Annotated in this window: 39 protein-coding genes, 11 tRNA genes, 9 rRNA genes and 3 pseudogenes (2 of these 62 only partly in view); 15 read left to right on the forward strand and 47 right to left on the reverse strand. The window is 44.9% G+C overall.

Going from position 1 to position 57,671, the window contains the following annotated elements:
• From NST16_RS16885 to NST16_RS16900, 4 genes and pseudogenes are all read right to left on the reverse strand, one after another.
• Positions 1–188, reverse strand: partial view of a YbxH family protein gene (locus NST16_RS16885; protein ID WP_168746818.1) — the 5' portion only. It extends 4 nt beyond the left edge of the window; the window shows 188 of its 192 coding nt (coding positions 1–188); its start codon is at positions 186–188; the stop codon falls past the left edge of the window.
• A gap of 17 nt (positions 189–205) precedes the next feature.
• Positions 206–454, reverse strand: a complete 249-nt coding sequence (locus NST16_RS16890; protein WP_010332841.1) for a sigma-G-dependent sporulation-specific acid-soluble spore protein CsgA — start codon at positions 452–454, stop codon at positions 206–208.
• Positions 455–564: 110 nt separating this feature from the next.
• Positions 565–1,953: an amino acid permease gene (locus NST16_RS16895; protein ID WP_010332840.1), complete on the reverse strand. Its 1,389-nt coding sequence runs from the start codon at positions 1,951–1,953 to the stop codon at positions 565–567.
• A gap of 349 nt (positions 1,954–2,302) precedes the next feature.
• Positions 2,303–2,538: pseudogene (locus NST16_RS16900) on the reverse strand (DUF4885 family protein); the annotation flags it as partial.
• A gap of 161 nt (positions 2,539–2,699) precedes the next feature.
• Between NST16_RS16900 and NST16_RS16905 the strand changes: the two are divergent.
• Positions 2,700–3,470, forward strand: a complete 771-nt coding sequence (locus NST16_RS16905) for a serine/threonine protein kinase (RefSeq protein WP_340887696.1) — start codon at positions 2,700–2,702, stop codon at positions 3,468–3,470.
• Here the strand turns inward: NST16_RS16905 and NST16_RS16910 are convergent.
• From NST16_RS16910 to NST16_RS16970, 14 genes and pseudogenes are all read right to left on the reverse strand, one after another.
• Positions 3,459–3,716 (reverse strand): hypothetical protein, encoded by a 258-nt coding sequence (locus NST16_RS16910; RefSeq protein WP_010332836.1) that lies wholly within the window; start codon positions 3,714–3,716, stop codon positions 3,459–3,461. The two genes, NST16_RS16905 and NST16_RS16910, sit on opposite strands and share 12 nt — an antisense overlap.
• 57 nt (positions 3,717–3,773) lie before the next feature.
• Positions 3,774–4,760 (reverse strand): sensor histidine kinase, encoded by a 987-nt coding sequence (locus NST16_RS16915; protein WP_333514191.1) that lies wholly within the window; start codon positions 4,758–4,760, stop codon positions 3,774–3,776.
• Positions 4,757–5,428, reverse strand: a complete 672-nt coding sequence (locus tag NST16_RS16920) for a response regulator transcription factor (protein ID WP_268506168.1) — start codon at positions 5,426–5,428, stop codon at positions 4,757–4,759. The genes NST16_RS16915 and NST16_RS16920 overlap by 4 nt, the downstream gene beginning before the upstream one ends.
• 13 nt (positions 5,429–5,441) lie before the next feature.
• On the reverse strand, positions 5,442–6,422 hold the full coding sequence (locus tag NST16_RS16925; RefSeq protein ID WP_326226411.1) for an alpha/beta fold hydrolase: 981 nt from the start codon (positions 6,420–6,422) through the stop codon (positions 5,442–5,444).
• Between the two features lie 243 nt (positions 6,423–6,665).
• Positions 6,666–6,774 (reverse strand): annotated as a pseudogene (locus tag NST16_RS20900) (hypothetical protein); the annotation flags it as partial.
• A 133-nt stretch (positions 6,775–6,907) separates the two neighbouring features.
• Complete coding sequence (locus NST16_RS16930; protein WP_340887703.1) at positions 6,908–8,080, reverse strand: MFS transporter; 1,173 nt, start codon at positions 8,078–8,080, stop codon at positions 6,908–6,910.
• Positions 8,081–8,210: 130 nt separating this feature from the next.
• Complete coding sequence (locus tag NST16_RS16935; protein WP_003234907.1) at positions 8,211–8,513, reverse strand: ArsR/SmtB family transcription factor; 303 nt, start codon at positions 8,511–8,513, stop codon at positions 8,211–8,213.
• A gap of 488 nt (positions 8,514–9,001) precedes the next feature.
• A complete protein-coding gene (locus tag NST16_RS16940) occupies positions 9,002–9,364 on the reverse strand; it encodes a DUF2294 domain-containing protein (protein ID WP_010332827.1) in 363 nt (120 codons plus the stop codon).
• A 59-nt stretch (positions 9,365–9,423) separates the two neighbouring features.
• The gene (locus NST16_RS16945; RefSeq protein ID WP_340887704.1) at positions 9,424–9,714 is read right to left on the reverse strand and encodes a DUF6407 family protein; all 291 of its coding nucleotides are present in this window, start codon (positions 9,712–9,714) and stop codon (positions 9,424–9,426) included.
• A gap of 62 nt (positions 9,715–9,776) precedes the next feature.
• Positions 9,777–10,304, reverse strand: coding sequence for a carbonic anhydrase (locus NST16_RS16950; RefSeq protein WP_340887706.1), 528 nt, complete (start codon positions 10,302–10,304; stop codon positions 9,777–9,779).
• 76 nt (positions 10,305–10,380) lie between these two features.
• Complete coding sequence (locus tag NST16_RS16955) at positions 10,381–12,996, reverse strand: DUF2309 domain-containing protein (protein ID WP_340887708.1); 2,616 nt, start codon at positions 12,994–12,996, stop codon at positions 10,381–10,383.
• Positions 12,997–13,010: 14 nt separating this feature from the next.
• Positions 13,011–14,528, reverse strand: coding sequence for an NADH dehydrogenase subunit 5 (locus NST16_RS16960; RefSeq protein WP_340887710.1), 1,518 nt, complete (start codon positions 14,526–14,528; stop codon positions 13,011–13,013).
• A gap of 691 nt (positions 14,529–15,219) precedes the next feature.
• Positions 15,220–15,753 (reverse strand): methylated-DNA--[protein]-cysteine S-methyltransferase, encoded by a 534-nt coding sequence (gene adaB, locus NST16_RS16965; RefSeq protein WP_326331561.1) that lies wholly within the window; start codon positions 15,751–15,753, stop codon positions 15,220–15,222.
• Entirely contained in the window at positions 15,737–16,375 is a 639-nt protein-coding gene (locus NST16_RS16970) for a bifunctional transcriptional activator/DNA repair enzyme AdaA (RefSeq protein ID WP_340887713.1), read from the reverse strand. The genes adaB and NST16_RS16970 overlap by 17 nt, the downstream gene beginning before the upstream one ends.
• A gap of 283 nt (positions 16,376–16,658) precedes the next feature.
• On the opposite strand from NST16_RS16970, the gene NST16_RS16975 reads away from it, so the two are divergent.
• Positions 16,659–17,570 carry a DNA glycosylase gene (locus tag NST16_RS16975; protein WP_340887715.1) on the forward strand — a complete coding sequence of 304 codons (912 nt, stop codon included), beginning with the start codon at positions 16,659–16,661 and terminating at the stop codon, positions 17,568–17,570.
• A gap of 305 nt (positions 17,571–17,875) precedes the next feature.
• On the opposite strand, the gene glmS is transcribed toward NST16_RS16975, so the two are convergent.
• From glmS to NST16_RS17035, 11 genes are all read right to left on the reverse strand, one after another.
• On the reverse strand, positions 17,876–19,678 hold the full coding sequence (glmS, locus tag NST16_RS16985) for a glutamine--fructose-6-phosphate transaminase (isomerizing) (RefSeq protein ID WP_010332818.1): 1,803 nt from the start codon (positions 19,676–19,678) through the stop codon (positions 17,876–17,878).
• A 429-nt stretch (positions 19,679–20,107) separates the two neighbouring features.
• Positions 20,108–21,454 carry a phosphoglucosamine mutase gene (gene glmM / locus NST16_RS16990; RefSeq protein ID WP_010332817.1) on the reverse strand — a complete coding sequence of 449 codons (1,347 nt, stop codon included), beginning with the start codon at positions 21,452–21,454 and terminating at the stop codon, positions 20,108–20,110.
• A gap of 18 nt (positions 21,455–21,472) precedes the next feature.
• Positions 21,473–22,927, reverse strand: a complete 1,455-nt coding sequence (locus tag NST16_RS16995) for a CdaR family protein (RefSeq protein ID WP_010332816.1) — start codon at positions 22,925–22,927, stop codon at positions 21,473–21,475.
• On the reverse strand, positions 22,920–23,741 hold the full coding sequence (gene cdaA, locus NST16_RS17000; RefSeq protein WP_010332815.1) for a diadenylate cyclase CdaA: 822 nt from the start codon (positions 23,739–23,741) through the stop codon (positions 22,920–22,922). Before cdaA ends, NST16_RS16995 begins: the two co-directional genes overlap by 8 nt.
• Before the next feature lie 160 nt (positions 23,742–23,901).
• A complete protein-coding gene (rsiW, locus tag NST16_RS17005; RefSeq protein WP_326330758.1) occupies positions 23,902–24,528 on the reverse strand; it encodes an anti-sigma-W factor RsiW in 627 nt (208 codons plus the stop codon).
• A gap of 13 nt (positions 24,529–24,541) precedes the next feature.
• Complete coding sequence (gene sigW, locus NST16_RS17010; RefSeq protein WP_010332813.1) at positions 24,542–25,105, reverse strand: RNA polymerase sigma factor SigW; 564 nt, start codon at positions 25,103–25,105, stop codon at positions 24,542–24,544.
• Between the two features lie 229 nt (positions 25,106–25,334).
• Positions 25,335–25,406: transfer RNA gene (locus NST16_RS17015), tRNA-Gln, on the reverse strand.
• A gap of 4 nt (positions 25,407–25,410) precedes the next feature.
• A tRNA-Tyr gene (locus NST16_RS17020) sits at positions 25,411–25,495 on the reverse strand.
• Positions 25,496–25,514: 19 nt separating this feature from the next.
• Positions 25,515–25,587 (reverse strand) — tRNA-Thr (locus tag NST16_RS17025).
• Between the two features lie 4 nt (positions 25,588–25,591).
• A tRNA-Val gene (locus tag NST16_RS17030) sits at positions 25,592–25,667 on the reverse strand.
• 3 nt (positions 25,668–25,670) lie between these two features.
• Positions 25,671–25,745: transfer RNA gene (locus NST16_RS17035), tRNA-Glu, on the reverse strand.
• Between the two features lie 181 nt (positions 25,746–25,926).
• Between NST16_RS17035 and NST16_RS17040 the strand changes: the two genes are divergently transcribed.
• The 13 genes from NST16_RS17040 to NST16_RS17100 all read left to right on the forward strand — a co-directional run bounded on the left by NST16_RS17040 (position 25,927) and on the right by NST16_RS17100 (position 40,376).
• On the forward strand, positions 25,927–26,382 hold the full coding sequence (locus tag NST16_RS17040; RefSeq protein WP_168746801.1) for a DUF523 domain-containing protein: 456 nt from the start codon (positions 25,927–25,929) through the stop codon (positions 26,380–26,382).
• Between the two features lie 11 nt (positions 26,383–26,393).
• Positions 26,394–26,876 carry a GNAT family N-acetyltransferase gene (locus NST16_RS17045; RefSeq protein WP_010332811.1) on the forward strand — a complete coding sequence of 161 codons (483 nt, stop codon included), beginning with the start codon at positions 26,394–26,396 and terminating at the stop codon, positions 26,874–26,876.
• 111 nt (positions 26,877–26,987) lie between these two features.
• Positions 26,988–27,902 (forward strand): N-acetylmuramic acid 6-phosphate etherase, encoded by a 915-nt coding sequence (gene murQ / locus NST16_RS17050; RefSeq protein ID WP_340887719.1) that lies wholly within the window; start codon positions 26,988–26,990, stop codon positions 27,900–27,902.
• A gap of 15 nt (positions 27,903–27,917) precedes the next feature.
• Entirely contained in the window at positions 27,918–28,769 is an 852-nt protein-coding gene (locus tag NST16_RS17055) for a MurR/RpiR family transcriptional regulator (RefSeq protein WP_340887720.1), read from the forward strand.
• A 25-nt stretch (positions 28,770–28,794) separates the two neighbouring features.
• The gene (locus NST16_RS17060) at positions 28,795–30,162 is read left to right on the forward strand and encodes a PTS transporter subunit EIIC (RefSeq protein WP_268451076.1); all 1,368 of its coding nucleotides are present in this window, start codon (positions 28,795–28,797) and stop codon (positions 30,160–30,162) included.
• A 54-nt stretch (positions 30,163–30,216) separates the two neighbouring features.
• Complete coding sequence (gene pbp4b, locus NST16_RS17065; protein WP_340887723.1) at positions 30,217–31,554, forward strand: penicillin binding protein PBP4B; 1,338 nt, start codon at positions 30,217–30,219, stop codon at positions 31,552–31,554.
• Positions 31,555–31,576: 22 nt separating this feature from the next.
• Entirely contained in the window at positions 31,577–33,505 is a 1,929-nt protein-coding gene (locus NST16_RS17070; RefSeq protein ID WP_340887725.1) for a glycoside hydrolase family 3 protein, read from the forward strand.
• A gap of 13 nt (positions 33,506–33,518) precedes the next feature.
• Positions 33,519–34,763 (forward strand): exo-beta-N-acetylmuramidase NamZ family protein, encoded by a 1,245-nt coding sequence (locus NST16_RS17075; protein ID WP_340887727.1) that lies wholly within the window; start codon positions 33,519–33,521, stop codon positions 34,761–34,763.
• Positions 34,764–34,979: 216 nt separating this feature from the next.
• A complete protein-coding gene (gene btr / locus NST16_RS17080) occupies positions 34,980–36,557 on the forward strand; it encodes a bacillibactin transport transcriptional regulator Btr (RefSeq protein ID WP_340888414.1) in 1,578 nt (525 codons plus the stop codon).
• Between the two features lie 90 nt (positions 36,558–36,647).
• Positions 36,648–37,601, forward strand: a complete 954-nt coding sequence (gene feuA / locus NST16_RS17085) for an iron ABC transporter substrate-binding protein FeuA (RefSeq protein WP_103672608.1) — start codon at positions 36,648–36,650, stop codon at positions 37,599–37,601.
• 18 nt (positions 37,602–37,619) lie between these two features.
• Positions 37,620–38,624, forward strand: coding sequence for a FecCD family ABC transporter permease (locus NST16_RS17090; protein WP_340887730.1), 1,005 nt, complete (start codon positions 37,620–37,622; stop codon positions 38,622–38,624).
• The gene (gene feuC / locus NST16_RS17095) at positions 38,617–39,627 is read left to right on the forward strand and encodes an iron ABC transporter permease FeuC (RefSeq protein WP_010332799.1); all 1,011 of its coding nucleotides are present in this window, start codon (positions 38,617–38,619) and stop codon (positions 39,625–39,627) included. Before NST16_RS17090 ends, feuC begins: the two co-directional genes overlap by 8 nt.
• Positions 39,624–40,376, forward strand: a complete 753-nt coding sequence (locus NST16_RS17100) for an alpha/beta hydrolase (RefSeq protein WP_340887731.1) — start codon at positions 39,624–39,626, stop codon at positions 40,374–40,376. The genes feuC and NST16_RS17100 overlap by 4 nt, the downstream gene beginning before the upstream one ends.
• Positions 40,377–40,386: 10 nt before the next feature.
• Here the strand turns inward: NST16_RS17100 and NST16_RS17105 are convergent, their stop codons facing one another.
• From NST16_RS17105 to NST16_RS17190, 18 genes and pseudogenes are all read right to left on the reverse strand, one after another.
• On the reverse strand, positions 40,387–41,307 hold the full coding sequence (locus NST16_RS17105) for a bile acid:sodium symporter family protein (RefSeq protein ID WP_268444521.1): 921 nt from the start codon (positions 41,305–41,307) through the stop codon (positions 40,387–40,389).
• Between the two features lie 145 nt (positions 41,308–41,452).
• Positions 41,453–42,886, reverse strand: coding sequence for a SulP family inorganic anion transporter (locus NST16_RS17110; RefSeq protein ID WP_340887732.1), 1,434 nt, complete (start codon positions 42,884–42,886; stop codon positions 41,453–41,455).
• A 224-nt stretch (positions 42,887–43,110) separates the two neighbouring features.
• Positions 43,111–43,603: pseudogene (locus tag NST16_RS17115) on the reverse strand (zinc-dependent alcohol dehydrogenase); the annotation flags it as partial.
• 70 nt (positions 43,604–43,673) lie between these two features.
• Positions 43,674–43,789 (reverse strand): 5S ribosomal RNA (gene rrf / locus NST16_RS17120).
• Positions 43,790–43,843: 54 nt separating this feature from the next.
• Positions 43,844–46,771 (reverse strand): 23S ribosomal RNA (locus NST16_RS17125).
• A gap of 169 nt (positions 46,772–46,940) precedes the next feature.
• Positions 46,941–48,490 (reverse strand): 16S ribosomal RNA (locus NST16_RS17130).
• 193 nt (positions 48,491–48,683) lie between these two features.
• Positions 48,684–48,799, reverse strand: a 5S ribosomal RNA gene (rrf, locus tag NST16_RS17135).
• A gap of 54 nt (positions 48,800–48,853) precedes the next feature.
• Positions 48,854–51,781: ribosomal RNA gene (locus NST16_RS17140) — 23S ribosomal RNA — on the reverse strand.
• Between the two features lie 169 nt (positions 51,782–51,950).
• Positions 51,951–53,500 (reverse strand): 16S ribosomal RNA (locus tag NST16_RS17145).
• Between the two features lie 176 nt (positions 53,501–53,676).
• Positions 53,677–53,752, reverse strand: a tRNA-Ala gene (locus NST16_RS17150).
• A gap of 7 nt (positions 53,753–53,759) precedes the next feature.
• Positions 53,760–53,836: transfer RNA gene (locus NST16_RS17155), tRNA-Pro, on the reverse strand.
• Positions 53,837–53,859: 23 nt separating this feature from the next.
• A tRNA-Arg gene (locus NST16_RS17160) sits at positions 53,860–53,936 on the reverse strand.
• Between the two features lie 37 nt (positions 53,937–53,973).
• Positions 53,974–54,048 (reverse strand) — tRNA-Gly (locus NST16_RS17165).
• A gap of 65 nt (positions 54,049–54,113) precedes the next feature.
• Positions 54,114–54,186 (reverse strand) — tRNA-Thr (locus tag NST16_RS17170).
• A 2-nt stretch (positions 54,187–54,188) separates the two neighbouring features.
• Positions 54,189–54,263 (reverse strand) — tRNA-Asn (locus NST16_RS17175).
• Between the two features lie 45 nt (positions 54,264–54,308).
• Positions 54,309–54,424, reverse strand: a 5S ribosomal RNA gene (rrf, locus tag NST16_RS17180).
• 54 nt (positions 54,425–54,478) lie between these two features.
• Positions 54,479–57,406, reverse strand: a 23S ribosomal RNA gene (locus NST16_RS17185).
• A 169-nt stretch (positions 57,407–57,575) separates the two neighbouring features.
• Positions 57,576–57,671: ribosomal RNA gene (locus NST16_RS17190) — 16S ribosomal RNA — on the reverse strand (it continues 1,454 nt past the right edge of the window).
• The 16S, 23S and 5S rRNA genes sit together here with 6 tRNA genes alongside, the layout of an rRNA operon.

The raw sequence follows: 57,671 nt of genomic DNA on the forward strand, positions 1-57,671 counted from the left end.
ATGTCATGCTCAAAGCAATAATGATTCACAAGCTCTTCAATTAAATCATGATCCGGGTAGTCACCGTTAAACTCGAATTCAATTTCTTCAACAAATTCTCCATGACGATACACGTGGATCGCCCCATTTTGCCGGACGACACTAAACTCCGGCTGAAACGTATATCCGCTTCGTTCAATCGCACCCAATTTCATTCCCGCCTTTCTCAAAGCAGTAATTCATACACCTCATTTAATTCCTTGGCCCGTTTTTGATCCTGTTCGTCTTGGGCATACTTAATCTCCTTTTCCAGCACCTGATTCAAATATGACATCTCATCGTCATCCAAATCCTTTACAAACTCCTCTTCATTGGCATACCGCTTCGCCAGCATCTTCTTGCAAATCCGCAGACAGACTTCATTTTCAAGATGATTTGAAAGTGACTCCCGCAAATAACCGAGTGTAACATCCATAATATAAGCACCTTTCCTTTGCGTTCTTTATCCTATAGGTTGCTGAAATGAGAAAAATCCATACGCAAAAAATGAAAAAAGAGACATCAGTCAATGTCTCTTTTTCCTGTTTATTCAGCTGCTTGATTTCTTTTCGTAACATCCGCCTGCACGCGCTTGCCAATTCCAAAAGCATAATAACTGATGACCACAAGAGCTAAGAAAATAACCCCTACAATTAAAGATATCCGAGTATCATTATTAAACCACATGCCGACAAGAACCATCAGCAAGAAAGCAATCGTCAAATAATTTGTGAAAGGTGCAAACGGCATTTTGAACGGATGTTTATCTAACGCAGCGCCCTTCGCTTTTCTGAACCCGAGGTGGCTGATCAAAATGATAAACCAAGGGATCATCCCCGGCAGCACGCTTGCGCTGTATACATATACGAAGATCTTCGGCGGCGCAACATAGTTCAGCACAACGCCGACAGCTAATCCGATCAGCACTGCGATTGTGCCATACAGCGGCACACCATTTCGAGAAATCTTCGCAAAGAATTTCGGTGCCTGTCCATTGACACCTAATGTATAAAGCATACGTCCCGCGCTGAAAATCCCGCTGTTGCAGCCTGACATCGCCGCCGTGATAACGACAAAGTTAATAATGCCGGCCGCTGCCGTAATTCCAACTTTAGAAAACGTAGACACAAACGGGCTTCCAAGTGCATTCAGCTCATCCCAAGGATATACCGTCACGATCACAAAAATAGCACCAATATAGAAAATCAAAATGCGCCAGATAATGCTTTGAATCGCGTTGCGCAGCGTGTTTTGCGGGTCCTTTGCTTCTCCGGCAGTAATCCCGATCAGCTCAACCCCTTGATAAGCCGCTATAACCAGAGACAGTGCAAAGAAAAATCCTGAGAAACCGCCCGCAAAGAAGCCGCCGTGAGACCATAGGTTAGACAAACCGATAGCATCTCCGCCATTGCCAAAGCCGAAGAAAATAATTCCTAATCCCGCAATAATCATTAAGATAATCGTCACAATTTTAATCATCGCAAACCAAAATTCAAACTCACCAAACGACTTAACAGAAATTAAGTTCGCCGCACCAAGAATTGCCATAGCTACGATACCAGGTATCCAAGCAGGCAAATCCGGGAACCAATATTTCATATAAGAACCGACTGCGATAATTTCTGACATGCCGACGATCACCCACTGGAACCAGTTGCTCCACGCCGTCATATAACCAGCAAGGGGATGAATGTATTGATGGCCAAATGTTGCAAAAGAACCGGTACTTGGTTCCACATACAGCATTTCACCCATTGCACGCATGATAAAAAAGATAAAAATTCCGCAAATCGCATAAGCCAGAAGGACAGACGGGCCAGTCCATGAAATCGTGCTGGCAGAACCCATAAATAAACCAACACCGATCGTACCGCCCAAGGCAATCATCTGAATATGACGGGCGCTCAAGCCCCTCTTCAATTCTTTATTTTCCACTCCGCTTCCTCCTCTTAAAAACGAATACAGCTCAACCGAAATAGCATAAAGGCCGATCAGCCTTCAAAACGTTCTTCATTTCGTATAAAGCTACAAATATCAGAAAATTCAATCATAAAATAGTTAGATAATCTCCAAAATTACTTATTTCATCATAATAAATTTCTCTGGAAAATACAATTGTTTTTTTCGGGTAAACACTTTCATTCAATGGGTTTGATCTATCACTTCAATTAAAATCTTTTATATGAATATAATGAAATCAGAACAATATTAGGAACGATATATGATACAGCTGCTTTCATGAGATGGGCATAAAAAAATAAGCTGTTCACGATGAACAGCTTACCTAATAATTTACGCCAGTTTGGCGTTTTAATGTTTCAAGCCACTCCGTATCACCTGTCCCATAGCCCTTGCTTTTCCCAGATCTCTCAAAGACCCATTGCTGTAGCCAATTGACAGTATGAAATCAGGGATGGCATCATATCCGATTTCCGCCATTTTACTGAGCTGTGAACCATAGTGAGATATAGCATAGGAAGCAGTTTGTTTTTGCACAGGGGCATTCTCAAGTTTTTCTTTATTTATCAATACGATGTCACAAAGCAGTTTTAATCTACTGAGCTGGCAGCTTCCATGATCCGGCTCTTTTTTTATGCTAAGCTTCCATAGAATAGACTTAGCCCAATATGCAATTGTTTTGATAAACTATAATCAGTACAACTAAGGGAAGTGCAGCGCGAATGGCATTAAAACAGTTAAAAAAGCTATTATTTGACCGCCCTCTGAAGGACGGCGTCATACTGAACAACCAATACAAAATCGAAGAATGCCTCGGCATGGGCGGCTACGGCTTGGTTTATGTGTGCACCGATGTCCTTACGCAAACACCGTACGTCTTAAAACAGCTCCGTCCGACAAAAGCCAAAAAACAAAAGGAAAGAGTCCGATTTCAGCAGGAAATTGGTCTGCTCAAAAGCATCAGCCACCCGCAAATTCCGGCCTATATAGAAGACTTCATCATAGACGGACAAGCCTACTATGTCATGCAGATGATCGAGGGCGATAATATAGAGGAATTGTTATTTTTTCAAAAACAGCCGTTTACAGAGCTGATGGCATTACAGCTGATGTCTCAGCTGCTGGACATTGTAGAATACCTGCATGAACGTCTTATTTTTCACAGTGACATCAGAACGCCAAACATTATGATGAATCACGGTAACGTATGCCTCATCGATTTCGGCCTTGCTAAACAGTTATCTCGTGAAGAAGATGAGGAATTAAAGCTCAGAAAACGGGATGACTTCTTCGACCTCGGTGAAACCCTGTTGTTCCTGCTGTACTCTCAATATAAAGGGAAAAAGAAGAAAAACGCCACTTGGCTGGAGGAATTAACGCTGACAAAAGAAGTAACCCTGCTGCTGAAAAAATTATTGGGCATTGAGGAAGAATATCAGCACACCGCTTCTATTCGCGAAGACCTGAACCGCGCGGTTCAATCAGTGACATAAAAAAACCCTTGTCCCAATGCGGAACAAGAACTTTTTTGAATTAACTGCTGCTGTAGCTACGGCGTTTGTAGCGGTGACTGCCGCCATAACGATCGTAATGTCTTCTTCTGCCAGAGCTGCTGCTGTAGCTGCGGTAATGGCGGCGCCGGCTGCTGCTGTAGTGCCGGTGTCTGCGATGGCGATCACTCGAGCTGCTTGAGAGGTACTTGATTGTTTTGATGATTTTTTTAAACATATGCTGTTCACCCCTTTTCTGCTCCCTATTATATATAATTCTCTGATAGAAAGAAAAACATAGCAGGATCACTTTTTCGAAAACAAAAACGCAGTTCCATTTTCATTTGTCTGCAGCACATAGGTAATACGAAGCAGCCGGCATACATCCTCAATAATCTTCAGCCCAAGCCCGTCACTGTCTTGTTCTCTGTCAAATCCAATGCCATCATCGCGAATCGAAACAGCGCCGTTTTCTATCTTGACTTCCAGCTTTTCAGCTTTCGAATGCTTTAGCGTATTTTGAAAAATGTTATCGAACAGTCTTTGCATCCATAAACCGTTGCTTATCCATATCACATCTTGATCTGTTGGCTTATAGTGCAATTCAATCCCATTCACACTGTATAAATAATCCCACTTTTTCACCGCTGTTTCTAATAGATCGTTTATTCGTACTTCTTCATTTATAATATATGAACTCTCTAACGTTTCAGTGGAAAATAGATTCAAATCATTCGTTAATTCCGCAATATATTCAATTTGCTGGTACAAAGATTCAAATGCAGTTTGATCCTGGCACTGGCTCTCCAAATAAAATAACTGCAGCCTGAGAGCTGTTAAAGGTGTATTAATATCATGCCTTAGTTTTTGCATCAGCTCCTTTTTCATGTCCTCTCGCTGTCTTAGTTCCAGTTCCCGGTACGTTGTCCGTTCAATTAACAAGTTGACCGATTTGATCAATTCGCCAATTTCATCATCGTTTTTAACTGCCAGTTTATTGGGGATCTTTTTATCGCTCGCTAAACGCCGAATGGTTTGATTCAATAGATTGATTTTACGCAGCAGAGAATGAATTGATTTTGAAAATAAAAAAGCTAACAAAAAAAGTGATAATAAAAATACGGCCAGCATTGCCGGATACGCAAAAGACCTGTGAAAAGGCATGCCATGATTGATCGGTTTAAACATGCTGTCATAAATCACCGACATCAAAATGCTAACCGCCAGCAACAGTACCGGAACACTAATGACGGCCGTACATAATAACAACTGATATTTTGTCTTTAGCTTCATTTCTTCACAACGGTATTCAGCCGATACCCTTCTCCATAGATATTTTCAATGATCTCACCCGCTACATCATTAATTTTCGCTCTGATTTTTTTAATGTGCACATTCACAATATTCGGGTTTCTGTCTTCAAGCTGCCATAGATAATCAAAGAAATGTTCCTTCGTTAAGATACTGTTTTTGTTTTCGTACAGATAGAAGAATATTTTCCGCTCAATCGCGGTAAACAGCACTTCATGATGCAAATCTCCATTGAATACCTTTTTGGTGTCTGCATCAATATGCAAATGTTTAATTCTCGTAAAGGTGCCATAATGATGCTCAAGCATATTCTTCATTCTCAGCAGCAGCTCTCTCGGATCAAAAGGCTTTACCATATAATCCTCGCCGATTTTTAATCCTTGAAGCTTGCTGTCCATATCATTGCGGGCGGACAGAAAAATGATAGGAATATTTAACCCTACATCTTTTATTTTTTTAGACATTTGATACCCGTCCTCACCCGGCAGCATGATATCCATAATGACCAAATCAGCCTTCTGAATGACTGAAAGCACATCCGCTCCGTCCGTTTTCCAGCTGACATCGTATCCCTCACGCTGCAAAATCTTCTGCAGCAGATCACCAATCATGACATCGTCTTCCACGATTAAAATATGATAACCCTTCATCTTAGCGAACCTTTCATTTCAGTTTTTGTTTGAGAAACTTCATAGAAAGCTGATAGATCTGATCAGGCTGGTATAAATATATGCTGTGTGTGCCCCTTAACTCTCTCACTTCTGATACTTCTAATTGGTCTGCAAGTTCTTTATAATCTTTACGTTGCTGTTTTGTATATTTTGAGTCTTTATATTGATCAGCAATGGCATCTAAAAATAAAATTGGTGTTTCTTTTGGTACCGGCAGATTCACAGATTTCCTGCCGTTTTGGTAAGACTGTAACAGCTCATGCTCCATATCAGCATTGAAAAATTGCTTAAATGAAATGGCTTTATAGATTTCTTTTTCATGATCAGTTAAAAACGACTGCCGAATCACCTCCGGATTATAGGCAGCAGACGGCATAAACCGATGAAAACCAATCGCCGTTAACAGATGGAACCCCCTTACTTTCAGTCTGTCAATCCCGCTCAATTTATACGTGACATACTGCTGAGGCAATCCTATGTCCATCGCAATAATGGCCTTAATTTCCTTAGGATATTTCTGCGCCCAATATATCGCTTCAATTCCTGATATGGAATGAGGCATTAAAATATACGGAGGCTTATTCCCGCTTTGCAGAAGCGCTTTTCTCGTCTGTTCTAATATTGTATCAATATCCCTGTCATCATCATACACATCGCTGTAGCCATAGCCCGCACGATCCACTACAGCAATCTTATTTTCTTTTGAAAACTTGCTGTACAACCCCTTCATCTCATAAGCAGGCGCAGCAACCCCCGAACCGGACATAAACACAAACGTATCCTTCCCGCTTCCCTCTTGATAAACATTCATTCTCTTACCGTCAACATCGACTACTGTGCCTTTTTCTTTAAGAAGTGCTGCTTCCTTATTTAGTTGGTAATGGTGGTAGATAAAAACGGAAACAGACCCAAGCAAAATCAATGCACCTATGCCGCCAAAAAAGATTTTTACGACTTTCCATAATGTTTTCATATGATGCTCCTTTCACGTGATACTGAAAGGATACGGTATAAAAATAAATTTCTGATTAACTTTGGAAAGGTTTCGTTTTGACATTTGACGCATTTTACCTAATTTGATTTCATAAAAGAGCCCCTCTCTCGTTTGATAACAGACACTCAGCATATTTTCCGATAAGCGCCTTACCTTCAAATTGACATATAAATACTCCTGTGAGGAGCTAATAAAACGACTAACAAACCATTTTGACTCATATACTGGTGTACCTTGTTCGATCAAGGCAATCGTGCCGTGCTTCAGCTGTCCGCCGGCAAAGCCTTAAGAAATCTCTTTCAGCTTCAGCGCCTTCGACACATACAGAACGATGTCTTCCCTTGGAAGGCATATGGACTGACTTTGAACAGCTTATAAAAAAACACCCGCTTGTATTGATGAGCGGATGTTAGATCTTTCGATATGAACCTATTGAATTTTAAGAAGTAAAACAAGCCAGTGTGTTATTGATTGATATCCTTTAGCGCCTGTTTCGGTTGTGAATGAAAACTCATTAATGATGCAATAATTGCAATCATAACCCCTAATGCACCAATCCAGGTAATCGAGGCCAATGATACGTTTTCTACAAAAACCCCGCCTATTCCTGCGCCGACTGCCATGGCGAATTGCATCATTGACTGATTCATGCTAAGCAAAACACCTGACATTTCCGGTTCTATTGTAGCCAAGTGAAATTGCTGTGTCGGACCGGTAGACCATGCGGCAAACGACCATAATATCAGAATCACCAACACTCCGACATAGGAATGGGTGACAAGTGACAGCAGAATCAGTGTGACGATATGCAATGTCATCCCGCCAACGAGTGTAAAGGGCACTCCCCATTTATCGGTGCTATATCCCCCAAACTTTGATCCAACCAAACTGGCAATCCCGAATATAAGCAAAACACCGCTAAGCAGATTGCCGCTTATTCCTGAAATGTTCAAGAGAAAAGGTGACAAATAGGTATAAGCAACAGAATATCCCCCGAGCCAGAAGAAAGTGATTGATAATCCCATCGCCACTTTCCGTTTTTTGAAAAGGGCAAGCTGTTGAAGCAAAGGTACGGGCTTATCTCCTTCAGTATGCGGAAGAGTAAAGAATATAACGGCCATTGCGATCAATCCCAACAAAGCAATTGCACCAAATACAGACTTCCAGCCTAATGCTGTTGCTATCAATCTTCCAAGCGGAACACCAATGATTAAAGAAGCGGTAAATCCCATAACGACCGTAGCGATGGCACTGCCCTGCTTCCCTTCCGGCGCAATCTTAGCAGCAATCGTTAATGCGGTGACAACAACAACACCTGCTCCCATCGCCATAATGATCCGCGCTGCAATAAACCATCCATAACCAGGCAGGACAAAGGCCAAGATATTGCCGAACACAAACAAACCGAGAGCATACATCATCAATCTGCGTCTATCCATACTTGCTGTCAATGCCATAAGTACGGGTGTAGAAAGAGCATATACAAGTGAAAAAATGGTAATAAGCTGACCCGCGGCAGCCAAAGTGATCCCGAGAGTATGAGCAATTTGATCCAAAATTCCCGAAATGATGTACTCTGATGTTCCGACTAAAAAGCTGACAATGGCTAAAATGTAAATTTTCCAAGTGTTAGACATAAACGTTCACTCCTTAATCATTAATATAACTACATATCACGAATTAACGATATGTTAGATCAAAAAAATAAACACATCGTAATATGTCGATATGTATGGCGTAAAAATAAACATCTATTGATGTTTATTTTTATATCTCTGTTTTAAGAAAGTCAGCAAGTTTCCCAATGGCTTCTTCATCTCTTTTGTAATACGTGTACTTTCCGATTCGTTCAGCCTTAATCAGGCCGGCTCTTAAAAGGATGGTGAGATATTGGGAAGCCGTTGATTGCGTCATTTTCAATTTGTCTGTTATTTGACTGACACATACCCCGATTGTATTCATATCAATCCCTTCATGGGGTGCAAAATGACGATCAGGTTCCTTCAGCCATTGCAAAATTTGCAGCCTTGATTCATTTGATAAGGCTTTGAATACTTCAATTGGTTCCATATTGATTATTATATCGTTATATTCCGATATGTCAATTCGTTTTTTTTATTTTTGATGACTTACTTTTTTAGAATTAAAAATCTGAAGACTTATTTCAGTTCCGTTGGAGGTATTACAGAACTTAACTTTCCTCCTATCTGCTAGATTGATCATTAGAAAGCGTTGCTTTATATATACTTTGCTCTACTTCTGCTTTTTTATTTCTCCAATAAGGACCATATCTTAATCTATCCATAACACCATATATATTCGCTTCATGTGTTTGCTCACGAACAGCAACTTCCTTGACGTTTCCGCGAATGCTTGTGTTTGGATATGTAAGAATGTTTTTCATGACTTTCAGTTAAAATGAATGTAATACTGTTCAAGTGTAGACTGTAAAAAACATCCGCTTGTAACAAAAGCGGATGTTAGATCTTTCCGAAATGAACCATTGAATCTTCAGGAATAACAAGACAGTGTTTAATAAAACATTTTAACTCTCTAGATTATAATTTTTTCTCCAGATCATTACTTAATTTAAATACCATTACTCGCTCACCTGTCCGAGAGCTTAAATCTGTATGAAAACTTTTCACTTCTTCTCCAGTTATCGTTAGGATGATATTCTTAAGACCTTCTATCCCTGATTCAACTAACTCCGAACGAGTTTGTTTGATAGATAACATGCCCTCTTTTGTTCCACAAACTGTATATTCAGCTGGTGTTAAAATTCCCTTTAAATTAACAATGATCATATCCCTCAATATATCAGTCTTAACAGACACAGACCCGCGCCCAAGATAATCCTTTTCCCATTGCGTAATTGACTTACTGATCTCTGATTCATAAGAACCCTTCGATTTCTTCATATATAAAACATCTCCTGGCAAAATAATTAGCAGCATATTCTATTTGTTCGTTCGTCTCATTAATATTCTCTTACAACATGTCCTTCATATACACCTTCAATATCCAAATCAGTTTTACCGTTTCTTAAGACCACTATCATTTTGGATAACATATTTTCTTCCATCATAGAGTGTACATGCAAAATACGAATGCTCCCTAAATGGGTTTCCTCAACTTCTTCATAAGATTTTAAATGATAAAAATGAATGGCTTTTCTTATTACTTTTTTCACACATTCCATATTTTCACGATCAAACGAGCTCATTTCCTCTATTGATTTCGTGACAAAATCAGTTATATTGGCGCCCATTACATTCTCCTTAGAACTGCTTTCTCCCCTATATGGGTGTAGAAGCTGACCACTTCACTCCATCATGACAAGCAATGATCAGGTAAGGCTTGACCTGTTTTGCTAGAAGGAACCTCCACAATTGAGGATTCCCCATCCTTATGATCAACGATTAAACCTCTAACTTTAACATATGACGGCACAAGTGGATGTTGGCGTATGATATCAACACTTTTTTCAATCGTGCCGCTGTTATTTTCATTTAGCCACTCATCGACCGTACCGCCTAAAAATTCAGGCTTGCAATGTTGAAAGAGATAATCCAATGTTTGTATTTTATCTTTCATTGTTTCAAGTTGAGTGAGTCCATAACCTGTTGAAGTCCGCTTATCTTTGGTTCCTACTACAAAAACCTCCTCAACATCTTCCTGGTAAATCGCAAAAATAACAGACCTCATGATTTCTCCATAAGGATGTGAGATAGCGGCACCATAGCTTTGTATAGTCAGCATATTTTCTGCTGGAGTGTTAGTCATTTCTTGTAAAATAGGCTCCAAACCGTTTTCCATGTCCGTCAAAAATAATACTTTTTTATTTTGATTTACATTCATATAGCACACCTCTTCTATATGTTTATCATTTTTATATTGAGTAACAAATCCATTTGATAACTGTTTAAAATTATAATTACCAGCTTTCCCAACATCCTTCTGGATCAATACTAGCCAGTCGAACCCATCCATTTTGAACTTTCTGCAGAAATACTGGGTCATTATTTAATAGCTGTTCTACATGCTGTCTAGGTGCTTGGATAACAATCAACAAACGAAGAGGAGAATGATAAGCCTCATGATCTGATTGCATGACGGATTGCCAAGGCAGTCCGGCTAACAAGTCACTTGCATTCCCCTGCATAACTCCGAGACCTGCAGTAACGGTTTGAGTTGCTTTATTTCCGCTGCCATAATAATGAGGTGCTACTGTTGATGCGTAATATTGTAAATTAATCCATTGGGCCACAGTTCCAGGTCCTGCGATAATATTTGCTAGGAGTTCACCGTTTTCATCCTGCTTCCAATCATAATTATGAAGAAAGGCTCTTCCTTCCAAATCACAATCCTGAGTGAGTTCACGTTGGCCGATAATAAAAGCGGCATTACGAGCCAGTCCCCATTCCGGACGTATCTCACTCCAATCTTCCGCAAATCGGTGTGCCTCAGCCTTCGGGTTTTTAAGTTTCGATTGGACATTCGGTAATTGGGCCAGACGTTCTGCATTAACGTTATGTCTCACTTTCGGCATAATAGCTTCAATATGGTCAAATGCTTCCTGTGCAGCTTCGGAAAGCTCTGGTACATAAAGCCAGTGTAATTCATCCACCGTTGTATTATGTTCAGCAGCAGCAAAAACCGTATCCTCAGGGATTTTCATTCCTTCAGTTAATAGAGCTTCTCTTACCTCTGAAAGATTACATAAAGCAGCTAAAACTCTTGCATTGAATCCACCGGCCGCTCCACCGCAGGCACCACAATCAAGAGCAGCGGCATAAGGATTATTGGTGCTTTGACTGCCATGTCCGCAAATCACGACCAATGGGGCGATATTCTCTGTTAACCCCATCATTTTTAATGCTTGGCGAGCATAGTTTACTTTTTCTTCATCAGTAAAACCCAAAGGTATTTCTGCCTCTGTAGCATCATGATGAAGCGAGAGTTTTGTATCAGGTTTGCGCAACCAAGCCTCACGGAGATGACGAATGAAACGACCCGCCTTTCTTGGCACAAAGCTACGGGCTGCCATTTGCAGAGTAAGCCAAGGTCCACTTAGCTCAGGCAGTAGTAAGTTCGAAAGCACATTCTGCTTCATCGTTTTAAATGTATGGCTTAAAGAATGAAACGCTTGCGTTCGTTGGTTGTATTTTTCGAGTACATCTTCATCTACAAACTCTTTAACTTTATGTTGTGGTTTTTGTATGATCGGCAAGGAGGCATGACTGTGTTTACTGCCAAGTTCACAAGTTGCAATTGGCACCCCGAAGAAACCAGCCATACCAATCGTTTCAAACGGCCCTTCTTTTTCCAGTTGACGACGAAAAGGTTCTGATCGGACATCGATACAGAATGCTAATTGAGCTAATGCAGATTTTTTACCATTGGTTTCACGTTGCTTCGAGATAATCTTCTGACTTAATCGATCAGTGTATGTTTGTTCCCAAGCTTCTAACCAAAGTTTCCTGCGAAGTTTCTCATCAAAGCTGTAGGCAAATGATAAATATTCGTTTTGTTCATCAGCCGACATCTGTGACCATTCCTCTAATGTAAGTCCCCCCCAGTGAATCCAAGCTGCTAAAAGGGGAGGAATCGAAACGTTTTTCTCAGATCGTTTATTAGTGAAAGGTAAATATGGCTTTATAAGGGCCCACTCCATAGATATTCGAACTGCTAAATATTCTGTTAGGAGTGCATGTTCTTGGCTCGATTGTTGGGAGCGCCATAGCATCATCCCTGCCCATCCAGGTAAGGAAAGTAAATGACCTTCAAGATAACGCTGGATTTCTGATTCGGGGATTTCTAACGCGAATAACGCTTTTTGTAAAGCCAAATGTGCCTCTTGCGGCCAGCCTTTTAACCTTTCACGCTGCTTTTTACTAAGTGCTGGATCATATTGAATGAGATGCTGCCAGGCACGATAGAAACCTTCCTCACGATTTGGCATTGTCCAACCTGCTTGAGAGTCATCAAGATATAATTTAGACCACTTAATAACATGGTGATCCAGTATATTGACTAACCTTTCACCATCCTGATTCTCGATATACGAACTGATTGGTTGCATAAAAACATTCTCGATATGATCCAGTCCACTGCATTCATTCACCAATTGCTCCAGCTTATGTGATGATAAAAGGTTGGAAGGCAGTGGTTCTAATTTTAATCCAGCATGACAAAATCGCTCTGCCACGTCCCGTGGGATGTTAAAAGAATGTGAATCAAGCCAACGCTGTAGCCCCATTTCCAAAAAGTCTTCATCAATCTCGCCTTTATTCTTTGCTGAACGGATCATAGACACACTAGGATATATATCAACATCACGAGTATTTTTCAGCCAGCTTGCAACCTGATCAAAAGGTTGGTTTTCAAGTCCCATCCACGGATTACGTGCAGCAAATGTAGAAATAGGCCAGAGTGGCGCAATGACTCGGCTGGCAGATGTAATTAAACCGTGAATATCACACTGTTGAACATCAATATCTGTATCTTTGTTTTTTACATTTTCTTTCGTTAATACGGATGTAATGCCCATCTCTGATTAGCTCCTTATGATAAATATTGTTTAAGGTAGTCTGGGTGACTCTCTACTGACTTTGGTTTTGCTTCACCTAAACGCACTAACCAAAGATAGATCACCGCGGAGAAAACGGAAGAACGATGACGAGCAACCCAAGTACCTAAAGCACTGCCAAATAGTAAGAGACATACGACAATGATGACAGCTGACATTGGAGGTTGAACACTTTGAAAAACGCTTGTATGCAGCCACTTATAGAAGAGGTTATGAATGATAAAATAAACAAAGGCTGCTCCGCCTAAACATGTTAAGCCGGCAATTCGACCCAATCTTCCCTCTCCAAAAGCTACAAGCTGAGTCCAAGAAACGGACAATGACCACCCTAAGATCAGCGCACTAATGAATTGATACCCCTCTCCAGGAGCAGCGAGCCAAAAAGCAACGCCTATACCTAAGGATAAAAACCGACCAGCCATGATCCATAAATAGGATGTTCCTTTATTAGCGCGAGCTGATACTTCATGACGCCGTACTGCCGAACCAGCCTGTAAAAACAACGTAGCTTTGAATAAACCATGTAAAATAAGATGAATAATGGCTGCGATATAGGCTCCTAATGCGCACTGAATGAGCATGAACCCCATTTGTGCAATCGTGGAGCCTACTAGCTGGCGTTTATAATCAACCTGGACTAAACTAATGCCAGTTCCAATCAATACTGAGATGCTAGCAAGCATAAGTAAAATAATCGAAGCTATTCCACCATTAAATAGAGGTGAAAATCGAGCCAGTATGATCCCGCCTGCATTTACTAAACCTGCATGCATAATCGCAGAAACAGGAGTTGGAGCAACAATAGACTCAATTAACCATCTTTGGAATGGCCATTGAGCCGCAGGAATCATCACTGCTAATACAATCAATAGATTAATCCCTGTTCTCTCCCATGCCCCAAATTGAGATAAGCTTTCATTTGTTAATACCAATGATAACTGCCATTGACCTGTAACTTGAAAAAGCCAAACCATCGCGAAACACAAAGAAAGCCAGCTTACCAAAAATAATCGGCCAGAAACCTTGGCTGCTTCACTGGCCACTTGCCAAGCACTGTTTAACCTTATAAGCAGGGTTAAACCGACAAGAGTGGCTCCCCAAAATAGAACCATCAAGCGGAGATCACCACTTAACCATGCAATTGAAGCAGCACCTGTAGTGAAAGTAAAAAGCGTAAAATATTTTCGATAAGATCGGTCTCCCATTAAGTAACGTACAGAAAAACGCTGAATGATTAAACCAATTGTCAAAACAAAGAAAGTCATTAACCAAGCTAAGGAATCGAAGTGCCAAGGGCCAACATTTCCTTCCACACTCTTTTTGGCAAGATTCACTAAGGAAACCAAAGGCGGTAAAGCCAAGATACCAATATGAATGCGGACATAACTCAAGGGTACGCGTGGATGTAAAAACAATAGTCCACTTATCCCAGAAGCAATAAGTGTAATAAAAAATAATGTTAATAATGATGATAAGCTCAGCGAAACTAACATTCTAACTTCTCCCTTTTTTAGATCTCGTTATTGTTCAAAAGACCTTTAAATCAGATCATTTTTTTCTATTATTTAATACAATTTTTATCTATCTCCATTTTTTTCCAACAAAAAAGCCGACAACTTCAAAATTTCAATGATGATGCTAGATCATTGAATCTTGAAAATTGTCGGCTTCACTTCAACTAACTTCTGCGAAGTTTTTTGAAGAGCTACCTTATTATGGGTCATTTTACTTTATGCTATGTTTTAACTTCCTCTAAAGAAGTCATCGTTAAAACCTTTATTTCGTCCTTTAATTATAAAATCAAACGATTTATGTTTCTCTTCTTTGTTTATTAGATACTTTTTCATCCAGTCAAGATTAAAAATAAATATTAAAAGGATGCTAAAGTCCTAATTATTTTAACAAACGAAAATCAACATCTGCGCCGATTATTAAGTTACATATAAGATATGCTAAATTTTAAAAGTTGTCAAGCTGTTGGAATACAGAGAATGACGTATCAAACCCTTCCTTCCCTCTGAAGATACATCCTGAACATTTAACCAAGGCTCATCATATCTACCATTCTATTAACCCATGAAATGATGGTAGTTTCTGCATCGCTGGTTTAAATGAACTACGACATTTACATAACTACTGGTTTTAAAAAGCATAGTAACTGTTCTTACATTAAAACTCATTTTATTACTCATTGCTAGATGAAGCTTGCTTTTCCAGATCGAGGAGCAGTGTCTTCATTTCAAATCCACCCCGATAGCCAGTTAATGAGCCATTCTTTCCTATTACACGATGGCACGGTACAGTAATTAATGCCGGATTAGCCCCAATAGCCGCGCCTACAGCTCGAACAGCTGCGGGTTTATTTATATCATTTGCAATGTCGGAATAGGATTTCGTTTGTCCATAAGGGATTTCACAAAGTGCATTCCAGACTGCTAGCTGAAATGTCGTACCTGCGTACTCAATTGGAACAGTAAAGTTTTTCCGGTTTCCTTCTAGATACTGAGTAATTTCAACGACATAGGGCTCAAGCTTTTCATCATCTTCAACAAGAGGACTTCCTGGAAAGCGTTTCTTAGCCCATTCGAACAATTCCTCGAATGGTTTGTTCTGTGAACCTACAAACACAAGCCCCTTTGACGTTGAAGCAATATACAAATTCCAATCCTTAAACATTAGTAAAGACCAATAAAGGGTTGGTTTACTCTTTGTTTCCATTGTACGTTTCCTCCACTTTACTCATTTGACGAAATTGTGCTGGTGTCTTTCCAGTTTTCTTTTTAAATAAGGTAATAAAATAAGACGCGTTGGCCATACCCACACATATGGCGATATCCCCAATCGCTTTATTTGTTTGAATCAAATACTTTTTGGCCGCGTGTACTCTAACTTGCTGTATATACTCAACCAGCGTTATGCCTTTAATCTTTTTAAATGTTCGATGCATATGATACGGACTCCCATGACAAATATTTGCTAACGATTCTAGAGTTAATTTTTCTGTGAAATTTTTATCAATGTATTCAGTAATGAAATCAATCCACTCGCTATCAGGCAGATCTTCATTAGTGGGCCTGCAACGTTTACAAGGGCGAAAATTTGCGCGGAGAGCTTGTTCTGCGTTTGGAAAGATGCATACATTCTCTTTTTTCGGAACGCGAGATTTACAGGATGGTTTACAGAATATCCCTGTCGACTTTACAGCATATAAAAATTGATTATTGTACGCTGCATCATTATTTATAATTGCTTGCCACTGTTCATCTGTTATTATTTCTACATCATTCGAAATTCTATGATCATGGCTCTCTTTATGTCCGTTATTGATACTATCCGGCATTTATCTCACCTCTCCTTACAATATACTCCCTACTCATCTAATTCATTTTAAATTTAATCCCAATTTAAATATTCGACACGTGTTTTTTATATCTTGGGCCATTTTTATCTACTCCCGTTTAGCATTCTTGATAACTACACTATAACCTCATAAATAGAAAAAAATAAGGTGGTTAGAATGTAATAGCAAGATAACAAAATGAGTAAAGCTTATTATGTGATAAAGTAAAATTTCAATCAGTTTGAGTTTTCTTATAATTATTTAAGATAAGGAGAATGAAAAAGTGATATGGCATGAAGTCAATGACGTTATTGTCATTACATTACCTGAAGATTTCGACATGAATGCTAACCTAGGTTATCTAACTAGGGAAAAAAATGAATGCATGTATGAAATAGAGAACGATATCATTACAAAGGTTATTGCCATAGGTGAAATTCGCTCCTTAGTACAGGTAAGCGTAATCAATAATAAACAAATGGTTGTTCAATTCCTAAACGATTCTAGACCTATTGAAAAGTGGGAACGGGAAGAGATTGTAAAATATATTCATGAATGGTTTGATCTAGATAACGATTTAAAACCATTTTATGAAATGGCAAAAGCAGATCCATTACTTAAAATGCCTGCCCGAAAATTTTATGGATTACGCGTTATCGGCATTCCCGATTTATTTGAGGCTTTATGTTGGGGCGTTTTAGGGCAACAAATTAACTTAGCCTTCGCGTACTCCTTAAAGAAGCAATTTGTAGAAGGATTTGGCGATTCTATCGAATGGAATGGTAAAAAGTATTGGGTGTTCCCACCGTACGAACGAATTGCACGGTTAACACCTACCGACCTAGCAGATATTAAAATGACGGTAAAAAAAAGTGAATATATCATTGGAATTGCCAGATTAATGGAAAGTAGAGAATTATCGAGGGAAAAATTCATGAAAATGAACGTTAAAGATGCTGAAAAGAACTTAACTAAAATACGAGGAATCGGCCCTTGGACAGCCAATTATGTTCTAATGCGCTGTCTTAGGTTCCCGACAGCTTTTCCAATCGATGATGTGGGACTTATGAATTCGATTAAATTATTACGTAATATGAACCGAAAACCTACGAAAGATGAAATCTTAGAAATATCGTTACCATGGAAAAAATGGGAATCATACGCTACCTTTTATTTGTGGCGTGTCCTTTACTGAATAATTACACCTTAAACCGGAATATACTCAATAATAAGAGAATGAACTTTAAATTCTCATTCAATAACTCCTCTTTCATTTTAATTGTACGTGCGACTTCATGAATTCCTTGCCCTTTATTAATTTTGAATAAAAAACCGTAATGGTCTTTTCATCTTGCTGACCGAGCTAATGAGGAAACATATTGAATCTTGAGCCATGGCCGATAGTCTGTACCTGTTCCTGTACCACGACATTTTTCCACTTTTCTTTTGGACATAAAAACACCCCTTTAGACAATCATATCCAAAGGGGTTAAACATTTATTATTCCACAGTAACACTCTTCGCAAGGTTACGCGGCTTATCAACATCACAGCCGCGATGCAGTGCAGCATAGTAAGCGATCAGTTGCAATGGAACAACAGATACCAACGGAGCAAGCGCTGGGTTTACTTCCGGTAGTACGAATCTGTCATCCGCATCGTCTAGGCCTTTCAGTGAGATGATGCATGTGTTGGCTCCGCGAGCGGCAACTTCTTTGACGTTTCCGCGGATGCTTAGATTTACGTGCTCTTGTGTTGCCAGTGCGAATACTGGTGTACCTTGTTCGATCAAGGCAATCGTGCCGTGCTTCAGTTCTCCGCCAGCAAAGCCTTCTGCCTGGATGTAAGAAATCTCTTTCAGCTTCAGTGCGCCTTCGACACATACGAAGTAGTCGAGTCCGCGTCCGATGAAGAAAGCGTTTCTGGATACAGTCAGGTATTCACGGGCGATCATTTCCATTTCGTCTTTCTGGTCGCAAAGGGCTTCCATTGCGTTTGCCGCGATTCCGAGTTCTTTGACGAGGTCAAATCCGATATCAATGCCGTTTTTATCAGCAGCTACAGATGCAAGAACCGCAAGAACAGCGATCTGTGCAGTGTATGCTTTCGTTGAAGCAACAGCAATTTCAGGGCCTGCATGAAGCAGCAATGTGTAGTCAGCTTCACGGGAAAGCGTTGATCCCGGTACGTTTGTGATCGTCAGCGCTTTGTGTCCGAGTGCTTTGACTTGAACAAGAACCGCGCGGCTGTCAGCTGTTTCTCCGCTTTGGGAAAGGAAAATAAAGAGCGGTTTCTTAGACAGAAGCGGCATGTTGTAAGAGAATTCACTCGCTACATGCACTTCAACCGGCACGTTTGCCCACATTTCAATATATTGTTTACCGACAAGTCCTGCATGGTAGCTCGTTCCGCAGCCAATGATATAGATGCGGTCCGCTTCCGCTACAGCCTCAGCGATATCGCCAGGTACAGACAGTTTGCCGTTTTCATCTTGATACGTTTGGATGATTTTGCGCATGACAACTGGCTGCTCATCCGTTTCTTTCAACATGTAGTGAGGGTACGTGCCTTTTTCGATATCACTGGCATCCAGCTCAGCGATATAAGACGCACGTGAAATAACGTCGCCATCAAGGTTTTTGATGACAACTTGATCATCAGTGACGATAACCATTTCTTTATCCATCAGCTCTACATATTCGTTTGTGACTTGAAGCATTGCCATCGCATCAGACGCCACGACGTTGAATGTATCTCCAAGTCCAACTAATAGAGGGCTTTTGTTTTTCGCTACAAAAATCGTTTCTCTGTTGTCGTTATCGAATAGAGCAATTGCATAAGAGCCTTTTAACAGTGTAAGTGTTTTGCGGAACGCTTCTTCTGTATCAAGTCCTCCGTTGACAAATTGCTCGATTACTTGAACGACTACCTCTGTATCGGTGTCACTTTTGAGCTCTACATCTTGTAAAAAGTCCTGTTTTAGCTGAACGTAGTTTTCGATCACGCCGTTATGAACAAGTGTAAAGCGGCCCAGTGCGCTTTGATGCGGGTGAGCGTTTAGATAGCTTGGTTCGCCGTGTGTTGCCCAGCGAGTATGGCCAATTCCTGCTTTGGCTCCAACATTGGCATCCACAACCTCACGAAGATCGGCAATGCGTCCTTTTTCTTTAAACACATGGATCCCCTGTTCGTTGGCAACTGCGATACCCGCAGAGTCATAGCCGCGGTACTCAAGCTTCTCTAACCCTTTCAGCAAAATTTCCTTCGCATCAAGCTGACCGATATAACCTACGATTCCACACATAATTTCTTCCTCCTAAGATTGTAAAAGGAGACGAAGAAAGTCATTTTTCAAGGGGACTTTCAATCGTCCCCTCCTACATGTTTTATGGAAGATCATGTGATTTCCCTTTGTGCAAGGAGTCGCCTCCTTGGTTTGAAGAAATCCTTACGGCTGTGATCTGTATACTCAGCCGGGAGGCATCCGCCGAAAAATCGATAACCTCCATCCTCGTCAACTAAGCCTTTTTTCGGGCGCTTAGTTCGGGCGCTATAATTATAAGTGAAACAAAATCCCGTCTTTCCTGCCTCGAGAAAACAAGAACAAGACAAGCTTGATTTTACAGCATGTGCCAAGAATGGTCAATTGTTTTTTAAACAACTTTGCCGCCTGTCTCACAATTATCATATGTGAGTCGCACTTGTCTTGTTCGCTCTCTGTTTAAAGATTTCGTTACTCTAATCCCATTTCTGACCGGACGACTTCAACAATGCGATTAACATAGTCATCACACAGTTCTTTCGTCTTCGCTTCAGCCATGACACGAACGAGCGGTTCAGTGCCAGATGGGCGCACTAAAATCCGGCCGTCGCCGTTCATTTCTTTTTCAACCTCAGAAATAACAGCTTTTACTCTTTCATTTTCTTCGACTTTATATTTATCAGTTACTCTCACATTGACTAAAAGCTGCGGAAACTTCTGCATTTCAGCCGCAAGCTCTGAAAGCGGCTTGCCTGTCGCTTTTAATGTATTCATCAGCATAATAGCGGACAATAATCCGTCCCCTGTTGTGTTGTAATCAAGGAAAATTAAGTGGCCGGACTGTTCTCCGCCGACATTGTAGCCGTCTTTTTTCATCGCCTCAACCACGTAGCGGTCACCCACAGCCGTCTGCACGCTTTTTATCCCTTCTTTTTCAAGCGCTTTATAGAAACCGAGGTTGCTCATGACAGTGGAAACAACCGTATCGTCCTTTAAGCGGCCCTCTGATTTCAGGTATTTTGAGCATATGTACATGATTTGGTCGCCGTCAACGATATTTCCTTTTTCGTCGACTGCGATCAGGCGGTCGCCGTCGCCGTCGAACGCAAGGCCGATATCAGCATTTTTCTCTTTTACAAACGCACTGAGCGCTTCAGGATGGGTCGATCCGACTCCGTCATTGATATTTAATCCGTTCGGAGAAGTTCCCATTGTCGACACATCGGCGTCTAAATCGGCAAACAAGTGTGTCGCCAGCGATGACGTCGCTCCGTGTGCGCAATCCAGCGCAACATGAATGCCTGTAAAATCTTCGTCAGCAGTCTGTTTTAAGAATTGCAGGTACTTTTGGCCGCCTTCAAAATAGTCGTTTACAAGTCCCAAATCGGCGCCAACTGGTCTTGGCAGCTTATCCTCCGGTTCATCCATCAGACGCTCAATTTCAGCCTCCTGTTCATCAGAAAGCTTAAATCCGTCTCCTCCAAAGAACTTGATTCCGTTATCCTGCACTGGGTTATGAGAAGCAGAAATCATGACGCCAGCCTCTGCATCCATCGCTTTTGTTAAATAGGAAACACCAGGGGTAGAAATGACTCCCAGACGCATCACTTCTGCGCCAATTGATAAAAGTCCGGCGACAAGGGCTCCCTCCAGCATATGGCCGGAGATGCGTGTATCGCGGCCTATCAGCACTTTTGGACGTTGTTTATCTTTTGTCAGCACATACCCGCCGAAACGTCCGACTTTAAAGGCCAGCTCAGGCGTAAGCTCGCTGTTGGCAACACCTCTTACACCATCTGTTCCAAAATACTTGCCCATTTTATAATCGCTCCTTTTTTATTCTGATGAAGATTGTGAACCTGTATTTGATTCATCTTCATTCTGATCCTGATTTTGATCTTGGTTTTCGTCTTGTTTTTGATCATCACTGTTTTTATCGCTGTTCGTTGTATCTTCTCGCTGATTATTCTTTTTGCCATTCGTCTTGTCATCAGTGTCATCCTGGTTCCCTGACGTCGTATTGCTGTTATCTTTTGTTGTCGTATTCGTTTTTTTAGATGTAAGCTTGATTTTTGCGTTTTTCTGTCCCAAGGACCAGGTTACATTTTGAGGTCCGTTTACTTCAAGCTTCACACTGTGCTCTCCGTCATCTAAATCAGATACATTCACATATAATTCTATGTCTGATTTCTGCAATTTTTTTATGTTCCCGGGAGAGCCTTTGGCCGTCACGTCTACCGTTTGTGACTTCGGATCCAGAAATTCTATATTCTGTGAGCTGCTCAGCCCTACAGTCTTAATAGGGACATTCTCAAATGTGTGATCCGCTTCGCTATCTACTTCTATATGCAACGTCACCTTTGACGGCGAGATTTTTTTGACGCCGTCAGGAAGCGGAATATCAGCCTCGATATCGGTATCCTTTTTGATTTTGCTTAAATCTAAGCTGACGCCGTCTATAAATTCAAGAGAATCCAAGACATCCTGCGAGCCGTAAACCGTCACCTCGCTGGGACTTGATTCGATATTCGCTATGCTGACCCCGTCAGGAAGGCTTCCTGTCCGTTCGATTTTAAAGGGCACTTTTTTACTCGGACTTGTCACCGGAACGGTTATTTTGATGACCGATGGCTCCACATCGACAGGAAGCGCGTTCCCGTCTTTATCATAGACAGTCACTTTCGCTTCCTTTTCAATCGTTTCATCTGCATTTTCCAGGTTTACCGAAGCTTTCACAAGAGAAATATTATCAATCACGGCTTTAGAACCGGTAATCTGTACATTTTTAGGACTGACAATCGGCTGCTCCGGAGAATAGCCTTTTTTCATTTTGCTTTTGTTGTAGTACTCCACTTCAACAGGAAAGCTTTCTGACGTGCGTTCTTGAATGGTGACGGTCGTTACGGATGGGTTAATGGATATCGTCAGCCCATCCGACACGTTTTTGGCCTTAAGCTCGACCTTATGTGTGCCGGTTTTCAGCTTCTCCATATCCGCGTATATTTCAAAATTCTTTGTCTGTCTCGCCTTCTTCACGGCGCTTGTCGAGCCTTTAATCGTGACATTCACCGTTTGCGGAACGCCCGTTACGACATAATTTTCATCATCGTAATATGCTTTAACCGGTATATCAGTCAGTGTTGCTTCATCAGTTGTAGATGTCGGAAAAAATGATTCACCGGGTTTTTTCGGAGTTGGTGCTTGGTTGCTGTTAACCGCTACATAAAGCAAGAGCGCGAAAAGCAGCGCAATGACTTTCACAGCCCAGCGGTTGTTTAAGAATTTATCCATTTTTCTTGCCCCTCCAATACCAGCGGTTAGAAGAAGTCTCTCTGGTGTTCTTCTTAAACTCTGCTTCAAGCATTTCTTTCAGCGCTTCTTCCGTCAGCTCTCTGTGAAGGTCGCCATTCCTCGCCACACTGACGCCGCCAGTCTCTTCAGACACGATAATCGTCAAACTGTCTGTAACTTCACTGATTCCGACAGCAGCCCTGTGCCGCGTTCCCAGTTCTTTTGAAATGAACGGGCTTTCAGAAAGCGGCAGATAACAGGCCGCAGCGGCAATTTCATTATTTTTCATAATGACCGCTCCGTCATGAAGCGGTGTATTCGGGATAAAAATATTGATCAAGAGCTCAGAGCTGACCTTTGCATTTAAAGGAATGCCCGTTTCAATATAATCCCCCATACCCGTATCCCGCTCAATGGTTAAAAGGGCGCCGATCCGGCGTTTCGCCATATAATTGATGGCTTTCGTTATAGCCTCAATTGTTTTCTGCTGCGCTTCCTCAACAGGCGTGCCGCTCCTTGAGAAGAAACGGCCCCGTCCAAGCTGTTCAAGCGCTCTTCTCAGCTCTGGCTGAAAGATAATAATAATTGCTAAAAATCCCCATGTTATCGCTTGGTCCATCAGCCACTGAAGCGTGCCGAGGCCCAAATATTGACTGGCCATACGGACAAGCACGATTACAACGATTCCTTTTAAGAGCTGAACCGCCTTCGTGCCGCGTATCACCATAATCAGTTTATATATCACATACCAAACAAGGAGAATATCAACGGCATTGCCGAGGTACTGCAAAAAAGGGATATCCTCAAAAGCCATTTCCTCGTCCTCCAAGAATTCAGTCATTTCGTATTTTGAAGTTTCATGTGTTACGCATATGTACTTTACATAGCGAGCCCATTATACCACATTTCGTTTTGGCAAGTGAAATATGCCAGCCGTTTGAGAACCTAAAAAAGAGTAAAGCGCACCACACGCTTTACTCTTCTCCGTTCGGGTCTAATGCATTGAATACACTTTTCCCCGCAGACTTCATTTTATACCATGTCCAGTCGAATAATTGATTAATCTCCTCTATTTGACCGGTGACTTGTCCAGCAGAGGCCATATACTTTTCTCCGTTTACAACGGTTACATCCCCATCTATTTTCCCTTTAATAATTAGCTTGCCGTTTTTGACGGTGACATCACCTTTGATCGTCTCACCTTCAGGCACGATCACAGTGTTGTTGTGCACGACCAGATTCGGCTGCTTCGACACGCTGAAGTTATGGTCATTGTGCCAGCTGTTTAACAACCCTCCGCCCATCAAAATGATGAATACCGCAGCAGCCGCGATAACCGGATGGGATCTGAACCATCTTTTCACAGAAGCTCTTTTCTTCTCCTTAGGCAATTTCGCCATGACGTTAGCGGTAAAATCGGCGGGGGCTTCGACATGCGATGTGCTCCGGACGAGCGCGATGGATTTTTCCATCTCATAAAAATGCTTTCTGCATTCCTCGCATGCCTCCAGGTGTTCTTTTAATACTTGTTCATCTTTCGGAGGGATATCTCCATCAAGATGCATATGCATAAGCTGCACAATTTGTTCAGGACAGCTCATTTCATCACCCCACTTAAAGATCCCTTAATTGTTTTCTAAGAGCCTCTCTGCCTCTGTGAATCCGTGTTTTTACCGTTCCCACAGGAATGTTCAGAATCTCGCCGATTTCAATTAATGAGAGTTCATCAATATACTTCAACACGATGACAGTTCTATATTTGTCAGGAAGCTTTAAAATTTTCTGCTGAATCGTGTGTGAAAGCTCCAGCGATACGACTGCATCTTCGGGCAAAACTCCATCTGCGGCGATTTGGGAATACATCGTCAAGCCTTCTGTACCCGCCACTTCTGCATCGAGGTAATAATCCGGCTTCTTTTTGCGTATGCGGTCAATGGTCAAGTTGGTCGCAATTCTATAAAGCCAAGTTGAAAATTTCCGGTTGATATCAAAACTGTCGATATTGACATACGCTCTGATGAAAGCCTCTTGTGCGATATCTTCCGCCTCATGCACATTGCCAAGCATACGGTAGCAAAGCTGATAAATTTTATCCTTGTAAATATCTACGATGTCCGCAAATGCATTTTGATCGCCTTTTTTGACTTGCTTAATTCTCTTTTTAATCATCATTTCCATATTTATCTAACCTCTGCCTTCACCGGTCTGTATGTATACGAGCTTCGTTTCTAAAGGTTTCAATTTTTTTATAAAATAAGTTTAACAAATTTTTGGCAGGGTGTAGATGGCAATTCGTGAATAAACTACCTTAACATATTTTTAAAATTATTACACAGACTGAACAGTTAGAAGTTGGAAGGATTTTCCAAAAAGAAAAAAGACACCTTTTGGTCAAAGGTGTCTGTGACTGGGCTAGCTGGATTCGAACCAACGCATGACGGAGTCAAAGTCCGTTGCCTTACCGCTTGGCTATAGCCCAATAATGGTGGAGGGGGGCAGATTCGAACTGCCGAACCCTGAGGGAGCGGATTTACAGTCCGCCGCGTTTAGCCACTTCGCTACCCCTCCATATTTTTAGAAAAAACAGTGCCGGCAAGAGGACTTGAACCCCCAACCTACTGATTACAAGTCAGTTGCTCTACCAATTGAGCTACACCGGCAAGATGGTGGAGGATGACGGGCTCGAACCGCCGACCCTCTGCTTGTAAGGCAGATGCTCTCCCAGCTGAGCTAATCCTCCAAATGGTGACCCGTACGGGATTCGAACCCGTGTTACCGCCGTGAAAGGGCGGTGTCTTAACCGCTTGACCAACGGGCCGTTTGTGTTCTCGTCGAGCTGACAAAAGTTATTATATACAGGTTCCCCCCCTTTTGTAAAGAGGAAATTTAATTTTTTTATTTTCAAACTTTTTAACCTCTTTTTTAACTGAAAAAGCCTCCCAACATTTATCATTTATCTTAAGATAGATATAGATCGAATCAAGAGAGGAGAAACCAATATGATACTAGTCAGCTCTTGCCTCGGCGGCATTGAATGCAGATACAACGGTTCGCATGCCGCATCAGAGAAAATTCGAAAACTGATTGAAGAAAAGCAAGCAGTGATGGCTTGCCCTGAACTTCTCGGCGGCTTCTCCACTCCCCGGGAACCAGCAGAAATCATCGGAGGCACTGGTGAGGATGTTCTTAATGGATGCGCGAAAATCATAACGTCTTCAGGAGAAGATGTAACAGATTTATATATGAAGGGCGCGGCCCAAACATTGGCCTATGCAAAAAAAATCAACGCCTCTGCCGTCATATTGAAAGAAAACAGCCCATCATGCGGTAGCAATTTCATCTATAATGGCTCATTTTCAGGCAAAAAAATCGCTGGAAACGGAGTAACCGCCGCCCTATTAAAACAAGCGGGGTACCGTGTAATTTCTGAAAACCAGCTAGACGATATATTGTAAGGAGGCTCATCATGACGCAAGATATCTCTTTATCCTTCTATAAGCCTGAGCATTTACCTGAGCTTTACGCATTTACTTTACACAATGATGACAAACGCTTTACCGCTCTCCCTAAAGAGGTGCTGACTCAGGCCCTAAGCATACAGGAGCGCTATCCTGTTGTCATCTTAAAAGGTGATCTGCCAATAGGCTTTTTCATTCTACATACGTCAAAAGAAATCATTGCTCCCTATTCCAACAATCCATTTGCTTTATTGCTCAGTTCCTTATCATTAAACTCCGCTCACCACGGACAAGGCTATGCGAAAAAAGCCATGCTCCAGCTACCCTCCTTTGTTAACGGGTATTTCCCATGGTGCGATGAAATCATTTTAGCCGTCAATCACCTGAACACCCGTGCAAAGCAGCTTTATATGAAAACTGGATTTCTTGATAAAGGACGCCGAAAAATCGGGCCGCTCGGCGAACAGCTGATACTTCATTATTTTTTATAACCTCTTTTGAAATAAAGTTTCAAAAATTAAAAATGATAGTTGAAATATCATAACAGAAATGAATATACTGAATATTGAGATATATTTATTTTTTATACAGGGGGCATCCTCATGTCAGAACAATTGAATCTTCACAGCCTTACAACGGAATCACGCAATAGCCAAACAATGGAAATACACAAAGCGAATACCCTCGATATCTTAAAAATGATTAACAATGAAGATATCAAAGTCGCTGCCGCCGTTCAGCATGTCCTCCCCGATATCGAAGCAGCGGTCGAATGCGCGTATGAATCCTTTCAAAATGGCGGACGGCTCATTTACGCAGGTGCAGGCACTAGCGGCCGACTCGGTGTGATGGATGCAGTTGAATGTCCTCCGACCTACAGCGTCAGTCCTGATCAGGTAATCGGATTAATGGCCGGCGGTCCCAACGCATTTTTGCAGGCGGCTGAGGGGATTGAAGATCATGAAGAAGCAGGGGCCGAGGATTTACGATCCATCCATCTCACCTCAGCCGATACAGTGATTGCGATTGCAGCAAGCGGCCGTACGCCTTATGCAGCGGGTGCGCTGAAATACGCCCGCAAAATCGGAGCAAACACCATCTCCCTTACCTGTAACAGACACTCCACCATCAGCAAACACGCTGATCACAGCATTGAGGTCGTGGTCGGACCAGAAGTCATTACAGGCTCGACACGTATGAAAGCCGCAACCGCTCATAAAATGATTCTAAACATGATATCCACCGCTGTAATGGTCAAAATCGGCAAGGTCTACGAAAACTTGATGGTGGATGTCAATGTCAGCAACAAAAAATTAAAAGAACGCGCCATCAGCATCATCCAAAGCCTCACAGACGTTTCTTATGAGAAAGCGAAATACACACTTGAACAGGCGAATCTTCATGTCAAAACAGCAATCGTTATGCTCAAAACCAGCACAGATCAAGACAAAGCGAAGACGTTGCTTGATGAAGCGAACGGTTTTATAGACAAAGCAATTGAAAACTACTATTCATGATAAGGAGAGACAGTAATGGCGACAGGCGGTTTAGCTATTATTCAATCGATGAAACACAAGCTGCCACAATCAGAGCGTAAACTTGCAGACTACATATTAGCCCATCCCCACAAAGCGATAGAAAGCACAGTCAGCGAAATCAGCGCCTTAGCTAATTCAAGTGACGCTGCCGTCATCAGGCTCTGCAAGTCACTGGGACTAAAAGGATTTCAGGATTTAAAAATGAGGGTAGCGGGTGATCTGGCAAAACCTGCTGTTCAAGGCTACCGGGACATCGCCCCTCATGAATCACTGCCTTCTATCTCTGAAAAAGCAGCCGGCAATGCCATTCAAGCAATTCAAGACACCTCAGATCTCGTGGATTATCAAGAGCTTGAGCGCGCTGTTTCTCTGCTGCTTCAAGCGAACACTGTACATTTCATCGGCCTGGGCGCCTCGGGCATTGTCGCCAAGGACGCCCAGCAAAAATGGCTTCGAATTCATAAACAGGCGACTGCTTTCACGGACACTCATCTCGTGGCATCTTTAATCGCAAATGCAGATAAAAAAGACATTGTATTTGCCATTTCGTTTTCAGGTGAAACACAGGAAATCATCGAGCTGCTTTCGATGGCAAAGAAAAAAGGCGTCACAATCATCAGCCTCACACAATACAGTCAAACTTCCGTCTCCGTATTAGCCGACGTTTCATTATATACAGCCCATTCCAACGAGGCCCTGATTCGAAGCGCAGCGACTTCCTCTCGTCTCGCCCAGCTCTTTATGATTGATGTTTTGTTTTTAAGCATGGCGGCCGAGCAGTATGAAGAAACGGTCAGCTACATTGATAAAACGAGAAAAGCAATCAAATCTATGAGAAAGACATAAGGCATCTTGAAAGGGAGGGGTTTGTATGAGCAAAGAAAAACAATACAATATTCTGGCGGAAAAAATCCTTGAGCTATGCGGGGGGAAATCCAATATTTCTTCCTATACGCATTGCATGACCCGCTTGCGCATTACGCCTTACGATGTCAGCAAAACGGATAGTAAGGCGTTAAGAGAGCTTGATGGCGTCCTTGGAGTCGTCGAAGCTGAAACCCTGCAGATTATCCTCGGCACTGGTGTCGTTAATCATGTCACCGCCGCTTTTTCGAAGCTGGTATCATCAGAAGAAGATTTCAATCTAAAAGAGGCCGCGTCCAAAAAGAAAACCGAGATCAATCGCAAGAACGCCACCCCGTTTAAGCTTTTTTTACGAAAAATAGCCAGCATCTTCATACCTCTCATTCCCGCACTCGTCGCTTCAGGTTTAATTACCGGGATTACCAAAGCGGTAACCCAAGCCGGCTGGCTCTCTGCAGAATCACAAACAGCAATTGTATTGACAGTCATTGGATCAGGCCTGTTCACTTATCTCGGTATTCTCGTCGGCATTAACGCGTCAAAAGAATTTGGCGGAACGCCCGCTCTCGGCGCTCTGGCAGGGATTCTGATCATTAACCCGGAAATCGCAAAGATCAGTTTATTCGGAGAACAGCTTCTTCCCGGCAGGGGAGGCCTCATAGGCGTTCTATTCGCAGCTATATTCATTGCTTACACCGAACAATTCGTCCGCCGCTTTATTCCTCAATCACTCGATATTATCGTAACGCCAACAGTTTCACTTTTGATCACTGGAATATTGACGTATGTCGTTTTCATGCCTTTAGGCGGTTTCATTTCAGATGTCATCACATCCGGTCTTCTGTCCATCTTAGACATCGGCGGAATCGCTGCAGGCTTTATTCTGGGCGCGACCTTCCTGCCTCTCGTTGTAACGGGGCTACATCAAGGCCTGACGCCGGTGCACATGGAACTCATCAATTCCATCGGTGATGACCCGCTTCTCCCTATCCTTGCCATGGGAGGCGCGGGACAAGTGGGCGCAGCCTTCGCCATCTTCGTTAAAACAAAGAAAAAAACGCTGAGAAAAGCGATAACAGGGGGTCTTCCTTCAGGACTGCTCGGCATCGGTGAACCGCTTATATTCGGTGTAACGCTGCCGCTTGGCCGTCCGTTTTTGACAGCATGCTTAGGGGCGGGGATCGGCGGAGCTTTTCAAGCTTATTTTCAGGTAGCCACAGTTGCAATCGGTGTCTCTGGACTGCCGCTCTCCTTTCTGGTCCTGCCTTCACAAATCATCTTATATATCATTGGTCTCTTTATTTCCTATGCGTTCGGCTTTTTATTGACCTACGCTTTCGGATATAAAGATGAAATGGCTGCCCAGTTCGATTAAATGATGACAATTTAGGAATAGTAACGGCATAGAAACACGGAAAGGAGCAAGCTTGTGAGAACGAAGACATTAGCATTACTCAGCGCTATTTTAACCGTGTCCATTCTGACGCCGAACGAAGCCTTCGCACACACCGCCCTTCATCAAGCAGACAACCAGATTAAACCGAAAACAATAAATCCAGAAACTGCACAGTTTTCGTCGAAGAAACTAAGGAAGGTTGATCAGATGATTGAACGGGACATTGCAGCAGGATTCCCCGGCGCCGTTCTAGTCGTCGTGAAGGACGGCCGTATGATCAAAAAAGAAGCGTACGGCTACAGTAAAAAATACGACGGGGCTGAACTCTTGCGCCGTCCGGCAAAAATGAAAACCCGCACGATGTTTGACTTGGCATCAAATACAAAAATGTATGCGACCAATTTTGCTTTACAGCGCTTAGTCAGCCAAGGCAAACTCGACGTTTATAAAAAGGTATCCGCTTATTTGCCTGATTTCAAGGATCAGCCTACAGATCGCATCAAAGGAAAAGATAACATTCGTGTCATTGATGTCCTGCAGCACCAATCTGGGCTGCCATCCAGTTTCTACTTTTATAACCCAGAAAAAGCCGGCATGTATTATTCGCAGGAGCGGGAGAAAACCATTGAATACTTGATGAAAATCCCGCTGGATTATGAAACAGGAACAAAACACATATACAGTGACATTGGATACATGCTTCTCGGCTGTATTGTCGAAAAACTCACCGGCAAACCGCTTGATGTCTATACGGAACAAAAGCTCTACAAACCGCTGGGGCTGAAGCATACGTTGTACAATCCGCTGCAAAAAGGCTTTACAGCAAAACAGTTTGCAGCCACTGAACGTATGGGCAATACACGAGACGGTGTTATCCATTTTCCTCATATCCGCACAGACACGCTGCAAGGAGAAGTACATGACGAAAAAGCATTCTATTCGATGGAAGGCGTTTCAGGCCACGCCGGACTGTTTTCAAACGCTGATGATATGGCGATTCTGCTTCAAGTCATGTTAAACAAAGGAACGTACCGAAACGTTTCATTATTCAATCAGAAAACAGCTGACCTATTTACGGCGCCATCAGCAACAGATCCGACATTCGGCCTTGGATGGCGGCGAAACGGCAGTAAAAGCATGGAATGGATGTTTGGCCCTTATGCAAGCGAAAATGCGTACGGACATACTGGCTGGACAGGAACGGTTACCATCATTGATCCGGCATACAATTTAGGCATTGCTTTGTTAACAAATAAAAAGCATTCACCAGTCGCTGATCCAGCGGAAAATCCTAACGTGTTTGAGGGTGATCAATTTTCAACAGGCAGGTACGGAAGCGTCGTCACCGCGATTTATGAAGCAATGAAATAATTGACGATAGGAGGAAGTTGTTATGAAACCTGTCATTTCGCTGATCCTTTCCACCGTCCTTTTTCTTTCATGTGTTCTCGGCGTCAATCAGACAGCTAAAGCGAAACCCCGCGGCTCAGCTGACGCCAAACAGATCGTTGATCATATGACGTTAGATGAAAAACTTGGCCAGATGCTGATGCCGGATTTCAGAAACTGGCAAAAGGAAGGTGAGTCTTCTCCGAAAGCCTTCACAGAAATGAATGAGGAAGTCGCTGGCCTCATCAAGAAATATCAATTCGGCGGCGTCATACTATTTGCAGAAAATGTAAAAACAACTGAGCAAACGGTACGGCTGACAGACGCATATCAAAAGGCCGGCCCTAAGATTCCGCTCTTACTCAGCATTGATCAAGAAGGCGGGATCGTGACGAGATTAGGGGAGGGCACTCATTTCCCAGGCAATATGGCGCTTGGCGCAACAAGAAGCAGAATCAATGCATATCAGACCGGCAGCATGATTGGAAAAGAGCTTTCTGTCTTAGGCATCAATACAGATTTCAGCCCAGTCTTAGATATTAATAATAACCCTGATAATCCTGTGATCGGTGTAAGATCATTCAGTTCTGATCGTGAACTGACAGCACGACTCGGTCTATATTCTATGAAAGGGTTGCAACGGCAACATATCGCCTCTGCTCTTAAGCATTTCCCGGGACATGGCGACACTGACGTTGACAGCCATTATGGACTGCCGCTCGTTTCTCATAGCCAGGAACGGCTTCGTGAGGTTGAACTCTATCCTTTTCAAAAAGCGATTGATGCAGGAGCAGACATGGTGATGACAGCTCATGTTCAATTTCCAGCCTTTGACGACACCACATATAAAAGCAAGCTTGACGGATCTGATATTATGGTTCCCGCTACACTTTCAAAGAAAGTAATGACCGGGCTGCTTCGGGAGGAAATGGGGTTTGGCGGTGTAATCGTCACTGATGCTCTCAATATGAAAGCCATAGCAGATCATTTCGGCCAGGAAGAGGCGGTCGTCATGGCCATAAAGGCCGGTGTTGATATTGCGTTAATGCCTGCCTCAGTTACATCTCTGAAAAATGAACATAAATTTGCAAGCATAATTGGCTCCTTAAAAGAAGCTGTCGAGAAAGGGGACATTCCCTTACAGCAAATCAACAAATCGGTGGAAAGAATCATTTCCCTGAAAATAAAACGCGGTATTTACCCCGCTCAGAATGACAGCAGTATAGATAAAAAGGTGAAGAAAGCGCTCAAAACAGTGGGAAGCAAACACCATACGAAGACAGAGCAAAAAATTGCTGAAAAGGCAGTGACAGTATTAAAAAATGATCAGCATACCTTGCCGTTCAAACCCAAAAAAGGCAGCCGAATCTTAATTGCCGCACCTTACGAGGAACAATCAGCATCCATTGAAAAAACCATTCACGATTTAATGCAGCGAAAAAAAATCAATTCTGTTTCTCTTACCAAAATCAACTTTGCAGAAAAGGTATTTAATGCTGAGTATGAAAAACAAGTAAAAGAAGCTGATTATATCATTACAGGCTCTTACGTTGTAAAAAATGACCCTGTCGTCAACGACGGTGTCATCGACGACACGGTAACAGATTCAAGCAAATGGGCCACCGCTTTTCCGAGAGCTGTCATGAATGCTGCACTGCAGCACAAAAAGCAATTTGTCTTAATGAGTCTGCGGAATCCATATGATGCCGCCAATTTCGAAGAAGCCAGAGCCTTGATTGCCATCTATGGTTTTAAAGGATATGCAAACGGCCGTTATCTTCAGCCGAATATTCCGGCCGGGGTTAAAGCGATCTTCGGACAATCAAAGCCAAAGGGTACGCTGCCAGTCGACATTCCATCCGTCACAAAACCAGGAGACATCCTTTATCCATATGGCTATGGAGTAAACATCAAAACGGGAAAACCGCTTTAATAAGGAGGAACATATGAAAAAAACGGTATTGGTTCTTCTCGCAGGTCTTATGATGTTCGGAACAATGACGGCTGCCACTGCTACACCTGAAGCGGCAAAACAAACAGCAAAAAAACCTAAAGTTCAGACCGGCATAGATATCCTCTTGTCCCAACACAAAAAGCAGCTAAAGGGAAAAAGAGTTGGACTGATCACCAACCCAACAGGTGTGAGTGCATCCCTTAAAAGCAGCGTAGATATTCTTTACGAAGACCCCGATATTCAGCTGACAGCTTTATTCGGGCCTGAGCACGGCGTTCGCGGCGACGCTCAGGCAGGAGACGAAGTAGGCTCTTACATTGACGAAAAAACCGGGGTTCCGGTATACAGCCTTTACGGAAAAACGAAAAAACCCACTCCTGATATGCTGAAACATGTCGATGTTCTTATATTTGACATCCAGGACGTCGGGACTCGTTACTATACGTACATTTATACAATGGCCTATGCAATGGAAGCCGCAAAAGAAAACGGAATACCTTTTATCGTGCTGGACCGTCCGAATCCCCAAGGCGGAAAAAAGGTTGAAGGACCGGTGCTGGAGCCCGAGTACGCATCCTTTGTCGGACTCTATCCCATTCCATTAAAGCACGGGATGACCATTGGAGAATTGGCTTTACTATTCAACAAGGAATTTAATATTGATGCTGATGTGTCAGTCGTGAAAATGAAGCACTGGAAACGCTCTATGGACTTTGATGAAACCAGACTGCCATTCGTTCTCCCTTCGCCTAACATGCCAACCGCAGAGAGCACATTTGTGTACCCTGCAACAGGGTTAATTGAAGGAACAAATGTATCTGAAGGGCGGGGAACGACTAAACCATTCGAGTTGATCGGAGCTCCCTTTATCAAAAGCACTGAGCTTGCAGAAAAAATGAACCGTCTTGATCTGCCTGGCGTTACATTCAGAGCTGCCTCCTTTACTCCGACGTTCTCTAAACATCAAGGAACACTTTGCCACGGCGTACAGCTCTTTATTACGGACAGAGAGAAATTTGAAGCTGTTAAAACAGGACTGTCGCTTATTAAAATGATACATGACCTCTATCCTGATGAGTTTAAGTTCCTAGCGTCTGGCTCATTTGATAAATTGGCTGGCAACGGCTGGGTTCGAACGAAAATCGTGAACGGTGCTTCAATTGATGAAATCATTGACACCTATCAAAAACAGCTGAAGCAATTCAATAAAACAAGAAAACAATATCTCATTTATTAAGACGTAAGAAGGGTATGTTACACGTGTAACATTCTCTTACCCAACAAAAGCTTGATCATTTTCCCTTGCCCGCTTTTGCGGCAAGGGTTTTTATATACAAAAACAACACGCTTTATATAGGAAAACTTTCATTTATTTGGTACAATCTTATTGAAAATGATTATCAATTAAGCGAGCGTTTCTGAAAAGGTGGTCTTCTCCTTGCAAAACTCAAAGATGATTTATCATCCTGTACAAATTGAATATATGAAGAAAACGAGTGATCTCTTCTCAGAACAGCAGTTGGTTGACTCATTCGTGCTGATCTTTCATTTAAAAGGAGATGGACATATTTCTATCGGAACGAGAACCGTGCCTCTCCAAAAAAAGACACTGTATGTTTGTCCGCCTCATGAAACATTCGGTATTACACCAGCAGAAGAGAGAAATATAGATGTTTGTCTGATCAGGCTTCACTGCTATACAGCGGAAACCCAGCAAGATCTCTTAAAACCATGCACTGAAACTGATTTATCCACTCTAAACCTTGTGAATGTTTCACATATCGAAAACCTTTCAGCCCGGCTTCAAGAACTTGCTGAAATATGGACAGACTCATCACAGCTTTCTCAATTGAAATGTGTGATCGAGGTTCAGAGCCTGATTTATGACCTATTCACAGCCAATGTCTCTGATCAAAGCGATACACAGACAGCGCTCGAAAAAACAAAACAATATATCGAAACTCATGCCGATAGAAAAATTACACTAGGCCAGCTCTCACAAATGGCGGGAATCAGCCCCAAGCATTACAGCGAAACCTTTAAAAAGTGGACAGGTCAGAGCGTAACAGAATTTATCACAAAAACGCGAATCACTCGAGCGAAGCGGCTCATGGCAAGATCCAACTGTAAACTGAAGGAAATCGCCCATCAAACCGGCTATCAAGATGAATTTTATTTCAGCAGAATCTTTAAAAAACACACAGGCTGTTCTCCAACAAGCTATATGAAAAAACGCCGGAAAAAAATAGCCGCCTATGGAAAGGGAACAATGGGGCAGCTCATTCCTCTCCATCATATACCGTTTGCAGCCGCACTCCATCCAAAATGGACGGCTTACTATTATCAGCATTACTCAGCAGACATTCCAGTTCAGCTCAACGCATACCGGTTTAATGAAAAATGGGAGGAAAACCTTCATACATTGTCCCAAGCTGAACCCGATATCATTTTCAGCATGGATTCTGTCTCTTCAGAAGAACAAAAGCGCCTGAACAGCATTGCAGAAGTATGTTACCTTCCTTCAGAAGAAAACTGGAGAGCTCACTTTCTGCAAACCGCCTCGTTTTTAAATGAAGAATCGGAAGCTGAAAAGTGGCTCGCAGCCTATGACAAGCAGACCGCTGCCGCTAAAAAGACATTGCTGCACACTCAAGAGTTTCGCTTTCTCTTTCTTCGTCTGCACAAGCAGAGCTTTTATATGGCACATAATCGCAGCGTCCGCGAAGTCTTCTTTGAAGATTTAGGGTTCCAATCGGCTGAATCGGCTGACACGCCTTCAGAACAAGCGATTTCATTAGAAGACATCACAAATTGCCAAGCTGACTGTATCATGCTCTTCCTTTTTAAAGAGCCGGAAACCATTGCCTATTATCAACAAATAAAACAGTCAGAAATATGGCAAAACCTAAGCGCAGTGCGGAACGGACGTGTGTATCACCTCTCTTCAGACCCATGGAATGAATACTCGGCTTGCGGGCACGAGCGGATTGTTCAGCAAACCATTTCTATGCTATCCGGCGATAGTCCATGATAAATATGGAATTTGTCCATGGTGTTATGTCTGTTCATTCTCTATAATTCCAATTGATAATAGTTATCAATTGAACAGGAGGCACTATAGATGAAAAAGCTATCTCTTACCTTATTAATCTTGCTGCTCGCCCTGACGGCGGCAGCTTGCGGCAGCAAGGAAGAATCCTCTGCCAGCAAAGCGAGCGGCACAAAGTCCGAGAAAAAGAAAATCGAGTATTTGGATAAAACGTACGAAGTAAATGTACCGACAGATAAGATTGCCATTACGGGTAGCGTTGAATCCATGGAAGACGCTAAACTGCTTGACGTTCATCCGCAGGGTGCAATCTCATTTTCAGGAAAATTCCCTGAAATGTTTAAGGACATCACTGATAAAGCAACACCTACAGGGGAAAAAATGGAACCAAACATTGAAAAAATTCTCGAGATGCAGCCAGATGTGATCTTGGCATCTACAAAGTTCCCTGAGAAAACCCTGCAAAAAATAAGCACGGCCGGCACGACCATTCCGGTTTCTCACATCTCATCAAACTGGAAGGAAAACATGATGCTGCTTGCCCAGCTGACCGGAAAAGAGAAAAAAGCCAAAAAAATCATTGCCGACTATGAACAGGATCTAAAAGAAACAAAAACGAAAATTGATAAACAAGCAAAAAATTCAAAAGCGCTTGTCATCAGAATCAGACAAGGAAATATTTACATTTATCCTGAACAAGTGTACTTCAACTCAACTCTTTATGGCGACTTAGGCCTTAAAGCGCCGAATGAAGTCAAAGCCGCAAAAGCGCAAGAGCTGATTTCATTAGAAAAACTCAGTGAAATGAACCCTGACCACATTTTCGTCCAATTTTCTGATGATGAAAATGCGGATAAACCTGATGCATTAAAAGATTTAGAGAAAAATCCAATCTGGAAAAGCCTCACAGCAGTCAAAGAAGATCATGTGTACGTCAATTCAGTTGATCCTCTCGCACAAGGCGGTACGGCTTGGAGCAAAGTCCGCTTCCTGAAAGCGGCATCTGAAAAATTAACACAAGACTAAATTAGAGTAGGTTTTTGTATGTATTCAAAACAGTGGACACGTATCATTTTGATTACTTCTCCATTTGCTATTGCATTATCATTGCTGCTTTCCGTCCTCTATGGCGCAAAGCAGCTTAATGCTGATATGGTCTTTGCATCACTTTTTCATTTTGATCCGGGAAACACAGACCATCAAATCATATGGCACTCCCGGATTCCAAGGGCTGCCGGCGCTCTGCTCATTGGGGCAGCCCTTGCTGTATCTGGAGCGCTCATGCAAGGCATCACACGCAATTATTTGGCATCGCCCTCAATTATGGGTGTTTCAGATGGTTCCGCCTTTATCATCACGCTTTGTATGGTTCTGCTTCCGCAATCATCTTCGCTTGAAATGATCATTTACTCTTTTATCGGCTCCGCATTTGGAGCTGCATTGGTATTCGGTCTGGCAACAATGCTGCCTAACGGGTTTACGCCTGTACAGCTAGCCATCATTGGCACTGTCACAAGCATGCTGCTAAATAGTTTAGCAGCTGCCATATCGATCTATTTTCAAATTTCACAGGATCTGAGTTTTTGGTACAGCGCCAGACTTCATCAAATGAGCCCCGACTTTCTGAAGCTTGCCGTTCCATTTTTTCTTGCTGGTATCGTCATAGCTGTCTCTCTCAGCAAAAAGGTGACCGCTGTTTCACTAGGTGACGATATTTCTAAGAGTTTGGGCCAAAAGAAAAAAACGATCAAAATCATGGCAATGCTCTCTGTCATCATTTTAACCGGAAGTGCCGTAGCGCTTGCCGGAAAAATTGCGTTTGTCGGTTTAGTCGTTCCGCATATCACAAGATTTCTCGTCGGCTCGGATTATAACAGACTGATTCCTTGTTCCTGCATTTTGGGCGGAATCTTTTTAACGCTGTGCGATCTCGCCAGCAGATTTATCAATTACCCATTTGAAACACCGATTGAGGTTGTGACTTCTATTATCGGCGTTCCTTTCTTCCTTTATTTGATCAAACGAAAAGGAGGAGAGCAAAATGGCTAAAAAATATGCATTGTTAATCATATTGATTCTCCTTGTCAGCTATTTCAGCATGACCAGCGGATCGTTTTCTGTTCGTCCGACAGAGCTGCTCTCCACTCTTTTTCAGATCAATCCCAATCCGCAGTATGAAGTTTTGCTGTTTGACTTAAGACTTCCGCGGATTGTCATGGCAGCCATTATCGGACTCGGACTTGGCATAGCAGGAGCTGTCATTCAGGCCATCACACGAAACGGCCTTGCAGACCCGGGAATATTGGGAATCAATGCCGGAGCAGGGGCAGGCATTGTGGCGTTTATGCTGTTGTTCCAAGGCCAGAAGGAAGTAACTTCAATCGTCGCGGCGATGGGAATGCCGTTTTTCGGCCTGATCGGCGGACTGGCTGCTGCAGTCATGATTTACATATTCGCTTGGAACAGAGGCAATTTAGATTCAGGCAGAATTATTCTGGTAGGAATCGCGATTAATTCGGGCTTCAGCGCCTTGTCTTTGTTTTTATCCTTAAAAATGGACCCGCAAGATTATGAAATGGCCATGGTATGGAAAAACGGAAGCATCTGGTCGGCGAACTGGACATATATCACAGCTGTTCTTCCGTGGATGCTGCTGTTTATTCCTATTCTTTTGGCCAAGTCTCGTTTGCTTGATACCATCCGCTTTGACGAAGACACGGTTAGAAGCCTTGGCATTTCATCAAATAAAGAAAAAACCATTCTGCTCGTCGCCTGTGTCGCCATCATCAGCGCCTGTGTCTCTGTGGCGGGAAGCATGGCATTTGTCGGCTTAATCGCGCCCCATATTTCCCGGAGATTGGCCGGTATCGAACACCGCTATATTTTGCCTTTGAGCGGCTTGATCGGCATGCTGCTTGTATTGAGCGCGGATTTTGCCGGGAAACTGTTTTTCCAGCCCGCAGAAGTGCCAGCCGGCATTATTTTGGCGATACTCGGTGTTCCGTATTTCTTATACCTGCTTTTCAAGCAAAAAAAGGGGGAGAACGTTTGAACGGATCTTTATCAGAGCATAAGGCGGGCGACAGGATGTTCAAGCTGTATCTCCCTCCTTCCTACAGTACGGACAGCAGGGCATTTCCTTCTGTTTACGTACAGGATGGCGGTTCTTTGTTTCAAAATCAACTAGAACTGATAGAAAGCAGGTTCCATCAAAACAGGGTGCCTGAGCTCGTGCTGATCGGTATAGAGCCTAAAAATCGAATTGACGAGTACACTCCTTGGCCCGCCGCATCACTCAGTGATCAGTTTCCAGACTTCGGAGGTAAGGGGTCTGACTATCTATCTGAAATAACAAACCGGCTCATTCCGTTTGTGGAAGAAAATTGGAATGTCTCCAGAAGAGCACAATCCAGAGGTATAATCGGCGCCTCATTAGGCGGCCTCATCTCGATGTTCGCCTTTCTGAGACATCCATCATTATTTGGAAATATAGGATCTCTTTCAAGTTCATACTGGTACGAGAACGCAGCAGAAACCATAGATACTGCCGCTGTAAGGCCCGATTCAACGCGTATTTATATGTCTGTCGGCAGTGAAGAAGGCGCTGGAAAACAATCGATTCAGCAGACGATGTTGCAAAAAACAAAATACGTATACGAGAGCCTAAAAGAAAAAGGCTTCACTCAAGATCAGCTGTGTCTCGTCATTGAGAAAGGGGCGGTGCACCACCGCAAGTATTTCTGTAAACAATTTATCAATGCCCTTGAATGGCTATACGGAAAAAACCGCTCTATCATATGAGCGGTTTTTTTCATGCCTTCTGCAAGACGGGTTTTAATTCGAAACGGTTCAGCATATAGCCGAACAAAGCAGCCAGGATTTGCTGAAACAGCATGCCAATCACAACCGGAACGGCTACCTGGGACGGAAAGAAGGTGACGGCAAGAACAGCGCCGGCACTGATATTCCTCATGCCACCCGTAAAAATAAGAGAGACAATTTCCTCCTGCCGCCTTTTCATCATTTTTCCGATAAGCCACGCGGCAGCATACCCGGTTAACGCGATACAAAAAACAGTAACAGCAATCCCTAAAAATCTTAAATCAATCGCTTTGAAATAAGGAGCTATCACAGAGCTGTTAATCGCAATCACGGCCATCAGGCACAGCTTTGAAAAGGGTGATAGCGTACTGCTCAATGCTGCGGTTCTTTCTGGAGATGACATCTGATTAAACAGCATGCCCAGGAATGAAGGAATCACCACCATCACAACCAGACCCTTCATCATTCCCCAGACATCCATGTGAACCTGGGCACCGGCCAGCACAGAAAGACTCAGCGGAACGATTAACGGCGACAACACGGTATCAATCAATATGATAGAAAGCGTCAAACCGACATTCCCTTTGTACATTGCAGCCCAAATCAAGCTCGTAATCCCTGTAGGAATGACAACAGCTAATGTCAAACCGGTGATCGTTAATGGATCGCCTTGAAATATGAGATGTCCGCTGCCCCAGGCGAAAAGCGGCATAAAAATATGAAGAACAAATAATGCAAGAATCATAGGAAGAGGGTGCGCCAAGGCGTGTCTCAAAGATTGAAAGTTCGCACTCAAGCTGCCCGCAAACGTAATAAACGCAAATATCCAAGGCACCGCGCTTTCATATCCATTTAAAAACTGAGACAGCAGGACGCCAAGCACAACACTAGTCGGTGTCAAAAGCGGCATGACTTTCCCCAATACACGGTTCAGCTTCTGAAGCATTATATACAAGTCCCCTATTAAAAATTTCTTTCTCTCTATTATATCAATGCAGTTCAACCATATGTTATATAAAAAAGCCCAGATCTCATCAATCTGGACTTTCACACTTTTATGCCATCTGTTTCATAAGGGCTTTACTTGCATTGTTCAGCCCTTTTAACTCAGCTTCAATTCCTTGCTCTTTAAACTTTGCGACAATCTTATCAAGCGCAGCCGCTCCTGAATCATCCCATACGTGAGCATCGGTCAAGTCAATGACAACTCGTTCAATATCCTCATCAAAGATAAACGCATTTGTAAGATCAGTCACTGACGCAAAAAAGATCTGTCCCTTGACTTGATACGTTCTCAGCTTTTGATCTTCTGCATGAGAAACGATTTTCAGCTTCGAGATTTTGGCTACAAAGAAAACGGCACTTAACAGAACACCGACGAATACGCCTTTCGATAAGTCATCCGTCACGACAACCGTAATCACCGTCACAACCATTACAATTGAATCTGTGATCGGCGCTTTTTTCAAGCCTTTTAAAGAAGACCAATCAAATGTGCCGACAGACACCATAACCATAACAGCCACTAACGCAGCCATCGGAATGTTTACAACAACTTGACTCAAAACGGCAATTAAAAACATAAGAAAAGCACCGGCAATAAAGGCTGATAACCGCCCGCGGCCGCCCGCTTTTGTATTAATAACAGATTGTCCGATCATAGCGCAGCCCGCCATACCGCCAAAAAATCCAGTGACGATATTTGCGATTCCCTGTCCGCGGCTTTCTTTATTTTTATCACTGTCTGTATCCGTCATTTCATCAATAATCTGTGCAGTCAGCAAAGACTCAAGCAAACCGACAAACGCCAGAGCAATGGAATAAGGAAAAATGATTTTAAGCGTATCGAAGGTAAACGGAACATCAGGAATGAGAAAATGAGGCAATGAACTAGAGATATTGCCCATATCTCCAACCGTCCGCACATCCACATGGAAAGTGACCGCAATAATCGTCATCACTATAATTGCGACAAGCGGAGATGGCACCGCAGTCGTAAACCTAGGCAGTACATAAATAATAACCAATGATCCGGCAAGCATCGCATACATGCTCCAAGATGCACCTGCAAACTGAGGCAGCTGCGCAGAGAAAATAAGAATTGCCAGCGCATTTACAAACCCGATCATCACAGAACGAGGAATGAATTTCATTAATCTCGCAATTTTACTGATGCCTAAAATCACCTGAATAACACCTGTCAAAATGGTAGCCGCAAATAAATACTGAAGCCCGTAATCGGCAACCAGTGACACCATCACTACCGCCATCGAGCCAGTCGCAGCCGAAATCATCCCCGGTCTTCCGCCAAAAATAGAAATAATAATGGCTATACAAAATGAAGCATAAAGACCAACCATTGGATCAACACCGGCAATAATCGAGAAACCAATTGCTTCAGGTATTAAGGCTAACGCCACCAAAATTCCAGCAAGAGTATCTTTTCGGATATTACCGAACCACTGCTGTTTCAATGTAAAACGATTCAAATATAACGACTCCTTTTTAAAAATAAATCCGCACCGTTTCTGTTGTATTGGGAGCTTAATTATTTTACGGAAGAAAACGAAAAGAAAAACTTTCGGAGAAAAAGGGGAAACGTTGAGTATAGTGTATTGAGGTAAGGAGTTATTATACAAAGAGTATCATAATAAATTTTAATCAAATGTGCAAGGTCAAATACTGAAGAAAAAAATGGATGAGCCATTTGCCATCAGATCATATCAGGATCAGAAACTAGAATCGTTTTGACTGCTTGAATATCTTTCCTGTCATTAGATGTCGAGTCTATTCCCATTAAGCTTTGTATGGCGGACTCAAATTTCTCCAGCGTCGTTTCTTCCGTTATGAGCTCAGAAAGCTGCGGCATATCTACAGCGCATGAAACCGCGTCCTCCATGGTCTGCCGAGCCTCTACGATTCCAACGATCGTAACCCAGTTAGAAAGCAATTGAAAAGGCCTGATTTTCTTTCATAGGTATCATCAAACCCCATCGGCAATGAACGGATAAGGCCCAATCAAGCTGATTGCCGATCGCGTCAAAGATCACATCGAACTTTCTTCCTTGATTAATGCGTCTGACCACCTCCGCAGTTAAATCCTACGGGTGATAAACATAATCGGATAACCGGTGTGCCGCTTCTGTTCGATACTCTCCCACTTCAGTTGCAATCGTCAGTCTTGATAATTTTTTTACCATCATTTGAAAAGAATCAGTACAGATATAAAAAAAGAACAAAATAAAAGACCAGTTCAGTTGAACTAGTCTTTACCTTGCTTGGCGGCGTCCTACTCTCACAGGGGGAAACCCCCGACTACCATCGGCGCTGAAGAGCTTAACTTCCGTGTTCGGCATGGGAACGGGTGTGACCTCTTCGCTATCGCCACCAAACAATTTGAGAGTGTTCTCTCAAAACTAGATAACAGGTGTGACATCATTAGAAATTAGGTTAAGTCCTCGATCGATTAGTATCTGTCAGCTCCATGTGTCGCCACACTTCCACCTCAGACCTATCAACCTGATCATCTTTCAGGGATCTTACTTCCTTGCGGAATGGGAAATCTCATCTTGAGGGGGGCTTCATGCTTAGATGCTTTCAGCACTTATCCCGTCCGCACATAGCTACCCAGCGATGCCCTTGGCAGAACAACTGGTACACCAGCGGTGCGTCCATCCCGGTCCTCTCGTACTAAGGACAGCTCCTCTCAAATTTCCTGCGCCCGCGACGGATAGGGACCGAACTGTCTCACGACGTTCTGAACCCAGCTCGCGTACCGCTTTAATGGGCGAACAGCCCAACCCTTGGGACCGACTACAGCCCCAGGATGCGATGAGCCGACATCGAGGTGCCAAACCTCCCCGTCGATGTGGACTCTTGGGGGAGATAAGCCTGTTATCCCCGGGGTAGCTTTTATCCGTTGAGCGATGGCCCTTCCATGCGGAACCACCGGATCACTAAGCCCGACTTTCGTCCCTGCTCGACTTGTAGGTCTCGCAGTCAAGCTCCCTTGTGCCTTTACACTCTGCGAATGATTTCCAACCATTCTGAGGGAACCTTTGGGCGCCTCCGTTACCTTTTAGGAGGCGACCGCCCCAGTCAAACTGCCCACCTGACACTGTCTCCCCGCCCGATAAGGGCGGCGGGTTAGAAGGTCAATACAGCCAGGGTAGTATCCCACCGATGCCTCCACCGAAGCTGGCGCTCCGGTTTCCAAGGCTCCTACCTATCCTGTACAAGCTGTACCAACATTCAATATCAGGCTGCAGTAAAGCTCCACGGGGTCTTTCCGTCCTGTCGCGGGTAACCTGCATCTTCACAGGTACTATAATTTCACCGAGTCTCTCGTTGAGACAGTGCCCAGATCGTTGCGCCTTTCGTGCGGGTCGGAACTTACCCGACAAGGAATTTCGCTACCTTAGGACCGTTATAGTTACGGCCGCCGTTTACTGGGGCTTCAATTCGCACCTTCGCTTACGCTAAGCGCTCCTCTTAACCTTCCAGCACCGGGCAGGCGTCAGCCCCTATACTTCGCCTTACGGCTTCGCAGAGACCTGTGTTTTTGCTAAACAGTCGCCTGGGCCTATTCACTGCGGCTCTCTCGGGCTTTCACCCTAACAGAGCACCCCTTCTCCCGAAGTTACGGGGTCATTTTGCCGAGTTCCTTAACGAGAGTTCTCTCGATCACCTTAGGATTCTCTCCTCGCCTACCTGTGTCGGTTTGCGGTACGGGCACCTCTCACCTCGCTAGAGGCTTTTCTTGGCAGTGTGGAATCAGGAACTTCGCTACTAAATTTCGCTCGCCATCACAGCTCAGCCTTATGGGAAACGGATTTGCCTATTTCCCAGCCTAACTGCTTGGACGCGGATATCCAATACCGCGCTTACCCTATCCTCCTGCGTCCCCCCATTGCTCAAATGGTGAGGAGGTGGTACAGGAATATCAACCTGTTGTCCATCGCCTACGCCTTTCGGCCTCGGCTTAGGTCCCGACTAACCCTGAGCGGACGAGCCTTCCTCAGGAAACCTTAGGCATTCGGTGGAGGGGATTCTCACCCCTCTTTCGCTACTCATACCGGCATTCTCACTTCTAAGCGCTCCACCAGTCCTTCCGGTCTGGCTTCACAGCCCTTAGAACGCTCTCCTACCACTGTTCGAAGAACAGTCCGCAGCTTCGGTGATACGTTTAGCCCCGGTACATTTTCGGCGCAGAGTCACTCGACCAGTGAGCTATTACGCACTCTTTAAATGGTGGCTGCTTCTAAGCCAACATCCTGGTTGTCTAAGCAACTCCACATCCTTTTCCACTTAACGTATACTTTGGGACCTTAGCTGGCGGTCTGGGCTGTTTCCCTTTCGACTACGGATCTTATCACTCGCAGTCTGACTCCCAAGGATAAGTCATTGGCATTCGGAGTTTGACTGAATTCGGTAACCCGGTAGGGGCCCCTAGTCCAATCAGTGCTCTACCTCCAAGACTCTTACCTTGAGGCTAGCCCTAAAGCTATTTCGGAGAGAACCAGCTATCTCCAGGTTCGATTGGCATTTCACCCCTACCCACACCTCATCCCCGCACTTTTCAACGTGCGTGGGTTCGGGCCTCCATTCAGTGTTACCTGAACTTCACCCTGGACATGGGTAGATCACCTGGTTTCGGGTCTACGACCACGTACTCATGCGCCCTATTCAGACTCGCTTTCGCTGCGGCTCCGCATCTTCTGCTTAACCTTGCACGGGATCGTAACTCGCCGGTTCATTCTACAAAAGGCACGCCATCACCCGTTAACGGGCTCTGACTACTTGTAGGCACACGGTTTCAGGATCTCTTTCACTCCCCTTCCGGGGTGCTTTTCACCTTTCCCTCACGGTACTGGTTCACTATCGGTCACTAGGGAGTATTTAGCCTTGGGAGATGGTCCTCCCGGATTCCGACGGAATTTCACGTGTTCCGCCGTACTCAGGATCCACTCTGGAGAGAACGAAGTTTTGACTACAGGGCTGTTACCTTCTATGGCGGGCCTTTCCAGACCTCTTCATCTACCTCGTTCCTTTGTAACTCCGTATAGAGTGTCCTACAACCCCAAGAGGCAAGCCTCTTGGTTTGGGCTAATCCCGTTTCGCTCGCCGCTACTCAGGGAATCGCATTTGCTTTCTCTTCCTCCGGGTACTTAGATGTTTCAGTTCCCCGGGTCTGCCTTCTCATATCCTATGAATTCAGATATGGATACCACTCCATTACGAGTGGTGGGTTTCCCCATTCGGAAATCTCCGGATCAAAGCTTGCTTACAGCTCCCCGAAGCATATCGGTGTTCGTCCCGTCCTTCATCGGCTCCTAGTGCCAAGGCATCCACCGTGCGCCCTTTCTAACTTAACCGTTAAAAAGAATCACTATGTGATATCTTGTGTTACTAATTGAATGTGATGTCTACTGTTATCTAGTTTTCAAAGAACACGTTTCGAAGGAATGATCCTTCAAAACTAAACAAGACAGGGAACGTTCTGTTTATAAGACCCAAGGTCTTATATTCCGTAAATATCCTTAGAAAGGAGGTGATCCAGCCGCACCTTCCGATACGGCTACCTTGTTACGACTTCACCCCAATCATCTGTCCCACCTTCGGCGGCTGGCTCCATAAAGGTTACCTCACCGACTTCGGGTGTTACAAACTCTCGTGGTGTGACGGGCGGTGTGTACAAGGCCCGGGAACGTATTCACCGCGGCATGCTGATCCGCGATTACTAGCGATTCCAGCTTCACGCAGTCGAGTTGCAGACTGCGATCCGAACTGAGAACAGATTTGTGGGATTGGCTTAACCTCGCGGTTTCGCTGCCCTTTGTTCTGTCCATTGTAGCACGTGTGTAGCCCAGGTCATAAGGGGCATGATGATTTGACGTCATCCCCACCTTCCTCCGGTTTGTCACCGGCAGTCACCTTAGAGTGCCCAACTGAATGCTGGCAACTAAGATCAAGGGTTGCGCTCGTTGCGGGACTTAACCCAACATCTCACGACACGAGCTGACGACAACCATGCACCACCTGTCACTCTGCCCCCGAAGGGGACGTCCTATCTCTAGGATTGTCAGAGGATGTCAAGACCTGGTAAGGTTCTTCGCGTTGCTTCGAATTAAACCACATGCTCCACCGCTTGTGCGGGCCCCCGTCAATTCCTTTGAGTTTCAGTCTTGCGACCGTACTCCCCAGGCGGAGTGCTTAATGCGTTAGCTGCAGCACTAAGGGGCGGAAACCCCCTAACACTTAGCACTCATCGTTTACGGCGTGGACTACCAGGGTATCTAATCCTGTTCGCTCCCCACGCTTTCGCTCCTCAGCGTCAGTTACAGACCAGAGAGTCGCCTTCGCCACTGGTGTTCCTCCACATCTCTACGCATTTCACCGCTACACGTGGAATTCCACTCTCCTCTTCTGCACTCAAGTTCCCCAGTTTCCAATGACCCTCCCCGGTTGAGCCGGGGGCTTTCACATCAGACTTAAGGAACCGCCTGCGAGCCCTTTACGCCCAATAATTCCGGACAACGCTTGCCACCTACGTATTACCGCGGCTGCTGGCACGTAGTTAGCCGTGGCTTTCTGGTTAGGTACCGTCAAGGTACCGCCCTATTCGAACGGTACTTGTTCTTCCCTAACAACAGAGCTTTACGATCCGAAAACCTTCATCACTCACGCGGCGTTGCTCCGTCAGACTTTCGTCCATTGCGGAAGATTCCCTACTGCTGCCTCCCGTAGGAGTCTGGGCCGTGTCTCAGTCCCAGTGTGGCCGATCACCCTCTCAGGTCGGCTACGCATCGTTGCCTTGGTGAGCCGTTACCTCACCAACTAGCTAATGCGCCGCGGGTCCATCTGTAAGTGGTAGCCGAAGCCACCTTTTATGTTTGAACCATGCGGTTCAAACAAGCATCCGGTATTAGCCCCGGTTTCCCGGAGTTATCCCAGTCTTACAGGCAGGTTACCCACGTGTTACTCACCCGTCCGCCGCTAACATCAGGGAGCAAGCTCCCATCTGTCCGCTCGACTTGCATGTATTAGGCACGCCGCCAGCGTTCGTCCTGAGCCAGGATCAAACTCTCCGATAAAGTAGTTTGACTGACTACGCACATCGCTGTGCGATTTTATAATAAAACTTGAATTAACAGGTACGTTTTGTCTTGTTTAGTTTTCAAAGATCATTTTGTTTATCGCTTTGTTAAAGCAACTTTATTAGTATACAACGTCGCTTTCTCAAAGTCAACAACTTTTTATATCTTTTAATTGCACTAACGTGCAATTGCTTGGCGGCGTCCTACTCTCACAGGGGGAAACCCCCGACTACCATCGGCGCTGAAGAGCTTAACTTCCGTGTTCGGCATGGGAACGGGTGTGACCTCTTCGCTATCGCCACCAAACAATTTGAGAGTGTTCTCTCAAAACTAGATAACAGGTGTGACATCATTAGAAATTAGGTTAAGTCCTCGATCGATTAGTATCTGTCAGCTCCATGTGTCGCCACACTTCCACCTCAGACCTATCAACCTGATCATCTTTCAGGGATCTTACTTCCTTGCGGAATGGGAAATCTCATCTTGAGGGGGGCTTCATGCTTAGATGCTTTCAGCACTTATCCCGTCCGCACATAGCTACCCAGCGATGCCCTTGGCAGAACAACTGGTACACCAGCGGTGCGTCCATCCCGGTCCTCTCGTACTAAGGACAGCTCCTCTCAAATTTCCTGCGCCCGCGACGGATAGGGACCGAACTGTCTCACGACGTTCTGAACCCAGCTCGCGTACCGCTTTAATGGGCGAACAGCCCAACCCTTGGGACCGACTACAGCCCCAGGATGCGATGAGCCGACATCGAGGTGCCAAACCTCCCCGTCGATGTGGACTCTTGGGGGAGATAAGCCTGTTATCCCCGGGGTAGCTTTTATCCGTTGAGCGATGGCCCTTCCATGCGGAACCACCGGATCACTAAGCCCGACTTTCGTCCCTGCTCGACTTGTAGGTCTCGCAGTCAAGCTCCCTTGTGCCTTTACACTCTGCGAATGATTTCCAACCATTCTGAGGGAACCTTTGGGCGCCTCCGTTACCTTTTAGGAGGCGACCGCCCCAGTCAAACTGCCCACCTGACACTGTCTCCCCGCCCGATAAGGGCGGCGGGTTAGAAGGTCAATACAGCCAGGGTAGTATCCCACCGATGCCTCCACCGAAGCTGGCGCTCCGGTTTCCAAGGCTCCTACCTATCCTGTACAAGCTGTACCAACATTCAATATCAGGCTGCAGTAAAGCTCCACGGGGTCTTTCCGTCCTGTCGCGGGTAACCTGCATCTTCACAGGTACTATAATTTCACCGAGTCTCTCGTTGAGACAGTGCCCAGATCGTTGCGCCTTTCGTGCGGGTCGGAACTTACCCGACAAGGAATTTCGCTACCTTAGGACCGTTATAGTTACGGCCGCCGTTTACTGGGGCTTCAATTCGCACCTTCGCTTACGCTAAGCGCTCCTCTTAACCTTCCAGCACCGGGCAGGCGTCAGCCCCTATACTTCGCCTTACGGCTTCGCAGAGACCTGTGTTTTTGCTAAACAGTCGCCTGGGCCTATTCACTGCGGCTCTCTCGGGCTTTCACCCTAACAGAGCACCCCTTCTCCCGAAGTTACGGGGTCATTTTGCCGAGTTCCTTAACGAGAGTTCTCTCGATCACCTTAGGATTCTCTCCTCGCCTACCTGTGTCGGTTTGCGGTACGGGCACCTCTCACCTCGCTAGAGGCTTTTCTTGGCAGTGTGGAATCAGGAACTTCGCTACTAAATTTCGCTCGCCATCACAGCTCAGCCTTATGGGAAACGGATTTGCCTATTTCCCAGCCTAACTGCTTGGACGCGGATATCCAATACCGCGCTTACCCTATCCTCCTGCGTCCCCCCATTGCTCAAATGGTGAGGAGGTGGTACAGGAATATCAACCTGTTGTCCATCGCCTACGCCTTTCGGCCTCGGCTTAGGTCCCGACTAACCCTGAGCGGACGAGCCTTCCTCAGGAAACCTTAGGCATTCGGTGGAGGGGATTCTCACCCCTCTTTCGCTACTCATACCGGCATTCTCACTTCTAAGCGCTCCACCAGTCCTTCCGGTCTGGCTTCACAGCCCTTAGAACGCTCTCCTACCACTGTTCGAAGAACAGTCCGCAGCTTCGGTGATACGTTTAGCCCCGGTACATTTTCGGCGCAGAGTCACTCGACCAGTGAGCTATTACGCACTCTTTAAATGGTGGCTGCTTCTAAGCCAACATCCTGGTTGTCTAAGCAACTCCACATCCTTTTCCACTTAACGTATACTTTGGGACCTTAGCTGGCGGTCTGGGCTGTTTCCCTTTCGACTACGGATCTTATCACTCGCAGTCTGACTCCCAAGGATAAGTCATTGGCATTCGGAGTTTGACTGAATTCGGTAACCCGGTAGGGGCCCCTAGTCCAATCAGTGCTCTACCTCCAAGACTCTTACCTTGAGGCTAGCCCTAAAGCTATTTCGGAGAGAACCAGCTATCTCCAGGTTCGATTGGCATTTCACCCCTACCCACACCTCATCCCCGCACTTTTCAACGTGCGTGGGTTCGGGCCTCCATTCAGTGTTACCTGAACTTCACCCTGGACATGGGTAGATCACCTGGTTTCGGGTCTACGACCACGTACTCATGCGCCCTATTCAGACTCGCTTTCGCTGCGGCTCCGCATCTTCTGCTTAACCTTGCACGGGATCGTAACTCGCCGGTTCATTCTACAAAAGGCACGCCATCACCCGTTAACGGGCTCTGACTACTTGTAGGCACACGGTTTCAGGATCTCTTTCACTCCCCTTCCGGGGTGCTTTTCACCTTTCCCTCACGGTACTGGTTCACTATCGGTCACTAGGGAGTATTTAGCCTTGGGAGATGGTCCTCCCGGATTCCGACGGAATTTCACGTGTTCCGCCGTACTCAGGATCCACTCTGGAGAGAACGAAGTTTTGACTACAGGGCTGTTACCTTCTATGGCGGGCCTTTCCAGACCTCTTCATCTACCTCGTTCCTTTGTAACTCCGTATAGAGTGTCCTACAACCCCAAGAGGCAAGCCTCTTGGTTTGGGCTAATCCCGTTTCGCTCGCCGCTACTCAGGGAATCGCATTTGCTTTCTCTTCCTCCGGGTACTTAGATGTTTCAGTTCCCCGGGTCTGCCTTCTCATATCCTATGAATTCAGATATGGATACCACTCCATTACGAGTGGTGGGTTTCCCCATTCGGAAATCTCCGGATCAAAGCTTGCTTACAGCTCCCCGAAGCATATCGGTGTTCGTCCCGTCCTTCATCGGCTCCTAGTGCCAAGGCATCCACCGTGCGCCCTTTCTAACTTAACCGTTAAAAAGAATCACTATGTGATATCTTGTGTTACTAATTGAATGTGATGTCTACTGTTATCTAGTTTTCAAAGAACACGTTTCGAAGGAATGATCCTTCAAAACTAAACAAGACAGGGAACGTTCTGTTTATAAGACCCAAGGTCTTATATTCCGTAAATATCCTTAGAAAGGAGGTGATCCAGCCGCACCTTCCGATACGGCTACCTTGTTACGACTTCACCCCAATCATCTGTCCCACCTTCGGCGGCTGGCTCCATAAAGGTTACCTCACCGACTTCGGGTGTTACAAACTCTCGTGGTGTGACGGGCGGTGTGTACAAGGCCCGGGAACGTATTCACCGCGGCATGCTGATCCGCGATTACTAGCGATTCCAGCTTCACGCAGTCGAGTTGCAGACTGCGATCCGAACTGAGAACAGATTTGTGGGATTGGCTTAACCTCGCGGTTTCGCTGCCCTTTGTTCTGTCCATTGTAGCACGTGTGTAGCCCAGGTCATAAGGGGCATGATGATTTGACGTCATCCCCACCTTCCTCCGGTTTGTCACCGGCAGTCACCTTAGAGTGCCCAACTGAATGCTGGCAACTAAGATCAAGGGTTGCGCTCGTTGCGGGACTTAACCCAACATCTCACGACACGAGCTGACGACAACCATGCACCACCTGTCACTCTGCCCCCGAAGGGGACGTCCTATCTCTAGGATTGTCAGAGGATGTCAAGACCTGGTAAGGTTCTTCGCGTTGCTTCGAATTAAACCACATGCTCCACCGCTTGTGCGGGCCCCCGTCAATTCCTTTGAGTTTCAGTCTTGCGACCGTACTCCCCAGGCGGAGTGCTTAATGCGTTAGCTGCAGCACTAAGGGGCGGAAACCCCCTAACACTTAGCACTCATCGTTTACGGCGTGGACTACCAGGGTATCTAATCCTGTTCGCTCCCCACGCTTTCGCTCCTCAGCGTCAGTTACAGACCAGAGAGTCGCCTTCGCCACTGGTGTTCCTCCACATCTCTACGCATTTCACCGCTACACGTGGAATTCCACTCTCCTCTTCTGCACTCAAGTTCCCCAGTTTCCAATGACCCTCCCCGGTTGAGCCGGGGGCTTTCACATCAGACTTAAGGAACCGCCTGCGAGCCCTTTACGCCCAATAATTCCGGACAACGCTTGCCACCTACGTATTACCGCGGCTGCTGGCACGTAGTTAGCCGTGGCTTTCTGGTTAGGTACCGTCAAGGTACCGCCCTATTCGAACGGTACTTGTTCTTCCCTAACAACAGAGCTTTACGATCCGAAAACCTTCATCACTCACGCGGCGTTGCTCCGTCAGACTTTCGTCCATTGCGGAAGATTCCCTACTGCTGCCTCCCGTAGGAGTCTGGGCCGTGTCTCAGTCCCAGTGTGGCCGATCACCCTCTCAGGTCGGCTACGCATCGTTGCCTTGGTGAGCCGTTACCTCACCAACTAGCTAATGCGCCGCGGGTCCATCTGTAAGTGGTAGCCGAAGCCACCTTTTATGTTTGAACCATGCGGTTCAAACAAGCATCCGGTATTAGCCCCGGTTTCCCGGAGTTATCCCAGTCTTACAGGCAGGTTACCCACGTGTTACTCACCCGTCCGCCGCTAACATCAGGGAGCAAGCTCCCATCTGTCCGCTCGACTTGCATGTATTAGGCACGCCGCCAGCGTTCGTCCTGAGCCAGGATCAAACTCTCCGATAAAGTAGTTTGACTGACTACGCACATCGCTGTGCGATTTTATAATAAAACTTGAATTAACAGGTACGTTTTGTCTTGTTTAGTTTTCAAAGATCATTTTGTTTATCGCTTTGTTAAAGCAACTTTATTAGTATACAACGTCACTTTTTCAAAGTCAACAACTTTTTTTGAATCTTTTTTGGTGGAGCCTAGCGGGATCGAACCGCTGACCTCCTGCGTGCAAAGCAGGCGCTCTCCCAGCTGAGCTAAGGCCCCATAAAAATGGTCGGGAAGACAGGATTCGAACCTGCGACCCCATGGTCCCAAACCATGTGCTCTACCAAGCTGAGCTACTTCCCGATTCCTCATATTAAAATAATATATGGCGCGCCCGAGAGGAGTCGAACCCCTAACCTTTTGATCCGTAGTCAAACGCTCTATCCAATTGAGCTACGGGCGCACTTTCACTTGTATCGAATCCCGTTGGGATGAAATAATGGAGCGGAAGACGGGATTCGAACCCGCGACCCCCACCTTGGCAAGGTGGTGTTCTACCACTGAACTACTTCCGCATATCGCAATAAAAAAAGCTTTCTCTTTTTTGAGAAACCTTGGTAAGAGTAATGCATTTAAATAAAGCTTCCAAGCGGGCTCGAACCGCTGACCTCTTCCTTACCATGGAAGTGCTCTACCTGCTGAGCTATGGAAGCAATGGCTCCGCAGGTAGGATTCGAACCTACGACCGATCGGTTAACAGCCGATAGCTCTACCACTGAGCTACTGCGGAATGATATAAGCTTCATAAACAAACATGGTAGAAATAGATAAAACTGCTTGGCGGCGTCCTACTCTCACAGGGGGAAACCCCCGACTACCATCGGCGCTGAAGAGCTTAACTTCCGTGTTCGGCATGGGAACGGGTGTGACCTCTTCGCTATCGCCACCAAACAATTTGAGAGTGTTCTCTCAAAACTAGATAACAGGTGTGACATCATTAGAAATTAGGTTAAGTCCTCGATCGATTAGTATCTGTCAGCTCCATGTGTCGCCACACTTCCACCTCAGACCTATCAACCTGATCATCTTTCAGGGATCTTACTTCCTTGCGGAATGGGAAATCTCATCTTGAGGGGGGCTTCATGCTTAGATGCTTTCAGCACTTATCCCGTCCGCACATAGCTACCCAGCGATGCCCTTGGCAGAACAACTGGTACACCAGCGGTGCGTCCATCCCGGTCCTCTCGTACTAAGGACAGCTCCTCTCAAATTTCCTGCGCCCGCGACGGATAGGGACCGAACTGTCTCACGACGTTCTGAACCCAGCTCGCGTACCGCTTTAATGGGCGAACAGCCCAACCCTTGGGACCGACTACAGCCCCAGGATGCGATGAGCCGACATCGAGGTGCCAAACCTCCCCGTCGATGTGGACTCTTGGGGGAGATAAGCCTGTTATCCCCGGGGTAGCTTTTATCCGTTGAGCGATGGCCCTTCCATGCGGAACCACCGGATCACTAAGCCCGACTTTCGTCCCTGCTCGACTTGTAGGTCTCGCAGTCAAGCTCCCTTGTGCCTTTACACTCTGCGAATGATTTCCAACCATTCTGAGGGAACCTTTGGGCGCCTCCGTTACCTTTTAGGAGGCGACCGCCCCAGTCAAACTGCCCACCTGACACTGTCTCCCCGCCCGATAAGGGCGGCGGGTTAGAAGGTCAATACAGCCAGGGTAGTATCCCACCGATGCCTCCACCGAAGCTGGCGCTCCGGTTTCCAAGGCTCCTACCTATCCTGTACAAGCTGTACCAACATTCAATATCAGGCTGCAGTAAAGCTCCACGGGGTCTTTCCGTCCTGTCGCGGGTAACCTGCATCTTCACAGGTACTATAATTTCACCGAGTCTCTCGTTGAGACAGTGCCCAGATCGTTGCGCCTTTCGTGCGGGTCGGAACTTACCCGACAAGGAATTTCGCTACCTTAGGACCGTTATAGTTACGGCCGCCGTTTACTGGGGCTTCAATTCGCACCTTCGCTTACGCTAAGCGCTCCTCTTAACCTTCCAGCACCGGGCAGGCGTCAGCCCCTATACTTCGCCTTACGGCTTCGCAGAGACCTGTGTTTTTGCTAAACAGTCGCCTGGGCCTATTCACTGCGGCTCTCTCGGGCTTTCACCCTAACAGAGCACCCCTTCTCCCGAAGTTACGGGGTCATTTTGCCGAGTTCCTTAACGAGAGTTCTCTCGATCACCTTAGGATTCTCTCCTCGCCTACCTGTGTCGGTTTGCGGTACGGGCACCTCTCACCTCGCTAGAGGCTTTTCTTGGCAGTGTGGAATCAGGAACTTCGCTACTAAATTTCGCTCGCCATCACAGCTCAGCCTTATGGGAAACGGATTTGCCTATTTCCCAGCCTAACTGCTTGGACGCGGATATCCAATACCGCGCTTACCCTATCCTCCTGCGTCCCCCCATTGCTCAAATGGTGAGGAGGTGGTACAGGAATATCAACCTGTTGTCCATCGCCTACGCCTTTCGGCCTCGGCTTAGGTCCCGACTAACCCTGAGCGGACGAGCCTTCCTCAGGAAACCTTAGGCATTCGGTGGAGGGGATTCTCACCCCTCTTTCGCTACTCATACCGGCATTCTCACTTCTAAGCGCTCCACCAGTCCTTCCGGTCTGGCTTCACAGCCCTTAGAACGCTCTCCTACCACTGTTCGAAGAACAGTCCGCAGCTTCGGTGATACGTTTAGCCCCGGTACATTTTCGGCGCAGAGTCACTCGACCAGTGAGCTATTACGCACTCTTTAAATGGTGGCTGCTTCTAAGCCAACATCCTGGTTGTCTAAGCAACTCCACATCCTTTTCCACTTAACGTATACTTTGGGACCTTAGCTGGCGGTCTGGGCTGTTTCCCTTTCGACTACGGATCTTATCACTCGCAGTCTGACTCCCAAGGATAAGTCATTGGCATTCGGAGTTTGACTGAATTCGGTAACCCGGTAGGGGCCCCTAGTCCAATCAGTGCTCTACCTCCAAGACTCTTACCTTGAGGCTAGCCCTAAAGCTATTTCGGAGAGAACCAGCTATCTCCAGGTTCGATTGGCATTTCACCCCTACCCACACCTCATCCCCGCACTTTTCAACGTGCGTGGGTTCGGGCCTCCATTCAGTGTTACCTGAACTTCACCCTGGACATGGGTAGATCACCTGGTTTCGGGTCTACGACCACGTACTCATGCGCCCTATTCAGACTCGCTTTCGCTGCGGCTCCGCATCTTCTGCTTAACCTTGCACGGGATCGTAACTCGCCGGTTCATTCTACAAAAGGCACGCCATCACCCGTTAACGGGCTCTGACTACTTGTAGGCACACGGTTTCAGGATCTCTTTCACTCCCCTTCCGGGGTGCTTTTCACCTTTCCCTCACGGTACTGGTTCACTATCGGTCACTAGGGAGTATTTAGCCTTGGGAGATGGTCCTCCCGGATTCCGACGGAATTTCACGTGTTCCGCCGTACTCAGGATCCACTCTGGAGAGAACGAAGTTTTGACTACAGGGCTGTTACCTTCTATGGCGGGCCTTTCCAGACCTCTTCATCTACCTCGTTCCTTTGTAACTCCGTATAGAGTGTCCTACAACCCCAAGAGGCAAGCCTCTTGGTTTGGGCTAATCCCGTTTCGCTCGCCGCTACTCAGGGAATCGCATTTGCTTTCTCTTCCTCCGGGTACTTAGATGTTTCAGTTCCCCGGGTCTGCCTTCTCATATCCTATGAATTCAGATATGGATACCACTCCATTACGAGTGGTGGGTTTCCCCATTCGGAAATCTCCGGATCAAAGCTTGCTTACAGCTCCCCGAAGCATATCGGTGTTCGTCCCGTCCTTCATCGGCTCCTAGTGCCAAGGCATCCACCGTGCGCCCTTTCTAACTTAACCGTTAAAAAGAATCACTATGTGATATCTTGTGTTACTAATTGAATGTGATGTCTACTGTTATCTAGTTTTCAAAGAACACGTTTCGAAGGAATGATCCTTCAAAACTAAACAAGACAGGGAACGTTCTGTTTATAAGACCCAAGGTCTTATATTCCGTAAATATCCTTAGAAAGGAGGTGATCCAGCCGCACCTTCCGATACGGCTACCTTGTTACGACTTCACCCCAATCATCTGTCCCACCTTCGGCGGCTGGCTCCATAAAGG

This window comes from Bacillus sp. FSL K6-1005 (genome assembly GCF_038000225.1).
Taxonomy (GTDB): domain Bacteria; phylum Bacillota; class Bacilli; order Bacillales; family Bacillaceae; genus Bacillus; species Bacillus mojavensis.

Excerpts from the sequence above, each read along its gene's own strand:
- NST16_RS16950 (WP_340887706.1), bottom strand. The coding sequence starts at position 10,304 with ATGAATGTAAATCAAAATAAAAAAGTATTATTTTTGACGGACATGGAA.
- NST16_RS17075 (WP_340887727.1), top strand. The coding sequence starts at position 33,519 with ATGAAAAAAACGGTATTGGTTCTTCTCGCAGGTCTTATGATGTTCGGA.
- murQ (WP_340887719.1), top strand. The coding sequence starts at position 26,988 with ATGTCAGAACAATTGAATCTTCACAGCCTTACAACGGAATCACGCAAT.
- glmM (WP_010332817.1), bottom strand. The coding sequence starts at position 21,454 with ATGGGCAAGTATTTTGGAACAGATGGTGTAAGAGGTGTTGCCAACAGC.
- btr (WP_340888414.1), top strand. The coding sequence starts at position 34,980 with ATGATTTATCATCCTGTACAAATTGAATATATGAAGAAAACGAGTGAT.
- NST16_RS16930 (WP_340887703.1), bottom strand. The coding sequence starts at position 8,080 with ATGTCTAACACTTGGAAAATTTACATTTTAGCCATTGTCAGCTTTTTA.
- NST16_RS17090 (WP_340887730.1), top strand. The coding sequence starts at position 37,620 with ATGTATTCAAAACAGTGGACACGTATCATTTTGATTACTTCTCCATTT.
- NST16_RS16915 (WP_333514191.1), bottom strand. The coding sequence starts at position 4,760 with ATGAAGCTAAAGACAAAATATCAGTTGTTATTATGTACGGCCGTCATT.
- NST16_RS16940 (WP_010332827.1), bottom strand. The coding sequence starts at position 9,364 with ATGAAGAAATCGAAGGGTTCTTATGAATCAGAGATCAGTAAGTCAATT.
- feuA (WP_103672608.1), top strand. The coding sequence starts at position 36,648 with ATGAAAAAGCTATCTCTTACCTTATTAATCTTGCTGCTCGCCCTGACG.
- NST16_RS16935 (WP_003234907.1), bottom strand. The coding sequence starts at position 8,513 with ATGGAACCAATTGAAGTATTCAAAGCCTTATCAAATGAATCAAGGCTG.
- NST16_RS16960 (WP_340887710.1), bottom strand. The coding sequence starts at position 14,528 with ATGTTAGTTTCGCTGAGCTTATCATCATTATTAACATTATTTTTTATT.
- NST16_RS16890 (WP_010332841.1), bottom strand. The coding sequence starts at position 454 with ATGGATGTTACACTCGGTTATTTGCGGGAGTCACTTTCAAATCATCTT.
- NST16_RS16970 (WP_340887713.1), bottom strand. The coding sequence starts at position 16,375 with ATGCCGGATAGTATCAATAACGGACATAAAGAGAGCCATGATCATAGA.
- NST16_RS16945 (WP_340887704.1), bottom strand. The coding sequence starts at position 9,714 with ATGGGCGCCAATATAACTGATTTTGTCACGAAATCAATAGAGGAAATG.
- NST16_RS16955 (WP_340887708.1), bottom strand. The coding sequence starts at position 12,996 with ATGGGCATTACATCCGTATTAACGAAAGAAAATGTAAAAAACAAAGAT.
- NST16_RS17105 (WP_268444521.1), bottom strand. The coding sequence starts at position 41,307 with ATGCCGCTTTTGACACCGACTAGTGTTGTGCTTGGCGTCCTGCTGTCT.
- NST16_RS17070 (WP_340887725.1), top strand. The coding sequence starts at position 31,577 with ATGAAACCTGTCATTTCGCTGATCCTTTCCACCGTCCTTTTTCTTTCA.
- adaB (WP_326331561.1), bottom strand. The coding sequence starts at position 15,753 with ATGGAAACAAAGAGTAAACCAACCCTTTATTGGTCTTTACTAATGTTT.
- rsiW (WP_326330758.1), bottom strand. The coding sequence starts at position 24,528 with ATGAGCTGTCCTGAACAAATTGTGCAGCTTATGCATATGCATCTTGAT.
- sigW (WP_010332813.1), bottom strand. The coding sequence starts at position 25,105 with ATGGAAATGATGATTAAAAAGAGAATTAAGCAAGTCAAAAAAGGCGAT.
- NST16_RS16995 (WP_010332816.1), bottom strand. The coding sequence starts at position 22,927 with ATGGATAAATTCTTAAACAACCGCTGGGCTGTGAAAGTCATTGCGCTG.
- NST16_RS17040 (WP_168746801.1), top strand. The coding sequence starts at position 25,927 with ATGATACTAGTCAGCTCTTGCCTCGGCGGCATTGAATGCAGATACAAC.
- NST16_RS16925 (WP_326226411.1), bottom strand. The coding sequence starts at position 6,422 with ATGAAAACATTATGGAAAGTCGTAAAAATCTTTTTTGGCGGCATAGGT.
- NST16_RS17045 (WP_010332811.1), top strand. The coding sequence starts at position 26,394 with ATGACGCAAGATATCTCTTTATCCTTCTATAAGCCTGAGCATTTACCT.
- NST16_RS16920 (WP_268506168.1), bottom strand. The coding sequence starts at position 5,428 with ATGAAGGGTTATCATATTTTAATCGTGGAAGACGATGTCATGATTGGT.
- NST16_RS16905 (WP_340887696.1), top strand. The coding sequence starts at position 2,700 with ATGGCATTAAAACAGTTAAAAAAGCTATTATTTGACCGCCCTCTGAAG.
- NST16_RS17055 (WP_340887720.1), top strand. The coding sequence starts at position 27,918 with ATGGCGACAGGCGGTTTAGCTATTATTCAATCGATGAAACACAAGCTG.
- feuC (WP_010332799.1), top strand. The coding sequence starts at position 38,617 with ATGGCTAAAAAATATGCATTGTTAATCATATTGATTCTCCTTGTCAGC.
- cdaA (WP_010332815.1), bottom strand. The coding sequence starts at position 23,741 with ATGGCTTTTGAGGATATCCCTTTTTTGCAGTACCTCGGCAATGCCGTT.
- NST16_RS17060 (WP_268451076.1), top strand. The coding sequence starts at position 28,795 with ATGAGCAAAGAAAAACAATACAATATTCTGGCGGAAAAAATCCTTGAG.
- glmS (WP_010332818.1), bottom strand. The coding sequence starts at position 19,678 with ATGTGTGGAATCGTAGGTTATATCGGTCAGCTTGATGCGAAGGAAATT.